The 56,807-nt window shown below is 60.6% G+C and carries 52 protein-coding genes, 1 tRNA gene and 1 pseudogene (1 of these 54 running past the window's edge); 33 read left to right on the top strand and 21 right to left on the bottom strand.

Annotation, left to right across the window (positions count from 1 at the left end; translation table 11 throughout):
• On the top strand, window positions 1-76 hold the 3' portion of the coding sequence (locus HS961_RS10120) for an OmpW/AlkL family protein (protein ID WP_182327597.1). 536 nt of this gene lie to the left of the window's left edge; only the last 76 of its 612 coding nucleotides appear in the window; the start codon falls outside the window, past its left edge; the stop codon is at window positions 74-76.
• A 96-nt stretch (window positions 77-172) separates the two neighbouring features.
• Here HS961_RS10120 and HS961_RS10125 read toward each other — a convergent pair whose 3' ends face one another.
• Together HS961_RS10125 and HS961_RS10130 are read right to left on the bottom strand one after the other, a co-directional pair.
• Window positions 173-1,456 carry an O-acetylhomoserine aminocarboxypropyltransferase/cysteine synthase family protein gene (locus HS961_RS10125; RefSeq protein WP_182327599.1) on the bottom strand — a complete coding sequence of 428 codons (1,284 nt, stop codon included), beginning with the start codon at window positions 1,454-1,456 and terminating at the stop codon, window positions 173-175.
• A 97-nt stretch (window positions 1,457-1,553) separates the two neighbouring features.
• The gene (locus HS961_RS10130; RefSeq protein ID WP_182327601.1) at window positions 1,554-2,663 is read right to left on the bottom strand and encodes a YeiH family protein; all 1,110 of its coding nucleotides are present in this window, start codon (window positions 2,661-2,663) and stop codon (window positions 1,554-1,556) included.
• A gap of 170 nt (window positions 2,664-2,833) precedes the next feature.
• On the opposite strand from HS961_RS10130, the gene HS961_RS10135 reads away from it, so the two are divergent.
• Window positions 2,834-3,733, top strand: a complete 900-nt coding sequence (locus tag HS961_RS10135) for a LysR family transcriptional regulator (RefSeq protein ID WP_182327603.1) — start codon at window positions 2,834-2,836, stop codon at window positions 3,731-3,733.
• 9 nt (window positions 3,734-3,742) lie between these two features.
• Here the strand turns inward: HS961_RS10135 and HS961_RS10140 are convergent, their stop codons facing one another.
• From HS961_RS10140 to cyoA, 7 genes are all read right to left on the bottom strand, one after another.
• Window positions 3,743-4,285, bottom strand: a complete 543-nt coding sequence (locus HS961_RS10140; RefSeq protein WP_182327606.1) for a response regulator transcription factor — start codon at window positions 4,283-4,285, stop codon at window positions 3,743-3,745.
• A complete protein-coding gene (locus HS961_RS10145) occupies window positions 4,248-5,549 on the bottom strand; it encodes an ATP-binding protein (RefSeq protein ID WP_238347881.1) in 1,302 nt (433 codons plus the stop codon). Before HS961_RS10145 ends, HS961_RS10140 begins: the two co-directional genes overlap by 38 nt.
• Window positions 5,550-5,692: 143 nt before the next feature.
• On the bottom strand, window positions 5,693-6,448 hold the full coding sequence (locus HS961_RS10150) for an SURF1 family protein (protein WP_182328213.1): 756 nt from the start codon (window positions 6,446-6,448) through the stop codon (window positions 5,693-5,695).
• A gap of 69 nt (window positions 6,449-6,517) precedes the next feature.
• Entirely contained in the window at window positions 6,518-6,949 is a 432-nt protein-coding gene (gene cyoD / locus HS961_RS10155) for a cytochrome o ubiquinol oxidase subunit IV (RefSeq protein WP_182327607.1), read from the bottom strand.
• Window positions 6,950-7,573 carry a cytochrome o ubiquinol oxidase subunit III gene (gene cyoC, locus HS961_RS10160; protein WP_182327608.1) on the bottom strand — a complete coding sequence of 208 codons (624 nt, stop codon included), beginning with the start codon at window positions 7,571-7,573 and terminating at the stop codon, window positions 6,950-6,952. It abuts the gene before it with no gap.
• Window positions 7,566-9,569 carry a cytochrome o ubiquinol oxidase subunit I gene (gene cyoB, locus HS961_RS10165; RefSeq protein WP_182327609.1) on the bottom strand — a complete coding sequence of 668 codons (2,004 nt, stop codon included), beginning with the start codon at window positions 9,567-9,569 and terminating at the stop codon, window positions 7,566-7,568. Before cyoB ends, cyoC begins: the two co-directional genes overlap by 8 nt.
• Before the next feature lie 30 nt (window positions 9,570-9,599).
• Window positions 9,600-10,655: a ubiquinol oxidase subunit II gene (gene cyoA, locus HS961_RS10170; RefSeq protein WP_182327610.1), complete on the bottom strand. Its 1,056-nt coding sequence runs from the start codon at window positions 10,653-10,655 to the stop codon at window positions 9,600-9,602.
• 187 nt (window positions 10,656-10,842) lie between these two features.
• On the opposite strand from cyoA, the gene HS961_RS10175 reads away from it, so the two are divergent.
• On the top strand, window positions 10,843-12,195 hold the full coding sequence (locus HS961_RS10175) for an MFS transporter (RefSeq protein WP_182327612.1): 1,353 nt from the start codon (window positions 10,843-10,845) through the stop codon (window positions 12,193-12,195).
• Between the two features lie 136 nt (window positions 12,196-12,331).
• Here HS961_RS10175 and HS961_RS10180 read toward each other — a convergent pair whose 3' ends face one another.
• Window positions 12,332-14,335: a peptidase U32 family protein gene (locus HS961_RS10180; RefSeq protein ID WP_182327613.1), complete on the bottom strand. Its 2,004-nt coding sequence runs from the start codon at window positions 14,333-14,335 to the stop codon at window positions 12,332-12,334.
• 151 nt (window positions 14,336-14,486) lie between these two features.
• Here HS961_RS10180 and HS961_RS10185 point away from each other — a divergent pair, with 151 nt between their 5' ends.
• Genes HS961_RS10185 through HS961_RS10195 form a run of 3 tightly spaced genes read left to right on the top strand, consistent with a single transcriptional unit; the run spans window position 14,487 to window position 17,573 of the window.
• Complete coding sequence (locus HS961_RS10185) at window positions 14,487-14,735, top strand: hypothetical protein (protein ID WP_182327615.1); 249 nt, start codon at window positions 14,487-14,489, stop codon at window positions 14,733-14,735.
• Between the two features lie 50 nt (window positions 14,736-14,785).
• Window positions 14,786-16,273 (top strand): tRNA adenosine(34) deaminase TadA, encoded by a 1,488-nt coding sequence (tadA, locus tag HS961_RS10190; protein ID WP_272956296.1) that lies wholly within the window; start codon window positions 14,786-14,788, stop codon window positions 16,271-16,273.
• A 58-nt stretch (window positions 16,274-16,331) separates the two neighbouring features.
• On the top strand, window positions 16,332-17,573 hold the full coding sequence (locus HS961_RS10195; RefSeq protein ID WP_182327619.1) for a PLP-dependent transferase: 1,242 nt from the start codon (window positions 16,332-16,334) through the stop codon (window positions 17,571-17,573).
• Window positions 17,574-17,637: 64 nt separating this feature from the next.
• Here the strand turns inward: HS961_RS10195 and HS961_RS10200 are convergent, their stop codons facing one another.
• Entirely contained in the window at window positions 17,638-18,252 is a 615-nt protein-coding gene (locus HS961_RS10200; protein WP_238347882.1) for an arylesterase, read from the bottom strand.
• A 79-nt stretch (window positions 18,253-18,331) separates the two neighbouring features.
• On the opposite strand from HS961_RS10200, the gene HS961_RS10205 reads away from it, so the two are divergent.
• The 5 genes from HS961_RS10205 to HS961_RS10225 all read left to right on the top strand — a co-directional run bounded on the left by HS961_RS10205 (window position 18,332) and on the right by HS961_RS10225 (window position 22,904).
• Entirely contained in the window at window positions 18,332-19,045 is a 714-nt protein-coding gene (locus HS961_RS10205) for an ABC transporter ATP-binding protein (protein WP_182327623.1), read from the top strand.
• Window positions 19,046-19,325: 280 nt separating this feature from the next.
• Window positions 19,326-19,922, top strand: a complete 597-nt coding sequence (locus HS961_RS10210; protein WP_182327625.1) for a phosphatase PAP2 family protein — start codon at window positions 19,326-19,328, stop codon at window positions 19,920-19,922.
• Between the two features lie 3 nt (window positions 19,923-19,925).
• Window positions 19,926-21,500 (top strand): ArnT family glycosyltransferase, encoded by a 1,575-nt coding sequence (locus HS961_RS10215; RefSeq protein WP_182327627.1) that lies wholly within the window; start codon window positions 19,926-19,928, stop codon window positions 21,498-21,500.
• A 114-nt stretch (window positions 21,501-21,614) separates the two neighbouring features.
• Window positions 21,615-22,172 (top strand): NADPH-dependent FMN reductase, encoded by a 558-nt coding sequence (locus HS961_RS10220; RefSeq protein WP_182327629.1) that lies wholly within the window; start codon window positions 21,615-21,617, stop codon window positions 22,170-22,172.
• Between the two features lie 63 nt (window positions 22,173-22,235).
• Complete coding sequence (locus HS961_RS10225; RefSeq protein WP_182327631.1) at window positions 22,236-22,904, top strand: alpha/beta hydrolase; 669 nt, start codon at window positions 22,236-22,238, stop codon at window positions 22,902-22,904.
• A gap of 12 nt (window positions 22,905-22,916) precedes the next feature.
• Here the strand turns inward: HS961_RS10225 and HS961_RS10230 are convergent, their stop codons facing one another.
• The 5 genes from HS961_RS10230 to HS961_RS10250 form a co-directional block, all read right to left on the bottom strand.
• Window positions 22,917-23,741 carry a zinc-dependent peptidase gene (locus tag HS961_RS10230; protein ID WP_182327633.1) on the bottom strand — a complete coding sequence of 275 codons (825 nt, stop codon included), beginning with the start codon at window positions 23,739-23,741 and terminating at the stop codon, window positions 22,917-22,919.
• A 3-nt stretch (window positions 23,742-23,744) separates the two neighbouring features.
• Window positions 23,745-24,560 carry a UDP-2,3-diacylglucosamine diphosphatase gene (locus HS961_RS10235; protein ID WP_238347884.1) on the bottom strand — a complete coding sequence of 272 codons (816 nt, stop codon included), beginning with the start codon at window positions 24,558-24,560 and terminating at the stop codon, window positions 23,745-23,747.
• A gap of 63 nt (window positions 24,561-24,623) precedes the next feature.
• Window positions 24,624-25,130, bottom strand: coding sequence for a peptidylprolyl isomerase (locus HS961_RS10240; protein ID WP_182327636.1), 507 nt, complete (start codon window positions 25,128-25,130; stop codon window positions 24,624-24,626).
• Window positions 25,131-25,200: 70 nt separating this feature from the next.
• Window positions 25,201-25,785: a peptidylprolyl isomerase gene (locus tag HS961_RS10245; protein WP_182327638.1), complete on the bottom strand. Its 585-nt coding sequence runs from the start codon at window positions 25,783-25,785 to the stop codon at window positions 25,201-25,203.
• A gap of 152 nt (window positions 25,786-25,937) precedes the next feature.
• Window positions 25,938-26,546, bottom strand: coding sequence for a tetratricopeptide repeat protein (locus tag HS961_RS10250; RefSeq protein WP_182327639.1), 609 nt, complete (start codon window positions 26,544-26,546; stop codon window positions 25,938-25,940).
• 271 nt (window positions 26,547-26,817) lie between these two features.
• Between HS961_RS10250 and cysS the strand changes: the two genes are divergently transcribed.
• From cysS to HS961_RS10280, 6 genes are all read left to right on the top strand, one after another.
• The gene (gene cysS / locus HS961_RS10255; protein WP_182327641.1) at window positions 26,818-28,203 is read left to right on the top strand and encodes a cysteine--tRNA ligase; all 1,386 of its coding nucleotides are present in this window, start codon (window positions 26,818-26,820) and stop codon (window positions 28,201-28,203) included.
• A 57-nt stretch (window positions 28,204-28,260) separates the two neighbouring features.
• Complete coding sequence (locus HS961_RS10260; protein WP_182327643.1) at window positions 28,261-28,911, top strand: DNA-3-methyladenine glycosylase family protein; 651 nt, start codon at window positions 28,261-28,263, stop codon at window positions 28,909-28,911.
• A 77-nt stretch (window positions 28,912-28,988) separates the two neighbouring features.
• Window positions 28,989-29,963, top strand: coding sequence for an acetyl-CoA carboxylase carboxyltransferase subunit alpha (locus HS961_RS10265; RefSeq protein WP_182327645.1), 975 nt, complete (start codon window positions 28,989-28,991; stop codon window positions 29,961-29,963).
• Between the two features lie 83 nt (window positions 29,964-30,046).
• Window positions 30,047-31,018 (top strand): tRNA lysidine(34) synthetase TilS, encoded by a 972-nt coding sequence (tilS, locus tag HS961_RS10270; RefSeq protein ID WP_182327647.1) that lies wholly within the window; start codon window positions 30,047-30,049, stop codon window positions 31,016-31,018.
• A 77-nt stretch (window positions 31,019-31,095) separates the two neighbouring features.
• Window positions 31,096-32,376 (top strand): aspartate kinase, encoded by a 1,281-nt coding sequence (locus tag HS961_RS10275; protein WP_182327649.1) that lies wholly within the window; start codon window positions 31,096-31,098, stop codon window positions 32,374-32,376.
• Window positions 32,377-32,401: 25 nt separating this feature from the next.
• Window positions 32,402-32,494: transfer RNA gene (locus HS961_RS10280), tRNA-Ser, on the top strand.
• A gap of 765 nt (window positions 32,495-33,259) precedes the next feature.
• Here HS961_RS10280 and HS961_RS10285 read toward each other — a convergent pair.
• Window positions 33,260-33,787: a hypothetical protein gene (locus HS961_RS10285; RefSeq protein ID WP_182327650.1), complete on the bottom strand. Its 528-nt coding sequence runs from the start codon at window positions 33,785-33,787 to the stop codon at window positions 33,260-33,262.
• A 218-nt stretch (window positions 33,788-34,005) separates the two neighbouring features.
• Here HS961_RS10285 and HS961_RS10290 point away from each other — a divergent pair, with 218 nt between their 5' ends.
• The 7 genes from HS961_RS10290 to HS961_RS10320 all read left to right on the top strand — a co-directional run bounded on the left by HS961_RS10290 (window position 34,006) and on the right by HS961_RS10320 (window position 39,872).
• A complete protein-coding gene (locus tag HS961_RS10290; RefSeq protein ID WP_182327652.1) occupies window positions 34,006-34,170 on the top strand; it encodes a hypothetical protein in 165 nt (54 codons plus the stop codon).
• Window positions 34,171-35,254: 1,084 nt separating this feature from the next.
• Window positions 35,255-35,578: an ArsR/SmtB family transcription factor gene (locus HS961_RS10295; protein ID WP_182327654.1), complete on the top strand. Its 324-nt coding sequence runs from the start codon at window positions 35,255-35,257 to the stop codon at window positions 35,576-35,578.
• A gap of 38 nt (window positions 35,579-35,616) precedes the next feature.
• On the top strand, window positions 35,617-36,123 hold the full coding sequence (locus tag HS961_RS10300; RefSeq protein WP_182327656.1) for an arsenate reductase ArsC: 507 nt from the start codon (window positions 35,617-35,619) through the stop codon (window positions 36,121-36,123).
• Between the two features lie 123 nt (window positions 36,124-36,246).
• Complete coding sequence (locus tag HS961_RS10305) at window positions 36,247-37,536, top strand: arsenic transporter (RefSeq protein ID WP_182327658.1); 1,290 nt, start codon at window positions 36,247-36,249, stop codon at window positions 37,534-37,536.
• A 24-nt stretch (window positions 37,537-37,560) separates the two neighbouring features.
• Window positions 37,561-37,992, top strand: a complete 432-nt coding sequence (gene arsC / locus HS961_RS10310; protein WP_182327660.1) for an arsenate reductase (glutaredoxin) — start codon at window positions 37,561-37,563, stop codon at window positions 37,990-37,992.
• Complete coding sequence (gene arsH / locus HS961_RS10315) at window positions 37,979-38,695, top strand: arsenical resistance protein ArsH (RefSeq protein WP_182327661.1); 717 nt, start codon at window positions 37,979-37,981, stop codon at window positions 38,693-38,695. The genes arsC and arsH overlap by 14 nt, the downstream gene beginning before the upstream one ends.
• Before the next feature lie 124 nt (window positions 38,696-38,819).
• The gene (locus HS961_RS10320; RefSeq protein ID WP_182327663.1) at window positions 38,820-39,872 is read left to right on the top strand and encodes an ArsO family NAD(P)H-dependent flavin-containing monooxygenase; all 1,053 of its coding nucleotides are present in this window, start codon (window positions 38,820-38,822) and stop codon (window positions 39,870-39,872) included.
• 78 nt (window positions 39,873-39,950) lie between these two features.
• Here the strand turns inward: HS961_RS10320 and HS961_RS10325 are convergent, their stop codons facing one another.
• Window positions 39,951-41,057, bottom strand: coding sequence for an alpha/beta hydrolase family esterase (locus HS961_RS10325; RefSeq protein WP_182327664.1), 1,107 nt, complete (start codon window positions 41,055-41,057; stop codon window positions 39,951-39,953).
• Window positions 41,058-41,067: 10 nt separating this feature from the next.
• On the bottom strand, window positions 41,068-41,481 hold the full coding sequence (locus HS961_RS10330; protein WP_182327666.1) for a CopG family transcriptional regulator: 414 nt from the start codon (window positions 41,479-41,481) through the stop codon (window positions 41,068-41,070).
• A gap of 206 nt (window positions 41,482-41,687) precedes the next feature.
• Here HS961_RS10330 and HS961_RS10335 point away from each other — a divergent pair, with 206 nt between their 5' ends.
• Window positions 41,688-41,915, top strand: coding sequence for a hemolysin III family protein (locus HS961_RS10335; protein ID WP_238347885.1), 228 nt, complete (start codon window positions 41,688-41,690; stop codon window positions 41,913-41,915).
• Between the two features lie 134 nt (window positions 41,916-42,049).
• Here HS961_RS10335 and istB read toward each other — a convergent pair whose 3' ends face one another.
• Together istB and istA are read right to left on the bottom strand one after the other, a co-directional pair.
• Complete coding sequence (gene istB, locus HS961_RS10340; protein WP_182327668.1) at window positions 42,050-42,919, bottom strand: IS21-like element helper ATPase IstB; 870 nt, start codon at window positions 42,917-42,919, stop codon at window positions 42,050-42,052.
• Window positions 42,912-44,439: pseudogene (istA, locus tag HS961_RS10345) on the bottom strand (IS21 family transposase). Before istA ends, istB begins: the two are co-directional and overlap by 8 nt.
• On the opposite strand from istA, the gene HS961_RS10350 reads away from it, so the two are divergent.
• The 8 genes from HS961_RS10350 to HS961_RS10385 all read left to right on the top strand — a co-directional run bounded on the left by HS961_RS10350 (window position 44,438) and on the right by HS961_RS10385 (window position 56,033).
• A complete protein-coding gene (locus tag HS961_RS10350; protein WP_182328418.1) occupies window positions 44,438-44,632 on the top strand; it encodes a hypothetical protein in 195 nt (64 codons plus the stop codon). The pseudogene istA and the gene HS961_RS10350 overlap by 2 nt on opposite strands.
• A gap of 616 nt (window positions 44,633-45,248) precedes the next feature.
• A complete protein-coding gene (glmM, locus tag HS961_RS10355) occupies window positions 45,249-46,583 on the top strand; it encodes a phosphoglucosamine mutase (RefSeq protein ID WP_182328214.1) in 1,335 nt (444 codons plus the stop codon).
• 203 nt (window positions 46,584-46,786) lie between these two features.
• Window positions 46,787-47,929, top strand: coding sequence for a non-hydrolyzing UDP-N-acetylglucosamine 2-epimerase (gene wecB / locus HS961_RS10360; protein WP_182327670.1), 1,143 nt, complete (start codon window positions 46,787-46,789; stop codon window positions 47,927-47,929).
• A gap of 779 nt (window positions 47,930-48,708) precedes the next feature.
• Complete coding sequence (locus tag HS961_RS10365) at window positions 48,709-50,106, top strand: glycosyltransferase family 2 protein (RefSeq protein ID WP_238347886.1); 1,398 nt, start codon at window positions 48,709-48,711, stop codon at window positions 50,104-50,106.
• Window positions 50,107-50,155: 49 nt separating this feature from the next.
• On the top strand, window positions 50,156-51,853 hold the full coding sequence (locus HS961_RS10370; protein ID WP_182327672.1) for a hypothetical protein: 1,698 nt from the start codon (window positions 50,156-50,158) through the stop codon (window positions 51,851-51,853).
• Between the two features lie 28 nt (window positions 51,854-51,881).
• Complete coding sequence (locus HS961_RS10375) at window positions 51,882-52,796, top strand: YaiO family outer membrane beta-barrel protein (RefSeq protein WP_182327674.1); 915 nt, start codon at window positions 51,882-51,884, stop codon at window positions 52,794-52,796.
• Window positions 52,797-52,810: 14 nt separating this feature from the next.
• Window positions 52,811-53,584: a hypothetical protein gene (locus HS961_RS10380; RefSeq protein ID WP_182327676.1), complete on the top strand. Its 774-nt coding sequence runs from the start codon at window positions 52,811-52,813 to the stop codon at window positions 53,582-53,584.
• 67 nt (window positions 53,585-53,651) lie between these two features.
• Complete coding sequence (locus HS961_RS10385) at window positions 53,652-56,033, top strand: hypothetical protein (RefSeq protein WP_182327678.1); 2,382 nt, start codon at window positions 53,652-53,654, stop codon at window positions 56,031-56,033.
• Window positions 56,034-56,807 lie beyond the last annotated feature (774 nt).

Consider the following 56,807-nt stretch of genomic DNA (forward strand, 5'->3'; position numbering starts at 1 on the left):
CTCGGCAGGCACCAAGGTGGGGACCTTCAAGGTCGATCCTTGGTTGCTGGGCGTGGGCGTCGGCTACCGTTTCTAAACGCGATTAGAACCCACTCCTGGTGAGCCAGGAATCAAAGAGCACCGTGATTGAGCCGCTTATTCCAAGCGGCTCTTTTTTATGCGCGACGGACCGTCAGACCTTGGCCAGTGCCTGCTCCAGATCGGCCAGCAGGTCATCGACATGCTCGATGCCGATGGACAGGCGCACCATCCCTTCGCTCACCCCTGCTTTTTCCAGCTCGGCGCTGTCCAATTGGCGGTGGGTGGTGGAGGCCGGGTGCGTGGCCAGCGACTTGGCTTCGCCAATATTGACCAGGCGGGTGAACAGCTGTAGCGCATCCAGAAAGCGGGCACCAGCCGCGCGGCCTTCGCCATCGGCGGCGTTCAGGCTGAAGGACAGAATGCCCGAGGCGCGGCCACCCGACTGCTTTTGCAGAATGGCATGGTCCGGGTGGTCGGGCAGGCCTGCATAGCGCACCCAGGCGACCTTAGGGTGTTTTTGCAGGGTCTCGGCAATGGTTTGCGTGTTCTCGCAGATGCGGTCCATGCGCAAGGCCAGGGTCTCGATACCTTGCAGGATCTGGAAGGCGTTCTGCGGCGAAATGGCCGCGCCCATATTGCGCAAGGGCACGACGCGCGCGCGGCCAATGTAGGCCGCTGGGCCCAGCGCTTCGGTGTAGACCACACCGTGGTAGCTCACATCGGGCTCGTTGAGGCGTTTAAAGCGTGCCTTGTGCTCCGCCCAGGGGAACTTGCCGCTATCAACAATCGCGCCGCCCACGCTGGTGCCATGGCCACCCAGGTACTTGGTGAGCGAGTGCACGACGATGTCGGCGCCATGCTCGATGGGGCGCAGCAGGTAGGGCGAGGGCACTGTGTTGTCCACGATCAGCGGCACGCCATGGCGATGCGCCACATCGGCCAGCGCGCGGATGTCGGTCACATTGCCCAGCGGGTTGCCGATGGATTCGATGAACACAGCCTTGGTCTTGTCATCGATCAAGGCGCCAAAGCTGGCCGGGTCGCGCGGATCGGCAAAGCGCACTTCGATGCCTTGCTGCGGAAAGGTGTGGGCAAACAGGTTGTAGGTGCCGCCATACAAGGTGCTGGCCGAGACGATGTTGTCACCCGCTTCGGCCAACGTCTGGATGGCGGCGGTGATCGCTGCCATGCCTGATGCCAGCGCCAGCGCGGCAATGCCGCCTTCGAGCGCGGCCACGCGCTTTTCCAGCACATCGGTGGTTGGGTTCATGATGCGGGTGTAGATATTGCCCGGCACCTTCAGGTCAAACAAGTCCGCCCCATGCTGTGCGCTGTCAAAAGCGTAGGCCACCGTTTGGTAGATGGGTACCGCCGCAGCCTTGGTGGTCGGGTCGGGCGAATAGCCTGCGTGAACGGCCAATGTCTCGATGCGCATGGTGTTGGAGTCCTTTTTGTTGGCGGAAATATGCCTCCCGGTTGTAACAGCTTTGCGCATTGGGTCAACGATTTTTTGGGTATGTGCTTATGAGGTCTCAGAGCGCTGAGATCCCTCCAATCCAGGTATTGACCGCGAGCCCGCCCAGCACCAGCCAGACAAACAGCACCAGCCCCAGCAGCAAGGGCTTGATGCCGGCAGCCCGGACCGAGCGCACATGGGTGGTGAGGCCCAGCCCGGCCATGGCCATCGTCAGCAGCGCGTTGTCCCACTGCACGCCCACGGCCAGCGCCTGTGCGGGGATGATGCCTATCGAGTGGATGCCAGCGACGGCGACAAAGCCCAAGGCAAACCAGGGAATGGTGATCTGGCGGGCCTGCACGGCGCCGCTGGCGGCGGGCTGCGGGGCCGATGCATCACTGCCAGGCCGCTTGGCCAGCCACAGCGACAGCGCAATCAGAAATGGGGCTAGCATCATCACCCGCACCATCTTGGCCACAACGGCGGTATCGGCCGCGCTGCTGCTGATGGCGCCGCCAGCGGCCACCACCTGGGCGACCTCGTGCACGGTAGAGCCCACCCAGAGGCCATAGCCGGCCTCGCTCATCTGCAGGCTGGGAGCGAGCCACGGGTAGAGCACCGGGTACAGAAAAGTGGCCAGGGTGCCAAAGACGACCACGGTAGCAATAGCCACCGCCACATCATCCGCCCGCGCCTTGGCCACCGGCGCGGTGGCCAGCACCGCCGCTGCGCCGCAGATCGCGCTGCCGGCACCCACCAGGATGCTCGTGCGCGCATCCAGCCCTAGCCAGCGCTGGCCCAGCCACTGGGCCAGCACAAAGGTGCTGCAGAGCATGAGCGCATCCACCAAGACGCCGGGGGCGCCGACGGCTGCTATGTCTTGGAAGGTCAGGCGCAGGCCATACAGGATGATGCCCAGGCGCAGCAGTTGCTGCTTGGACAGGCCCACCCCCGCAGCAGCCGGTGCCTGTACCCAGCCATAGACGGTATTGCCCACCAGCATGCCGATGACGATAGCCACCGTGAGTGCGCTCAGCCCATGGTTGCCGAACCAGGGCAGGGCCGCCAGGCTGCTGGCCAGCCAGGCAATGGCCGCGCACAGCAGCAGGCCGGGCGCCAGGCGTTTGGTCAGGTCAAGCCAGTGGCTGCTGCGCAATTGGGAAAGGGAAGGGGTGGCGAGTGACATGGGGCGTTCCAAATGCCCTAGCAAGGCCAAAAAAACGGCGGTCTGCTGAGCGATATGGGGTCACTATAGAAATTATTCTTATATCTGTATAACTGATTGTTTGGTTATGATCTATCGATAAAATAGGTAGGTAATTTTCTTTCAACCTAAACAGCGGTCGACGTTTCACCATGCTCCATCTCAGCCTGCGCCAGTGGGAGGTTTTTTGCGCAATCGCCCAAAGCGGCAGCACGGTTGCGGCCGCGCAGGCGATTGGCCTGTCGCAGTCGGCAGTCAGCGCCGCCTTGCAACAGCTGGAGGCGGGGCTGGGCGCGCAGCTGTTTGCGCGCAGTGGCAAGCGGCTGATGCTCAATGACTTGGGGCGCAGCCTGTGGCCGCAAGCGCAGGCCTTGTTGGAGCTGGCGGTGCAGCTGGAGCAGGCGACACAGCAGACGGAACCCTCGGCACCCGTGGTGCTGCGGCTGGCGGCCAGCACCACCATTGCCAACCATGTGCTGCCCGCCATCCTGACGGACTTTATGCAGCGCTATGCCCAGGTGCAGTTTGAGGTGGTGATTGGCAATACCCGCGAGGTGGCAGATGCGGTGGGCGAGGCCAGTGTGGACCTGGGCTTTATCGAAGGAGTAAGCCACTGGCCGGCGCTGCAGGCGCTGCCCTGGCGGGAGGATGAACTGGTGCTGATCGCAGCGCCTAGCCATGCGCTGGTGGCAGAGGCTGGTCACAGCCCGGTGACTGCCCAGCAGTTGGGCAACTGCCGCTGGTTGCTGCGCGAAGAGGGCTCAGGCACGCGCGAGGCGGTGGAATACACCGTGCTTTCGCAGCTGCAAGCCTGGCCGGTGGCGGCGGTGCTGGGCAGCTCGGAAGCGATTTGCACAGCGGTTGCCCGGGGGGCGGGTATCAGCTGCCTGTCGCGGGTGATTGCGCATCCCTGGATTGAGCGCGGCGAGCTGGCGGTGCTGCACAGCCTGCTGCCGCCGATGCGGCGCCAGTTTTCGCTGCTGCAGCGCCAGGGTAAGCAGCGCTCGCCGCTGTTGCAGGCCTTGGTGCAGGCCTGTGAGGACGCTGCCTGAATCCCTTGCTTAGCGGACGTGCTGCTTTTCGAGCTTGCGCGCCAAGGTGCGGCGGTGCATGCCCAGGCGGCGTGCGGTTTCGGAGATATTGAAGCCGGTCTCCGCCAGGGTCTCGTGGATCTTTTCCCACTCCAGCGTTTTGATCGAGGTGGTGGCAGCGGTCAGGTCCACATCGATCGTGCCTTCCACCCGGCTAAAGGCGGCTTCGATGTCGTCGGTGTTCGACGGCTTGGCAAGGTAGTGGCAAGCGCCCAGCTTAATGGCCTCGACGGCAGTGGCAATGCTGGCGTAGCCGGTGAGCACCACAATCAGCGCCTCGGGGTTTTGCGCATGCAGCAGCTGCACGCAAGACAGGCCCGATGCATGGCCGGCCAGCTTCAGGTCCATCACCGCGTAATGCGGGCGCTCGGTCTGCAGCAGCTGCGCCACTTCTTCGGCGCTGCTGGCATGCAGCACGCGGTAGCCACGCCGCTCAAAGGAGCGGCGCAGGGTGCGGGCAAAGGCGGCATCGTCTTCAACCAGGAGTAAGAGGCGTTCTGGGGTGGGCGTCATGGTGTGGTTCATCATCCAGGGCAATGGAGGCCAGCGGCAAGCTGATGCGGACAGCGGCGCCGCCGCCCAGGTGCTGCTCGCGGTTGCGGGCCTCGACCTGGCCGCCCAGCGAGCGGGCCACGTTCATCACCAAAAACAGGCCCAGGCCGCCGCCGGGGCGTTGCTTGGTGGATTGGTAGGGCTTGCCCAGATGGGCCAGGATCTCGCCTTTGAAGCCCGGGCCATTGTCGGTGACCTGCAGCACCAGCTGGGCCTCGTCCTGCGCCGGGCATTCCACAACCAGCTGGACAAAGCCGGGCGAGGCTTCCAGCGCATTGTCCAGCACATTGAAAATCATCTGTTGCAACGAGGTATCCGAGATGATCGGCACATCGTGCGCCACCTGCTTGCGGTAGACAAAATTGCTGGGCTGGCGGTGGCTTTGCCATTGCGCGGCCACCCGGTTCATAAAGGTGACCAGGGTGGTGCTCTCGGGCGCATCGCCCCGGGTCTCGCCGGCGGACAGCAGCACGCCGGTGACGATGGATTTGCAGCGCTGCACCTGGTGCTCCATCTCACGCAGATCGTCCATCATCTCCGCATCCTGCGCGATGGAGGGCATGCGCTGCCAATCGCCCAGAATCACCGCCAGGGTGGACAGCGGCGTGCCCAGCTCATGGGCGGCGCCGCTGGCCAGCAGGCCCATGCGCACAATGTGCTCTTCCTCGGCCGCCTGCTGGCGCAAATCGGCCAAGCGCGTATCGCGCAGCTGCAGGTTGGACATGATGCGGTTGATGAAGGACACCAGCAAGATGGCGTTGAGCCCAAAGCTGATCAGCAGCCCCAGCAGGTAGAGCGCATGCATGGCACCGCTGCGGTGGCTCATGATTTGCAGCGGCTGGTAGAAAAAGGCCAGCGCCACGGCGCAGCAGCCGGTGACCACCACAATGCCCCAAGCGTAGAAGGGCTTGAGCAGCACGGCCCCCAAGGTGACCTGTAGCAGGAACAAGGTGATGAAGGGGTTGTTGGCACCGCCGCTCAGGTAGAGCTGCAGGCTGAGCGCGGCCACATCGGCGAGCAGGGCTACAAACAGGTCGCTGGACGAGATATCGTGCTGGCGCCAACGCAGCCACCAGACGCAGATCAGGTTGGTGATGACCAAGCCGGCCAGCACAGCCAGCATCTCGCGCAAGGGCAGGTAGATATCAAAACCCCAGTGGACCAGCGAGATGGTGACCACCTGGCCGACCACCGCCAGCCAGCGCAGCTGGATGAGCAGCTGCATGTTTTGGCGGTCGGTGGTGTGGGTAACCTGAAAAGGGGAGGGGATGGACAGTGGCACGCTGCGATTGTGCCGCAGATGGCAGGCCTTGCGTCTGCCATTGGTACCGGCGCTGGGCAGCGCCGGTAACCCCTTTGAACAGGTTCTTAGGCCACGTGCTTGCGTTTGCGCACCACCAGCCAGGTGGCGCCCACCACCATCAGTGCCAGGCCATACCAGGTCAGTGCATAGACCAGGTGGTTGTTGACAAAGCGCACTTGCGTGAGACCGGCGCGCGGCCATTGCTGGCTTTGCAGATCACTGGCGCTGCTGCGCTTTTGCTCGCCCACCGGCTCGGCGCTGCCATCGGGCAGGCCCGCGTCGATAAAGAAAGGCGCCGCCTGTGCCAGACCTTGGGCCTGCGCAATGGCCTGAACATCGCGGGAGAACCAGCGCTGGTTCTGCGGGTCGTTGTCGCGCAGAAAGCCGCCCTTGGGCTCGGTCGCGCGCAGTAGGCCGGTCACGCTGACCTCGCCGGTCGGCGTAGCGGCTGCCAACTGCGGGCCGCCTGCCCAGTCGCGGCGCAGGGTGTCGGGCACAAAGCCACGGTTGACCAAGACCTGGCTGCCATCGGCTTGCTGCAGGGGGGTCAGCACCCAAAAGCCGGAGCCCAGCGCCGTGGTGGCCTGGGTCAGCACGGTCTTGTCAGTCAGCCACTGGCCTTGCAGGCTGCTGGGCTGGTACTCCAGCGCCTTGGCATCCAGCTGCGGCCAGCTGGCCATGGCGGGCAGGGGCTGGGGGGCGCTGTGCACCCGGCGCTCTACCCGGTCGATGAGATCGAGCTTCCATTGCAGGCGGTAAACCTGCCAGGTGCCCAATGCGATAAAGCCCAAAAACAAGGCGATGCCCACGGTCGCGAGCATCGCCTGAATGAATCCGGAATGCGCGGGCTTGCCGGCCGCATTCCGTTGCGTTTCGTTGGTCAAAACAGCTTAGTGGTTGGTATGGCCTTGGTCGGCAGCAGGTTGCTGCTGGGTCACGGCGGCCGGGTTGTGGTTGTGGCCAGGCATCATGTTGGTGTTCATGTGGTACATGACCCACAAGGTACCGGCCAGGGTCACCGCCACGAACACCAGGGTGAAGATGGTGGACATCAGGGTCCAGCCGCCTTCGACCTTACCGTTCATGTGCAGGAAGTAGACCATGTGCACGATGATCTGCACGACCGCGAAGAAGGCGATGACCGCCACGGTGGTGGTGCGGTTCTCGAACACATCGCCCATCACCACAGCGAAGGGAATAGCCGTCAGGATGATCGACAGGAAGAAGCCGATCATGTAGCCCGAGAAGGTGCTGTGCGGGCCGTCGTCATGACCGTGGTGGTCGTCGTGGCCGTGCGCGGCGTGGTTGTCTTGTGCGCTCATTTACAGCACTCCCATCAAATATACGAAGGAGAAAACGCCGATCCAGACCACGTCCAAGAAGTGCCAGAACATCGACAGGCACATCAGGCGGCGGTTGTTCTCGCGGGTCAGGCCGTGCTTGCCAATTTGCAGCAGCAGCACTACCAGCCACACCAGACCAAAGGTCACGTGCAGACCGTGGGTGCCCACCAGGGCAAAGAAGGCCGACATCGCAGCGCTGCTTTGCGGGCCAGCGCCCACGTGGATCAGGTGGTGGAACTCATAGAGTTCCACGCCCAGGAAACCAGCACCAAACAGGCCGGTGATGATCAGCCAGACGACGGTGCCCTTGACCGAGCCCTTTTGCTTGGCCAGCATGGCAAAGCCGAAGGTGATGGACGACAGCAGCAGCAAGGCGGTATTGATGGCCACCAAGCTCAGGTCGAACAGCTCGGCGCCACCAGCGCCGCCTGCATAGTTGCGGCCCAGCGCACCGTAGGTGGCGAACAGGGCTGCAAAGATCAGGCAGTCGCTCATCAGGTAGAGCCAGAAGCCCAGAGCGGTGCCATTTTCTACGTGCGGCTCTTCCTTGAGGAAGTAGTCACGGGTACCGGTCGCTCCGGCGAGGGTGTTGTGATTAGACATGGCGGGCCAACAGTTGGGTACGTTCTTCTTCGGTGGCTGCTACTTCGCTTGCAGGGATGTAGTAGTCACGCTTGTAGTTGAAGGTGTGGATGATCGCAACCAATACGATGGCGGCGAAGCTGATGCCAGCGATCCACCACATGTGCCAGATCATGGCGAAGCCGAAGACCAGGGCGATCATCGAGATCACGAAACCGGCGCCGGTGTTCTTGGGCATGTGGATGTCGCTGTAGTTGTCGAGCTTGCGCTTGAAGCCGTGCTTCTTCATGTCCCACCAGGCGTCGCTGTCATGCACCGCAGGGGTGAAGGCGAAGTTGTACTGAGGAGGAGGCGAGGATGTCGCCCATTCCAGGGTACGGCCATTCCAGCAGTCACCGGTCACGTCACGCAGCTCGTCACGCTTGAGGTAGCTGACGAACAACTGCACGAAGAAGCAGGCGATACCCAGTGCGATCAGCACGGCGCCGAAGGCCGCGACGATGAACCAGATTTGCAGCGAGGCGTCTTCGTAGTGGTTGACGCGGCGGGTCACGCCCATCAGGCCCAGCACATACAGCGGCGTGAAGGCCACCCAGAAACCGACGAACCAGAACCAGAACGATGCCTTGCCCCAGAACTCATCGAGGCGGTAGCCGAAAGCCTTGGGGTACCAGTAGTTGATACCGGCAAACACGGCAAACACGACGCCACCAATGATCACGTTGTGGAAGTGGGCAATCAGGAACAGCGAGTTGTGCAGCACAAAGTCAGCAGGCGGCACGGCCAGCAGCACACCGGTCATACCACCGATGGTGAAGGTCAGCATGAAGCCCACCGTCCACAGCATAGGCACGGTGAACTTGATGCGGCCACGGTACATCGTGAACAGCCAGTTGAAGATCTTGGCGCCGGTCGGGATCGAGATGATCATCGTCGTGATGCCGAAGAACGAGTTCACGCTGGCGCCGGAGCCCATGGTGAAGAAGTGGTGCAGCCACACCAGCCAGGACAGGATGGTGATACACACGGTCGCGTACACCATCGAGGTGTAGCCAAACAGACGCTTGCGCGAGAAGGTGGCGACGATTTCAGAGAACACGCCGAACGCAGGCAGGATCAGGATGTAAACCTCTGGGTGGCCCCAGATCCAGATCAGGTTCACGTACAGCATGGGGTTGCCGCCCAGCTCGTTGGTGAAGAAGTTGGTGCCGACGTAGCGGTCCAGGGTCATCAGCACCAGCACAGCGGTCAGGATCGGGAACGAGGCCACGATCAGCGCGTTGGTACACAGCGAGGTCCAGGTGAAGATAGGCATCTTCATCAGGTTCATGCCAGGTGCGCGCATCTTGATGATCGTCACGATCAGGTTGATACCGGACAGAGTGGTACCGACACCGGCAATCTGCAGCGCCCAGATGTAGTAATCCAGTCCGACGCCCGGGTGGTATTCACCCAGACCCGACAGAGCCAGCCAGCCCAGGGTGGAGAACTCACCAACGAACAGCGAGGCCATCACCAGCACGGCGCCGGAGGTGGTCATCCAGAAGCTGAAGTTGTTCAGGAACGGGAAGGCCACGTCACGCGCACCGATTTGCAGCGGCACCAGATAGTTCATCAGGCCGGTCACAAAAGGCATGGCCACGAAGAAGATCATGATCACGCCGTGGGCGGTGAAAATCTGATCGTAGTGGTGCGGGGGCAGGTAGCCCATCGATTCACCGGCGGCCAGGGCCTGCTGGCCACGCATCATGATTGCATCGGCAAAGCCGCGCAGGAACATGACCAGGCCCAGGATCATGTACATGATCCCGATGTTCTTGTGGTCGATGGAGCAGATCCAGTTCTTCCACAGCGGACCCCAAAGCTTGAACTTGGTGATACCGGCGAAGACGACGAGGCCGCCCAGGACCACGGCGATAAAGGTCCACAACACGATGGGCTCATGCACCATCGGTATGTCATTCCATGTCAGCCGCCCGAGGAGCGGGTCATGGCTTACGTTTGTAGCTACGGACATATTGAGTCTCTTTGAAAATTCTCGATGGGGTTACTGCGCCACGGGGGTGCCAGGCGCTGGCTCGCCCAGGGAGGCGACCACGGCAGGGGCGTTGGCCACCGTGCACACGTCGTCTTCAGGGATCAGCGAAACACTCTTGCCTGCAGCTGCGCGGGCCTTCATGTTGGCCATGGCATCCTTGGCCATGATCTCGTCCATGCACATCTTGCCGGCTTCAACGCAGCGGTTGAGCACGGCGTGGTACAGGGTGCTGTCGACATTGCCGAACAAACGGACCGGATCGCGCTCGCTCGGCTTTTCCAGCTTCACGTATTCAGCACGGTCCAGGGTGGCGCCTTCGGTCTTGGCCTTTTGCACCCAGGCGTCGAAGTCGCCATTGCTCAGGCCGTGGAACTTGAAGGTCATGCCGGCAAAGCCTGCGCCGCTGTAGTGCGAGCTCATGCCCTTGTACACGCCTGGCTTGTTGATCACGGCATTCAGCTGTGTCTGCATCGATGGCATGGCATAGATCATGCCGGCCAGATCAGGCACGTAGAAGGCGTTCATCGTGGTGGTCGAGGTCAGCTTGAAGCGGATCGGACGGTCCACGGGTGCGGCCAGCTCGTTAACGGTGGCAATGCCTTGTTCGGGGTAGATGAACAGCCATTTCCAGTCCATCGCCACCACTTCGACTTCCAGCGGCTTGACGTCAGCGGCCAGAGGGCGGTTGGCGTCAATGCGGTCCAGAGGACGGTAGGGGTCGAGCTTGTGGGTGTAGATCCAGGTCAGCGCGCCCAATGCGATAACGATCAGCAGTGGTACCGACCAGATCACCAGCTCCAGAATGGTGGAGTGGTGCCATTCGGGATCGTAATCGGCTGGCTCATTGGTTTCGCGGTACTTGAACGCGAACAACAAGATCAACACGATCACGGGAACGATGATGATCAGCATCAGCAAGGTGGCGATGATCACCAGATTGCCGGACTGAGCCGCCACGTCCCCCGCAGGGTTGAGAACGACGGTATTACAGCCTGCAAGGCTGGCGGCAACCAGTAACGCCGCAACGAGCCGTGAGGGCCCGTGAAGTTTTTTCAGATCAGGCATGCGAAAGGGCACGGCAAGCGCGCTTAGGTATAAACATGGATTGCAAAATCCCCCCAAATGTAAATGCTAGAGGCAGGCCTGTCGATTGGACATTTTGTCCTACGCCCTCTCAGAAAGTACCCAGCTAGGCTCCTGGTAAAGGTACGGTCTCAGCAGGCCGGTAACAGCTTGAGGAAGGAGCTTTTGTATGAGTAGTCTCGGTTACACAGCATCTCCTGTCGGCGGCACCCCCGGTGCTGATCCCGATCTCCGTACCCATTCTGAGGACGACGTAACACCTGGCGAGATCGCGGTCGGGGTGATTATCGGCCGTTCATCAGAGTATTTTGATTTTTTCGTATTTGGTATAGCGGCCGTCTTGGTCTTTCCCAGCGTTTTCTTTCCTCATTTCTCCGCGCTAAACGGTACTTTGCTGTCATTTGCGGTGTTTTCGATCGCGTTTGTTGCACGACCGGTAGGTACCGCCATTTCCATGGCCATTCAGCGCCGCTGGGGCCGTGCCGCCAAAATGACAGTCGCGCTGTTTTTGCTCGGTGTCGCCACCGTTGGCATTGCCTTTTTACCCGGGTATGAAGTGCTGGGCCGCACGGCCATCTGGCTGCTGGCATTGTTCCGCTTTGCCCAAGGTTTGGCGCTGGGTGGATCCTGGGATGGCTTGCCGTCGCTCTTGGCCATGAACGCCCCCAGCAACCGCCGAGGCTGGTATGCGATGATTGGCCAGTTGGGCGCTCCCCTGGGCTTTGTGCTCGCCGCCGGTCTGTTTGCCTACCTGTACAGCGCGCTGTCACAAGCCGAGTTTCTCGACTTCGGCTGGCGCTATCCGTTCTATGTCGCCTTTGCCGTCAACGTGGTGGCTTTGTTTGCGCGGCTGCAGCTGGTGATGGGCCAAACCTACACCCAGGCCATGCAGGAGCGTGAGCTGGAACCCGTCAGCGTCACCCGCTTGATCGACGAAGAAGGCAGCCACGTGGCGATTGGCGCTTTTGCAGCGCTGGCCAGCTTTGCGCTGTTCCATCTGGTCACCGTATTCCCGCTGTCCTGGATTTCGCTCTACTCGCCGCAACCCATCGTGCATGTGCTGATGGTGCAGATTCTGGGTGCGTTCTGTGCGGCGCTGGCCATTGTGGCCTCGGGCAAGCTGGCGGACCGCTTTGGCCGGCGCAACACCTTGGGGGCCATGGCGGTGTTGATTGCACTGTTTAGCTTGGCAACGCCCAAGCTGCTGTCCAGCGGCGTCACGGGCAACAACATCTTCATCATCGTCGGCTTTGTGCTGCTGGGCCTGTCCTACGGCCAATCCTCCGGCACCGTCACTGCCAACTTCTCGGCGCGCTACCGTTACACCGGCGCGGCCTTGTCTACCGACATGGCCTGGCTGGTGGGTGCTGCGTTTGCACCGTTGGTGGCGCTGGGCCTGTCTGCCAAGTTTGGTTTGATTGCCGTTTGCCTCTACCTGCTGTCGGGTGCCGTCTGCACTTTGGTGGCCCTGGGTATCAACCGTGCACTGGAGACGCGCGAAGGCGCGGAATCAGGCACCTGACCGGTTTTATCAGGGGACTGTCCATTGCGGACAGCCGGGGCGAAGGATTGACCTTAGCGCCTGGGCCTTGATGAAAACAAAGCTGCAGAGCGATGCTTCTGCAGCTTTTTTTATGGGCGCGGGGTAGACGGGGCGATCAGGTGCGCACCACCGCAGGGCGGCTGCGGTAGAACCGCATTGGGAACTCCTGCATCTCCTTGGCATGCTGGTTGATGACCGAGCGCTTCATCTTGCCCACCACATGCATCTCGCAGGGCTTGCAGTCAAAGCGCAGGGTCAGCTTTTCCTTGCCATTGATCAGCTGCAGCGGTTCGGCCTTGATGGTGCCCTTAACGCCGATCACTCCCTTGGCCTGCTTGGGGCAGAGGCTCATCGAGAAGCGCACGCAGTGCTTGGTGATCATCAGCGAGACTTCGCCTTCTTCTTCCTTGCTCTCGTAGGCCGCGTCAATTACCTTGACGCCATGCTTCATATAGAAGTCATGCGCCTTTTGGTTGAACACATTAGAGAGATAGCTCAGTGTGTCTTCCGGGAAAGGCGCAGGCGGCTCTACCGGGAGCGCGCGCGGCAGGCGCACAAAGCCGGCTTCGCGGGCGGCTTCCAGCGCAGCCACGGCATCGCGGCGCAGCTGGTTCAAGGCGGAGGCCGGGATAAACCAGGGCTGGTCCATCTGCAGGCTGATGTCATGCACCGAGAAAATGGTGGCGCCAAAGCGGCCCAGCTGGTCGCGCAAGCTGGCCTCGGCCCGCGCGCTATCCGTGGCGGGCTGGTGCAGCTGCACCAGGTGGGCGCTGCCGACAAAGCCGTCATCGTCGGTCAGGGTCAACGCAAAGCCGTCCACCGTTTGGCCAAGCTGGGCCCAGAGGCCAATGCGGCGCTCGCTGGACTTTTTGTCCAGGCTGCGTACCCAGTCCATGTCGCGGTTGCGGTTCACTTCCAGGCCCTTGCGCAGGTCCTTGAAGCCGGCGATCGGGTCCTTGGGGAACACGCGCCACAGCGATTGCTTCGCATCCACCGATTCGGCACGGTTGATCTGCATGCCGACCAGCTCTTTTTGCAGGTCGTAGTAGCACAGTCCATCGCCGTTGTGCAGCACGGTGTCGCGGCTGGAGGTTTCCAGCTCGACAAAGTTCTCGCCCACCTTGGTCACCCAGCCAATCGCGCGGCCGGGGGTCTTGGGGGTGTCAAAGGCGCCGATATCGTCCTTGCGGCCATTGACGAAGTAGTCGGTGAACTCGCGGTTGAAGTTCTGGTCCGGATCGGGTGTGAAGCTGAAGCTGGTGCGGCCCGACGACGAGCGCGCCAGCGGCGCATCCGAGAACTCGCGCTCTTCGATGATCTCGTCGAGCAGCTTGCGGTAGTGGGCTGTGATGTTCTTCACATAGCCCATGTCCTTGTAGCGCCCCTCAATCTTGAAGCTGCGCACCCCCGCATCGATCAGCGCGCGCAGGTTATCGCTCTGGTTGTTGTCCTTCATCGACAGCACATGCTTTTCATGCGCAATGATGCGGCCCTGGGCGTCCAGCACCTCGTAGGGCAGGCGGCAGGCCTGGTTGCAATCGCCCCGGTTGGCGCTGCGGCCGGTGTGGGCATGGGTGATGTAGCACTGGCCCGAGTAGGCGACGCACAAGGCGCCATGCACAAAGAACTCAATCGTCGTGCGGGCCGGGTCGGTCGCAGCACGCACAGCGGCAATTTGTTTCAGATCCAGCTCACGCGCCACCACGATCTGCGACAGCCCCGCATCCTGCAGAAAGCGGGCTTTCTCGGGCGTGCGGATATCGCTTTGGGTGGAGGCATGCAGCTGGATCGGCGGCAGGTCCAGCTCCAGCAGGCCCATGTCCTGGATGATCAGCGCATCGGCGCCGGCCTCATACACCTGCCAGGCCATCTGGCGCGCGCCTTCGAGCTCGTCATCGCGCAAGATGGTATTGAGCGTGATGAAGATGCGGCTGCCAAAGCGGTGCGCATGGCTGATGAGGCGCTCCAGATCGCGGATGTCATTGCCCGCCGTGGCGCGTGCGCCAAAGGCAGGCCCGCCGATATAGACGGCATCGGCGCCATGGTTGATGGCTTCAATCCCAATATCGGCATCGCGGGCCGGGGAGAGCAGTTCGAGCTGGTGGGGCAGGAGGGACATAGGGGGCGGATTATCTCAGCAGACGGCCGATATCCGGGGCTGGCAGTCAACATTGCCGAGCGCTTTCACGGGCCGCTGATTCCAGCCTCAGAAGCCAGTACACGCTGCTGGGCTGATAATTGGCGCTTTGCAAGCTGCGGGGGAGGGCGCCATGCGTGCGATTTTTGGTTTGCTGGGGTTGTTGGTGGTCATGGCCATTGTTGCCGTTTTGATGAAGCAGAACCTGCATGCCACGGCTGCGGACCCAGGCGCAGCAAACAGCAATGCGGTGACGGCTCCCGCCATCGATACCAGTGGCAATGTGCATGAACAAAGCCAGCAGATTCAGCAACGGGTGCGTGATGGCTTGAACGACGCGCTCCAGCAGGGTGAGCAGCGGCTCAAGGATGCGGATCAATGACAGCGCATGACTGCCGGGTCTGCACCGCAGCCTTTGGGGTGAGGGTCTGAATGTCTCTGTTACCTCATACTTTGCCCCCTCTACCCGACGACGCACACTGGATGCGCGCCGCGTTGGAGCAGGCGCGCGCTGCGGCTGAGGCGGGCGAAGTGCCCGTGGGCGCCGTGGTGGTGCGTGCGGGCGAGATTGTGGGGCGGGGCTTTAACCACCCGATTGGCGCGCATGACCCCAGCGCCCATGCCGAGATCGAGGCGCTGCGCGATGCGGCCAAGCGGCTGGGCAATTACCGGCTCGATGGCTGCACCTTGTATGTCACCTTGGAGCCCTGCGCGATGTGTGCGGGCGCCATCTTGCATGCGCGGCTGGATCGCGTGGTCTGGGGTGCTGCCGAGCCGCGCACCGGTGCCGGCGGATCGGTGCTAGACCTTTTTGCCCAGGCCGCGCTGAACCACCACACCGCCGTGACCACCGGGGTGCTGGCGGACGACGCCGCCTCCTTGCTCACTGAATTTTTTGGCACCCGCCGTGTGCAGCAAAGGCTGCAGGCGCTGGCCGGCCACCCGCTGCGTGATGATGCTTTGCGCACGCCGGATGGGTTGTTTGCCCCGGCGCTCGATTGCGGCTGCGCCAGTTGCTTTTACAGCGATTGGCCGTCCTTGGGCGGCCTGCGTCTGCATGTCAAAGACAGCGCGGGCCAGAACGCTTCGCCATCTGCCGCCGCCCGTCAATGGCTGCTGCTGCCAGGCATGCCGGCGCAGCAAGGTCTGTTCCGCGAACTGGCAGCCGGTTTGGCTGCGCAGGGCGATCGTGTGGTTGCCCCCGATTGGCTGGGCCTGGGGCGCAGCGACAAGCCCAAAAAGGACCAGCGCCTGAGTGATGCGCAGCAGTTGGCGATGCTACAAGACCTCCTCCAGCATTTGCAGCTGGATGGCGAACGGGGGCTGGTAGTCGTCGCACATGGCGATGCCGCGCGCCTGGCCCAGGCCCTGGTGGCGAAGCAGGCAGCGCTGGGCCGACCGGTGCAAGGGTTGTGGCTGATCAATCCGCCTAACGCCGCAGCGCCAAGCGCAGACTACCGGCTTTGGTTGGAGCAGTTGCAGCGCAAGCTGGCATTGGATATAGCGGCTGCGCTGCAAACCAGTGCGACCGGTGCCGTGATGGATGCAGACCGCCAGCAATGGGCGGCACAGTTCCCCGACAAAGGCTATCGCGCAGGGCTGCGCGCCTGGGCGCGTGATGCGTTGGCGGCGCTGGATGCGGCTGCTTTAACATCGGCTCCCCTCAAGCAAACCATGCCGATTCTTATAAGCATCGGTGAGCAGGCACGCTGGTGGCCTGCGCCTTCGCAGGGCCTGGATGCCTGGCTGGCCGATGTGGCGGTAGCGACTGGCACGGCAGGCCCACTGGCTTCGCAGCGCTGCGCAGGCGGCGACTGGCTGCCCCTGCAAAACAGCGCGGCATTGCTGCAGGCCAGCCGATTCTTTGATGCGGGTGCACAGCCCGCAGCGCTGGGCTTGGTGTCGGCGACTTTGCGGTGAGCCTGTCTGCTGCACAATAGTCCGCAGCTTTTTTCATTTTCTGACCGACTTTTTTGTTATGAGCTCCACCCCAAAAAACCAGGCCCCGATCACCGGCATCATCCACCACCCCTACACGCCCGATGCGCCTTTTGCGGCACCCCAGCCAGGGGTGTTCAAGGCGTCGAGCGTGTTCTTCCCCAATGTGGCGGCGATGCGCAGCTGGGACTGGAAGGACAAGAGCGCCTTCACCTACGGCCTGCACGGCACGCCGACCACCTACATCCTGGAAGAGCGCATTGCCACCCTGGAAGGCGGCAGCCACTGTGTGCTGGTGCCCAGCGGCCTGGCATCGATCTCGGTGATTGGCCTGGCGCTGCTCAAGAGCGGTGACCATGTGCTGCTGCCCGATAACGTCTACGGCCCCAGCAAGGGCTTTGCCGAGAGTGAGCTGCAGCGCTTTGGCGTCAGCATCGGCTACTACGACCCGATGCGCGTGGACCATTGCGCCAGCCTGATCCAGGACAACACGCGTTTGGTCTGGCTGGAGGCTGCCGGCTCGGTCAGCATGGAGTTCCCCGATCTGGCCGGCCTCGTGCGCCTGTGCCAACAAAAGGGCATTGCAACCGCGCTGGACAACACCTGGGGTGCCGGCCTGGCCTTCAACTGCTTTGACCTCGATGGCGATGGCAGCTACCGCCTGGGCGTGGATGTGTCGGCGCATTCGCTCACCAAGTACCCCAGCGGCGGCGGCGATGTGCTCATGGGGTCCATCGTGACGCGCGATGCCGCCGTGCACCGCAAGGTGCAGGCCACGCATATGCACCTGGGCCTGGGTGTGGGGGTGAACGACATCGAGACGGTGCTGCGCAGCCTGCCCAGTCTGGCGCTGCGCTACCACGCGCAAGATGCGGCTGCCCGGCAGTTGGCAGCCTTTATGGCAGACCACCCGGCCGTTGTGCAGTTGCTGCATCCGGCCTTTGCCGGATCGCCCGGCCACGCGCATTGGCAGCAGCTGTGTGGTGAAGGCAATGTGGCAGGCAAGCAGGGCGCTGCGGCGGGGCTGTTCAGCGTGGTGATTGATCCGCGCTTTAGCCAGCAGCAGATCGACCTGTTCTGCGAAAGCCTGCGCTTGTTCAAGCTGGCTTACAGCTGGGGCGGCCCAATCAGCCTGGTGGTGCCTTACAAGATTGGCAGCATGCGGGCGATCAGTGAGTCGCAGCTGCATCCGGGCACTGTGGTGCGCTTCTCGATCGGGCTGGAAGATGCGCATGACCTGCAGCAGGATTTGGCGCAAGCGCTGCAAAAAGCCTTTGGCTAAGGCCTCTGCCTCAGCGGTAGAGCCAAGCCCTTGAATGCCGCCAGCATTGCGCTGGCGGCATTTTTTATTTCATCAGTTTTTGCAGCTCGGGCCAGACATTGGCCAGCAGCTGCGGGTGGGCGCTGGCCAGCGGGTGGATACGGTCGGCCTGGAAGTTTTTCTGCGAATCGGGTACATCGGCCACGCCGTGCAGCAGGAAGGGCACGACAGCGGTTTTTTTCTCGCGCGCCAGGCTGGTAAAGACCTGGGCAAAGTCCGTGGTGTACTTGGTGCCGTAGTTGGGGGGCACCTGCATGCCCAGCAGCAGCACCTGGGCACCAGCCTTTTGGGCGCTGTCCACCATAGCAGCCAGGTTGGCCTGGGTGCTGGCCAGCGGCAGGCCGCGCAGCGCATCGTTCGCGCCCAGCTCCAGCACAACAATGCCCGGCTTGTGCTGCGTCAGCAGCTGGCCGAAACGGGCGCGGCCGCCGGCAGTGGTATCGCCGCTGATGCTGGCGTTACGCACCTGATAGGCGTTGGCTTTTTTGCTTTGTTCCAGCTTGTCCTGCAGCAGGGCTACCCAGCCGGATCCGCGTGCAATGCCGTACTCGGCGCTGATCGAATCTCCCACCACCAAAATCGTGGCAGGCGTTTGTGGTGCAGCTGCCTGTGCTGTAAAACCTATAGCGATGGAGGTCATCATTGACAAGGCTACGATGCTGCGAAGGCACCGGCGCCGTGTGGCGGGTGTTCGTTCATTGGAGAAGAGATTGGTTGTCATGACAGATGCTGTGCTTTCTCAATCGCAGGCGCCCGAGGCGGTGTTGGTGGCCCAGGGCCTGGGTAAATCGGTCTCGGATTCGACCGGCAGTTTGACGATTCTGCGTGATGTGGACTTTAGCATCGCCAAAGGGGAAACCGTCGCCATAGTCGGTGCTTCGGGCTCGGGCAAAAGCACCTTGCTGTCGATCCTCGCCGGCCTCGATACCCCCAGCGTGGGGACAGTGCGGGTGACGGGCCAAGACATCTTTGCGCTGAGCGAGGATGACCGTGCCGCGCTGCGTGCGCGCACGATGGGCTTTGTGTTTCAGAACTTTCAATTGATGGGCAATTTGACGGCGCTGGAAAACGTGATGCTGCCCCTTGAGCTGGCTGGCCAGCGCGATGCCCGCAAGCAGGCTACTGCCATGCTCGAACGCGTGGGCCTGGGCCAGCGCCTGTCGCACTACCCCAAGCTGTTGTCGGGTGGCGAACAGCAGCGCGTGGCCCTGGCTCGCGCCTTTGTGGTGCAGCCCGCCGTGCTGCTGGCCGATGAGCCCACCGGCAGCCTGGACTTTGCCACTGGCGAGGCGGTGATGCAGCTGGTGATGGACCTGAACCGCGAAGCGGGCACCACCCTCATCATGGTCACGCACGACCGGGCGATTGCTGCCCAGTGCCAGCGCGTCATCACCATTGCCGCTGGCGCCGTGGTGCAGGACAGCCGCGTTTAGAGCCACTAATACAACCCTTGATACGTCGTTGCCTGGCCGGCCGCACCCTGCCTTGTCGTACTCCTGTACTGCCTGCGGCAGGGCGCCTAGTCGGGGACGCCTAGTCTCAACCGCAAACCTGCGGTTTGCTGGGTCGTCTTAGTGGCTCTTATGTGTCCACCGCTTTTTTTTCATGCATTAAGACATCGGTAAGCTCCGCCCGCCACAGTGCCAACGTACAGATTGCGCTGTTGCTGGGTGAACACCCATCCAGAGCGGCCTTCTGCTTTTGGGGCTTGCGATGGAAGAACTGAATCTGCAATGGTTTGCATGGATGGCCGGGGGCTTTGCGCCGACGGCCTGGGTGTTGGAGCTGGCCCGCTGGCTGGGCATGGATGGCGTTGCGCTGGCAGGTGCCGCCTTGCTCTGGCTGTGGTGGAGGCGGCCGGCTGACCGCCTGTACCTGCTGGGCAGCATGCTGTGCTGCGCCGCTGCCGTGTTGCTGGCGCACCGGCTCGCTATCTGGCTGGGGCATCCGCGCCCCTTTGTGATGGGGCTGAGCCCTGCCTATATTGAGCATGCCGCGCGGGGCTCGCTCCCGAGCGCGCATGCCAGTTCACTCTTTACCCTGGGCTTTTGCCTGCTCTGGCTGCGGCAGCTGCGCCTGGGCGGCGCAGCCATTGTGGCCGTGGCGCTGGCGGTGAGCTGGGGCCGTGTGTACAGCGGTGTGCATTTTCCGCTCGATATTGCTGCCGGCGCTGCGCTGGGCGGGGTGATTGCGCTGTTGTACGGTTGGCTGTGGCGGCATGCCGGGCCGGTGGTGCAAGAGCCTGTGGATCAGGCTCTGCAAGACGCCGCCGCGCCACGCCCATCGTCACTGCCCGCATCGGTGGAGTAAGGCATGAACACGCTCGCTACTGCGCGCGCAGTGCCCGCCCGCTTTGCCTGGGCGATCGAGGCACGCATGGGGGTGTTGGTGGCAGTGTGGCTGCTGGCGCTGTCCTGGCTGCGGCCGCTCAGCGATCCTGATGAGGGGCGCTATGCGGTGGCTGCCTTGCAGATGCTGCGCAGTGGTGATTGGGTAACGCCTGCGCTCAACGGCCTGCCGTTTTTCCACAAGCCGCCGCTGTACTACTGGCTGGCTGCCACGGGCTACCAGATAGCCGGCGTGCACGAATGGGTAGCGCGCCTGCCGTCGCTGCTGGGCGCATGGCTGGCTGCTATGTCCTTGTTGGTCTTGCTCAAGCGCTATGCCAGCCAATCGGTGGCTGTCGCCGCTGCCGTGGTGCTGGTGACCATGCCCTACACCTATATGGCAGCGCAGTACGCGAATATGGACATGCTGTTGGCCGGCTGCTTGACGGCCTGCATCTGCAGTGCGGCGATGGCGACCTTGGAAGCGGCCAAAGGCGCCAGTCGCAGTAATTGGATCGCTTGGTTGGCGAGTGCCAGCGCCTGGGCCGGACTGGGCTTTTTAGCCAAGGGCCTGATCGCGCTGGTGCTGCCCGGCATGGTCTGGGCTATCTGGCTGGTGTGGGAGCGGCGTTGGCGCCAATGGTGGCTGCCGCTGCATGCAGCAGCCTGGTTGCCCGTGCTGCTGATAGCGGGGCCCTGGGTGTGGATGGCGCAGCAGCGCCATAGCGGCTTCTTCCATTATTTTTTTGTGACCCAGCACTTTCAGCGCTACACCGGCAGCAGCTTTAACAACCCGCAGCCCTGGTGGTTTTATGGCGCCGTGATTGCGCTGGCGGCCTTGCCCTGGACGGCCTGGGGCCTTGTTGCTGGCTGGCGCAGCTGGAGGCGCCAACCACGCGCAGCACGGCCAGCAGCGCCGTCTTTGGTGCGGAGCCTGGACCGGCTGATGCTGGTCTGGTTTGCCGTCATCGTGCTGTTCTTCTCGGTGCCGCACAGCAAAATTGTTGGCTATGTGCTGCCTGCGCTGCCGCCGCTGGCCTATGCGGTGGTGCGCCTGGTGCAAGCCGCTGGCTGGCAGCGCTGGGGTCGGCGCATGGTAGCCTTGGCCGCGCTGTTGTGTGTGGTGTTGGCGGTGGTGCTGGGCACGGTGGCAGTGCCTGCCAAGGCCCAATGGCGGGCATTGCGCAGCCTGCCAGTCCAATCGGCCGACCGGCTGGTGATGCTGGAGCATCTGTACTACGAAGTGCCGTTTTACCTGCCCGCGATGGCTGCGCCCTTGGTGGTGGATGACTGGAACACCGAAGGCCAGCAGGCCGACAACTGGAAGAAGGAGTTGACGGATGCCGCTGCATTTGCCCCGGGGTTGGGTAGCACGCTGCTGCTGGATACCCAGGGCCTGCAAGCCTATGCCTGCGCGCATCCTCAGCAGCGCCTGTGGGTTGTGGGCAGTGCCGAAGCTGCGCAGCGGCGATGGCCGGGGCTGGTTGCCGCAGCGCCTGCCTTGCACTTGGGTAGCGCGCAGGTATGGACGCTGGATGCGGCCCAAGCCTGCCGGGGATGAGGGCGGCGGTAAGGGCGGCAGCGCTGCGCGCCTTGGCCTACATGGCAGGTCGTAAAGCCGGGGTATAACCAGAAAGTTTCATCCCCTCTGCAAGTCTGGAAAGTGAGAATGACCGTGGCAAAACCCAAAATCGGCGTGATCGTTGGCAGCAACAGCAAGACCTCCATCAACAAACAACTGGCCCATGGCCTGGTGAACCTGGTGCAAGACCAGGCGGACTTCGAGTTCCTCGATCTGAGCGGCTTGCCCATCTACAACCGCGATGATGATGCCGATGCCTACCCGGCAGCCTTTACCGCCTTCAAAGACAAGGTGCGCGGCAAAGACGGCATTTTGCTGGTGACGCCCGAGCACAACCGCTCGGTACCGGCTTACCTGAAAAACGCGCTCGACGGCGCCAGCCGCCCTTATGGCAGTGGCGCCTGGAACGGCATCCCTGCTGGCATCATCGGCACCTCAACAGGCGGCCCGGCGACCTCGATGGCCCAGCAGCATCTGCGCAATATCATCGTGTTTCTGGATATGCCCGCGATGGCGCAGCCTGAAGGTTTTATCCGCTGGACCGATCGCCTGGTGAGCGCTGACGGCAAGGTGGCGGAGGCCAGCGAAAAGTTTTTGCGTGGCTATATGGACCACTTCCTCGCCTGGGTGGCCAAGCACCCCAAACAATAAACCTGCCCAGCGCAATCAACATGGCTGCGGTACGATGCAGCCATTTTTTCGACCAAGGCTGCCATGTTGAATCTCCCCCTTCACCACCTGTACCGCGCCGCCGCGCCTGATACCTCTGCTCCCTGGCTGCTGGTGCTGATGCATGGCGTGGGCAGCAATGAGCAAGATCTGTTTGGCCTGGCCGGCATGGTGCCGCCAGCCTTCCATGTGCTGAGCTTGCGTGCGCCCTACACCTTGGGCCCCAGCAGCTATGCCTGGTTCCAGTTTGGCGTGAACCCCGATGGCAGCCGCACCATCGACACCGCGCAGGAAAAAGCCAGCCGCGCGCTCGTCGCCCAGACCTGTGCCGAGGCGGCCCAGGCCTTGAACATACCGGCCGAGCGGGTGGTAGTGGGTGGCTTTAGCCAGGGCGGCATCATGTCGCTGTCCGCGCTGCTAACCCAGCCGCAAATGCTGCAGGCGATCATGGTGTGGCACAGCCGTCTGTTGCCGGAGATTGCGGCGGAGCAGGTCGCTCCCGAGCAATTGGCAGGGCGCAAAGCCTGGATCAGCCATGGCACTGCCGACAATGTGATTCCGCTGGCGCAGGCCCATGCGATCCGCACGGCGCTGCAAGCGATGCCTGTTGAGCTGGCCTACCACGAGTACCCCTGCCGCCATGAGCTGCACCCGCAAGAGCTGCAGGACAGCATGGCTTGGCTGCAGGCGCTGACACAGGCGCAGCGCGTCTAAATTCTTGAGTGCTTAGCCCGCGTCAGGGCGGAACAGCCCGGCCAGCATGCGGTCGAGCTGCGGCCATTCCTGCGCGAAGTGGCTGCGGTTGACAAAGAAGGCCTCGCAGGCCACTGCAAAAAACTCGGCCGGGGCCGTTGCGCCATAGCTGTCGAGCCAGGGGGCCGGCTCGCCAAAGCGCTGCGCTTTGGCAATCGCGTGGCCAAAGGCCTGGAAGGACGATGCCCAGGTGCGCTCCCAGGTCTGGCGTGCCTCTGCCGCGCTGGCCAGGCCCAGAAAATGGCCGGGCAGCGAGGGGTAGCCATCGGCACCGCCATTGCGCATATCGATCTTGTGGCAAAACTCGTGGATGACGACGCTGGTGCCGCGCTCGTTTTGCTGCAAAGGGTCTTGGGCAATCGCAGCCCAGCTGAGGGTGACGGGGCCATGCTGCATGGCCTCGCCCTCTAGCATCATGCGCCGGTGCGAGATAAGGCCGGCCTCATCATGCATATCTCTGGCGGCCACCATGGTGCCGGGATGCACGACGATTCCGACAAAATCATCGTAGAGGGCGATGGCTTGCTCTGCCTCGCCACGGTGGAGCAGGGGCACACAGGCCTGCGCGGCAATGGTCAGCGCCATCGCGTCGCTCACCACCAGACCATGGGCGCCCGAGAATTGTTTTTGGCGCAGAAACAGCGCGCTGAGCGCCCGCAACTTGGCTTTTTCTTCAAGCGACAGCGCTTGGAAAAAGGGGTATTTTTGCAGCACCTGTAGCCACAGGGTCGCGGGGATCTCAGGCACGGGCCGCGCCAGTGCGCGCAGGCGTGACCAGGTGCGGTGCAGCCAGGCCATTGGTTAGCAGGCGCCGGGCTGTGGTGGCCGCGCTAGATAGTCGTTCAGCGCAATGCGCTGCAGGCCCGCAGCATCCATGCGCAGCACTTCGGCGCGGGCGGGTTCCAGGTCGGTGTCCCAATCGGTCAGCACCACGCGCTGGTGCTCGGCATCCAAGGGGTGGCTGGCAGGGCGGTGGGTGTGGCCGTGGATCAGGGTCGGGGCATGGGCGGAATGCAACCAGGCCAGGGCCGCTTGGGTGTCCACATCAGCGGTGATCACTTCGCGCATGCGGCGCGCCTCACTCTGGTTGCGCATGGCGCCCGCCAGCTGGCGGCGCTGGGCCAGCGGTTGGGCCAGAATCTGCTGCTGCCAGGCGGGGCTGCGTGCCATGGCTCTAAAGCGCTGGTATTCGGTATCTTCCACGCAAAGTGCATCGCCATGGCTGAGCAGCCAGCGCTGGCCCAGAAACGCAATGCAGCTGGGATCGGGCAGCAATTGCATGCCGGTGCGCTCGGCAAACTGCGCGCCTACCAAAAAGTCGCGGTTGCCATGCATGAAGAAGAGGGCGCGCTGGCTGCTGGCCTGTTGCAGGGTCTGGGCGCATTCGGCCTCAAAGCTGCCGACTTCGTCCAGGGCATCGTCGCCCACCCAGGCTTCAAACAGGTCGCCCAGCATAAAGATCGCATCGGCCGTACTGGCTTGCAAGTAATGCTGCCAGCTCTGCCAGGTCAGTGGCAGCTGGGGTTGCAGATGCAGATCGGAGATGAATTCGATGCTGCGCCAGGCGGGGGGCGCAGCGAAGGCATGGACTGCCGTGGTGGCCAACTGGGCACGCAATGCCTCATGAGGGTTTGCGGCGCTAGAGTCGGTCGGGCTGTCCATGCAAATGGTCGCGGCCTATTACAGGGCCACAGCCTTTTCGATCAGCAGCTCGTCCTTAGGCACATCTTGGTGCATGCCCTTGGAGCCGGTCTTGACAGCCTTGAGCTTGTCGACCACGTCGTTGCCGCCGACCACCTTGCCGAACACGGCATAGCCCCAGCCGCTAGGCGTAGGCGAGGTGTGGTTCAGGAAGTCGTTCTTGGCCACGTTGATGAAGAACTGGGCGGTAGCCGAGTGAGGATCGCTGGTGCGGGCCATCGCCACGGTGTACTCGTCGTTCTTCAAGCCGTTTTGGGCTTCGTTCTGGATGGGGGCTTGGGTGGACTTTTGGTCCATGCCCGATGCAAAGCCGCCACCTTGAACCATGAAGCTGTTGATCACGCGGTGGAAGATCGTGCCGTCATAGTGGCCGCTCTTGACGTAGCTCAGGAAGTTCTCGGTGGACTTGGGGGCTTTTTCTGCATCCAGCTCCAGCGTGATCACGCCGTGGTCTTTGATGTGCAGTTCAACTTGTGGATTGGTCATGGTGTTTTTCCTGTTGAGAAAGGTGGGAAGGGTGCAGCGGGCTTGGGGTTAAAGCCCGCTGCAAGGCCATTTACTTGACGACGGTGGCCGACTTGATGATGACCGGGGTCTTGGGCACGTTCTGGTGCGGGCCGGCATTGCCGGTTTGCACCGCCTTGATCTTGTCGACCACATCATTGCCGCTGACGACCTTGCCAAACACCGCGTAGCCATGGCCATCGGGGTTGGGGGCGTTCAGCGATTCGTTGTTCTGCACATTGATGAAGAACTGTGCGGTGGCCGAGTCGGGCACGGCGGTGCGGGCCATCGCCACGGTGTAGGTGTTGTTCTTGAGGCCGTTGTTGGCCTCCAGCGCGATTGGCGAGCGCGCAGGCTTTTGCTGCATGTCGGGGGTGAAGCCACCGCCCTGGATCATGAAGTTGCCGATTACCCGGTGGAAGATGGTGCCGTCATAGAACTTGTCGTTCACGTACTGCAGGAAGTTGGCCACCGTCTTGGGGGCCTTTTCCGGATTCAGCTCCACCACGATGTCGCCCATCGAGGTGGCCAGCTTCACGCGGGGATGGTCAGCGGCTTGCGCAGCGCTGGTCAGCAACATGCCGCCGGCCAGTGCCAGGCCGCCCAGAATGGAAAGGGTGTGTCGTTTGGAAGGCATCGGTTTCCTCTGTCGTCGAATACGGTAGATGGCCAGCGCAGGGCGCTGCGGGGTCCGCAAGGCATGCTGCGCTGCGCGCAAATCATGGGCCATTGCACGGTGTGCGTTGCACCGAGTTGAGGGCCAACGGTGCAAGATTCAAGGCAGGGCCTTTACTTTTTTGCGTCGGTCGCCGCTGCCGCTGCCGGGGCAGCGGGTGCGGCGGCGGCTGGCGCTGCAGCAGCCGCGGGCTGGGCCCGGGTTACCAACAGGCGCAGGCTGCTGATCTTGGGTTGCAAGCGGCTTTGCTGGGCCGGCGCCAGGCTGCTGGCCTTGCTCAGTGCCTGCTCGGCCAGGCGTATGTAGATATCGCCCAGGTTCTCATAAGCGGTGGAATAACCGGGGTTGGCGCGCACGGCATCTTGCAGCGCGCGGCTGGCTTTTTCCAGCTGGTTGTTCTGGGCGTAGAGCACGGCCAGGTTGTTGTAGGGCTCGGGCAGTTCGGGGTATTCCTGCACCAGCTTTTCAAAGGTGGCGGTGGCCTCGTCGCGCTGGCCGGCGTTCATCTGGGCCACACCCTGCAAAAAGCGCCATTGCGGATCGCGCGGCGCTTGCTGGATCTTGGGCTCCAGCTGCTCCAGGGCCAGCGCGGTTTGGCCGGACTGGATCAGCTTTTCCACCGCAGCGTAATCGTCTGCGTAGGCGGCGCTGCAGCTGAGCGCCAGCGCAAGCAGCGCGGCACGTGGCACCAGGGGGGAGAAAAGGCAACTGACTAACTTCATAGGGTTCGGGCGCGCTGGGCGCGTGCAAAGGGCCTGCAGGCTTATACTGCAGCGCATTGTAGCTGAGGGGGCTTGCGCCCCTGAACGGCGGGCGGCCAGGGTTTCCAGGGCATGGGGGCCGGGCTTCAGCTACCATACACCGTTCGGCGATCCATGCCGGGCTGCTGTGCATCCAGATCCCCTGCAAACCCTCTCCTTGGGGGAGGGGCGCGGATCGGGATGGGACGCCAGGCGTCTTTCCCTCTCTCAACCACTACCACGCTAATTTTTCATGAGTTTGCGCATCTACAACACGCTTTCGCGTGCGCTGGAGTCATTTGTTCCGATTGAGCAGGGCCATGTCCGCATGTATGTATGCGGCATGACGGTCTATGACCTCTGTCATCTGGGACATGCGCGCTCGATGCTGGCGTTTGATGTGGTGCAGCGCTGGTTGCGCGTCAGCGGCCTCAAGGTGACCTATGTGCGCAATGTCACTGACATTGAAGACAAGATCATTCGCCGCGCCGTGGAAAACGGCGAGACCATCCGCAGCCTGACCGACCGCATGATTGCGGCCCTGCACCAGGATGCCGATGCGCTGGGCATTGAACGGCCCACGCATGAGCCGCGCGCTACCGAATACGTGCCGCAAATGCTGTCCATCATCTCGCAGTTGGAAGAAAAAGGCCTGGCCTACCGCACCGAGGGCGGTGATGTGAACTATGCCGTGCGCAAGTTTGCCGGCTACGGCAAGCTGTCGGGCAAGTCGCTCGATGAGCTGAATGCGGGCGAGCGCGTGGCCGTGCAGGACGGCAAGCAAGACCCACTGGATTTTGTGCTGTGGAAGAGCGCCAAGCCCACCGAGCCCGACGAGGCCAAGTGGCAGAGCAGCTATGGCACCGGCCGCCCTGGCTGGCATATCGAATGCTCGGCGATGAGCTGCGCGCTGCTGGGCGAAACCTTCGACATCCATGGCGGCGGCGCTGACCTGCAGTTCCCCCACCACGAGAACGAGATTGCCCAAAGCGAAGGCGCGCACGACAAGCAGCTGGCCAAGCTGTGGATGCACAACGGCTTTATCAATGTCGACAACGAGAAGATGTCCAAGTCCTTGGGCAACTTCTTCACGATCCGCGATGTGCTCAAGCGCTACGACGCCGAGACCATCCGCTTCTTTGTGGTGCGCAGCCACTACCGTAGCCCGCTCAATTACAGCGATGTACACCTGGACGATGCCCGCAATGCGCTCAAGCGCCTCTACACCGCGCTGAGCCTGGTGGCCGCCGAGCCGGTGACCATCGACTGGAGCCACCCGAGCGCAGCGCGCTTCAAGGCGGCGATGGACGAGGACTTTGGCACGCCCGAAGCGGTGGCCGTGCTGTTTGAGCTGGCTGCCGAAGTCAACCGCAGCCAATCGTCTACGGTGGCTGGCTTGCTCAAAGCGCTGGCTGCTACCTTGGGCCTGCTGCAAGCCGACCCTGCTGCCTACCTGCAAGCCGGCGCCACGGTGGATGCCGCTCATGTAGAGGCGCAGATTGCACTGCGAGCTGCCGCCAAGGCGGCCAAGAACTATGCGGAATCCGACCGCATCCGCGCCGAGCTGTTGGCACAAGGGGTGGAGCTCAAGGATTCGGCGCAGGGGACGACCTGGACCGTGGTGCAGGCGGGCGCTTGATGCGCAAGCTGTGTCTGGCCATCCTGCCTGTAGCGTCCAATCCCTCTTTCTAGCCGCATGCCTGGTATCAGCAACAAGCCGCTGTCAGCGGACGATTGGGCCGTCGCCTGCAAACACCTGGCCCGCAAGGACCGGGTGATGCGCCGGCTGGTGCCTCTGTACGCCAGGGAGATGCTGCGCCGCGAAGCCGATGGCTTTGCGTTGCTGATGCGCTCCGTCGTGTGGCAGCAGCTGTCCGAAACATCAGCGCGGCAGTTGTGGAAACGGCTGATGGCCGTGCCGGGAGCCACCACGCCCAAAGGCTTGCTGGCGCTCAGCGATGAGGCGGCCAAGGCCATGCGCCTGCCGCAGCGCAAGCTGGGCTATCTGCGCGATTTGGCCGCCTGGTTTGTGCAAGAGCCCAAGGACGCGCTGTCCTGGGTGCATATGGATGATGACGCTGTCATCGAGCAGCTGATGGCGCAGCGCGGTTTGGCCCGTTGGGGCGCCGAGATGTTTTTGCTGTTCCACCTGGGGCGGCCCAATGTGCTGGCCATTGATGATGCAGCGCTGCTGCAGGGCATCAGCGACCATTATTTTTCGGGTGAGGCAGTCAGCCGCAGCGATGCGCGCGAGGTGGCCCAGGCCTGGCAGCCCTGGGCCAGCGTGGCGGCCTGGCTGATTTGGCGGTCCCAAAATGCCATGCCACTGGGGCAGGATGCAGATTGACCGGGCTTGGCCGCATGCGGTTACACTGTCGGTCGTTATGAGAAGGCTGCTTGCGGCGCTTCCCGAGGAGAATCATTTTGGCGAAAAGAACCTTCCTGGATTTCGAGCAACCGATTGCGGAGCTGGAAACCAAAATTGATGAACTGCGCTATGTGCAAAGCGAAAGCGCAGTCGATATCTCTGAAGAGATTGACCAGCTCAGCAAGAAAAGCCAGCAGCTGACCAAGGACATCTACAGCGAACTCTCACCCTGGCAGATCACCAAGATCGCGCGCCATCCCGAGCGTCCTTACACCCTGGACTATGTCAACGAGATCTTTACCGATTTCGTCGAGATGCATGGCGACCGGCACTTTGCCGATGACCTGTCCATCGTGGGCGGCCTGGCGCGCTTCAATGGCAATGCCTGCATGGTGGTGGGCCACCAAAAGGGCCGCGACACCAAGGAGCGCACCTTGCGCAACTTTGGCATGAGCAAGCCCGAGGGCTACCGCAAGGCGCTGCGCCTGATGAAGACCGCCGAGAAGTTCAAGCTGCCGGTGTTCACCTTTGTCGATACGCCTGGCGCCTACCCCGGTATTGAGGCTGAAGAGCGCGGCCAGTCCGAAGCCATTGGCCGCAATATCTACGAAATGGCGCAGCTGGAAGTGCCGATCATCTCCACCATCATCGGTGAAGGTGGCTCGGGCGGCGCGCTGGGTATCTCGGTGGCCGACCAGGTGCTGATGCTGCAGTACTCGGTGTACTCGACCATCAGCCCTGAAGGCTGTGCCTCCATTCTGTGGAAGACCAGCGAGAAGGCCCAGGAAGCGGCTGATGCCATGGGCATCACCGCGCACCGCCTCAAGGCCTTGGGCCTTATCGACAAGATCATCCATGAGCCGGTGGGCGGCGCCCAGCGCGACCACAAGCAAATGGCAGCGCTGCTCAAGCGTGGCCTGAGCGATGCCTTCCGCCAGCTGGCCGACTTGAAGCCTGCCGAGCTGCTCGACCGCCGTTATGCCCGTCTGCAAAGCTATGGCCGTTTCTCGGACACCAAAGCAGAAAACTGATGCCTGCTGCCGGCCGCTGATGCTGCGCCGCTGCTGCTGCCAAGCCTCCCTTCGCGGAGGCTTTTTGCTATGGGGGCTGCGCCATGGCTGAGCCCGCTATTGCTGCAGCGCTGAACGGCTGGCAGCCCGCCTTGCCGCTGGCCGTTGCCTACAGCGGCGGTGCCGATTCCACCGCCTTGCTCTGGGCCTGCCTGCAGCGCTTTCCCGGCCAGGTGCAGGCCATCCACATCAACCACGGGCTGCAGGCAGCGGCTAGCGTTTTTGAGGCGCATTGCCGCGCCCAATGTGCTGCTTGGGCTGTGCCCTTGCAGGTGGTGGCGGTGAATGCCCATGCGCAACCCGGCCAAAGCCCGGAGGATGCAGCGCGCATTGCCCGCTACCAGGCGCTGGCCCAGGCTGCATTGGCGGTTGCTGAAGGCGGGGAGGGCGGTATCCAGACCATGGCGCTGGCCCAGCATGCCGATGACCAGGTGGAGACCGTCGTGCTGGCGCTGTCACGCGGTGCCGGCGTTGCCGGTTTGGCAGGCATGCGTCCGCAGTGGGCGCGGGCGGGGCTGCATTGGGCGCGGCCTTACCTGGTGCTGGGCAGCGCGCAAATCCGTGCTGATTTGACTGCATTGGGTATCAGCTGGGTGGAAGACCCCACTAACAGCGACACCCGCTACACGCGCAACCGCATTCGCAACCAAGTGATGCCCGGCTTGGCGCAAGCCTTTCCGCAGATCGCGCAGACGGTAGCACGCAGCAGCGCCAATGCGGCTCAAGCGGCCGAGCTGCTCGATGACCTGGCGCAGATCGACCTGCAGGCCACCGGCGCGCCGCCGCGCATCCGCGCGCTGCAGAAGCTGACCGAGGCGCGCATGACCAATGTGTTGCGCTACTGGCTGCGCACGGTCCATGGCCAAACCCCCAGCGCTGCGCAGCTGGCGCAACTGCTGCTGCAACTTCAGCGCTGCACCACGCGGGGCCACCAAATCCATATAAAAGTGGGCCGTGGGTATATACAGCGCCACAGAGATGTCATCGATTGGTACAATCCGCCAGTTTTGGTCTGACTAATGTACGATTCCGACGGCGTGCCAAAACACTTTGCATCAACGCCGAGCTTCGTGTTTCGTCATCGTGATATTCAATGGCACTGATCGTTCATAAGTACGGCGGCACGTCGATGGGCTCCCCCGAGCGCATCCGCAATGTCGCCAAACGCGTCGCCAAGTGGGCAAGGGCTGGCCACCAGATGGTGGTGGTGCCTAGCGCCATGAGTGGCGAAACCAACCGTCTGTTGGGCCTCGCCAGTGAGCTGGCACCCAGTCGCGCAGACAAATCCTATTACCGCGAGTTGGACATGCTGGCCGCTACCGGCGAGCAGGCTTCGTCCGCCTTGCTGGCCATTGCGCTGCAGGCCGAAGGCATGCCCTCGGTGAGCTACGCCGGCTGGCAAGTGCCGGTGCGTACCGACGACAGCTACACCAAGGCACGCATTGAGTCGATCGACGACCAGCGCGTGCGGGCCGATCTGGATGCCGGCCGCGTGGTCATCGTGACGGGCTTCCAGGGTATTGATGCCAACGGCAATATCACCACCCTGGGCCGTGGTGGTTCGGACACCTCGGCTGTCGCCGTGGCCGCTGCCCTCAAGGCCGCTGAATGCCTGATCTACACCGACGTTGATGGTGTCTACACCACCGACCCACGCGTGGTGTCGGCCGCGCAGCGCCTCAAAACCGTCAGCTTTGAAGAAATGCTGGAGATGGCGAGCCTGGGCTCCAAGGTGCTGCAGATCCGCTCGGTGGAATTTGCCGGCAAGTACAAAGTGCCAATGCGTGTGCTGTCCAGCTTCACGCCCTGGGATATTGCATTGGATGAAGAGGCCAAATCCGGCACTCTGATCACATTTGAGGAAGACGAAAAGATGGAAAAGGCCCTCGTATCGGGCATCGCTTTCAACCGCAGCGAAGCCAAAATCTCCGTCCGTGGCGTGCCAGACACCCCCGGCATTGCCTACCAGATCCTGGGCCCGGTGGCAGACGCCAACATCGATGTGGACGTGATCCTGCAAAACATCGGCAAGGACGGCAAGACCGACTTCAGCTTCACCGTCAACCAGGGCGACTTCAACCGCACCGTTGAGCTGTTGCGCGAAGAAGTGCTGCCCAAGCTGGGTGCTGATGAAGTCATCGGCAATCCCAACATCTGCAAGGTGAGCATCGTCGGTATCGGCATGCGCAGCCACGTGGGCGTCGCATCGACCATGTTCCGCGCGCTGGCCGAAGAGGGCATCAACATCCAGATGATCTCCACCTCCGAAATCAAGACCTCGGTCGTGATCGACGAGAAGTACCTGGAGCTGGCCGTTCGTGCACTGCACACCGCATTTGGTCTGGATTCTGAAGAAGTTTCCAAATCGGCCTAAATTTTCAGGTTAGAATAGCTGTATTGGAAACGTGACCGAGTGGCCGAAGGTGCTCCCCTGCTAAGGGAGTATGGGGTGTAGAGCCTCATCGAGGGTTCGAATCCCTCCGTTTCCGCCAAGATGGCTTGAAATTCAAAGACTTGCAAGAGATTTTGAATTTTGTACCACTTAAAGTACCACAAAGAGCAAAGGCTGCAAACTTAGGTTTGCGGCCTTTTGTTTTTGCACCAGGATTTGTAGTTTCCCTAAATAGGGCATGCAGATGACTGCATTGCAGCGATTGCTGCCACCCTTCGATTCATTGCACGCGTTCGTTATCCACCGCATATCGGTCATCCGCGCAGCGATGTTCTAGCCGTCCCTGAAACGGCTTTCAGAGCAGCAGCCGACGCTGAACGTCAACCGCCTGAGCCAAGTCACCTTTATCGCATCGCCGAACTACAGCATTGCCGACATCGCTCTTGCGTGCACTTGCACTTGCTCTTCGTTCATTGCCGTTCAGAACTGTCTATTCCATTTGGACAGGCGCAACTAACACTTGTCCTGTTGATGTCTGTGCCCCAACCTCCGTCAGCGCCACCGCCACCGCCACCGCCACCGCCACCGCCACCGCCACCGCCACCGCCACCGCCGCAGCGTTCCTTAATTCCGGCGCCACCGCTGTTACCGCCCCCACCGCTCGCGGTCCCTGTGCCTCAGCGTCCACCGTGAGCTCCGCGACCCCATCTGTTGTATGTGCTTGAGTCAGGTTTGTTGCAGACTCTCAAGGCCGAAGTGGTGAGGCGAATGCGACCAAGAACAGGAATGGCAACGCTGGTTTGAATGCCAGCGCGCCTGCCCGGACCGGATCCGGGCGGGAAACCCAAGTCTTGTGACCGAGGGCTTACGCTTCAAACCAGTCCACATCTAGAGAAATGGAATAGCGCTGTTTTTTGCCATCTAACGCAGTGCCGCCACCCCCGATGTAAGCATGACATGAGGTGACCTGAGCATCTAATCTGGCATCTCGCAGCATGACTCGAAATGGAATCAGATCTCTCGTTGACAGATTGCCAATGCGCAGCCCATCTACAACCACGGAAACTGCTTGTTGAAAATTTTGCTGACTCTGTTCAGGCAAGAGGAATGCGATGCACTGTCGGTTGGCCGCTTCACCAAAAGTATTTCCTGCAACGCGATAGAGGTTCGAAGTTTGTGTGCCATCGTCAGCAACCTTTACCGCCTCCCCTCTTGCCCAATGCTTTTTTGAAGTGAGATTTTTTAGATTGATCGGCCCCTTATGTGAACGACGGTGGAGCTTGAAGGCAAACGGAGGTCCTCGTGAGAGAAGCCAGTACACAAAGTACGACAGCCAGCACATGACGAAAAAAAGCAAAATTTGTCCATAGGTCATAACGTTGTCGGTGATCACAGTCGGTAAACAGGTTAACTCATCTGGCCGCTCATCAAGCGTGGCCGGACTGGCGTCCTACAAGTAGGCTCTAAACGCGCTCCCAATGGATCTACTCATCCAGTCGCGGATCACTCGTCCGATGTAAATTTTTGGCACGCTTCGTATAAGGTCATTAAAAGGCGTACTGTGGGTCAAGGCAATCCATCTTGATTCGCCGCAATAGACCGGAGGTCTAAATGTTCAAATTCTCAGCCTATCCACCCGCATCTTTTTGGGACAAGGCCAAGATAAATCTTGCTGTAGCTGCCATCCCGTCTCCTCAAGAACAAGGTCCAAAGACGCCTTCGGAAAAGGAGAAACAGGATCAAGAGCAAGGCCAGCAAGCGTTCTTAGCGCTGTGACGTAGCTGCGCTCATCGGAGAGCGATTGAAGGTGGGCCTCCCACGGCATGGCAGAAGCACCAAACATGGTGCTTCTGCTTTTCAAGAGAACTAGGAATGAAGAGATCTTTCGAGGTATTTATTGGTCGACTTGGAGCACGAAATACGCGGCGCGTGGCAAGAAGTCAAACAGCCGTTCAGGTTGAAGGGTGGAAAGCCAGAAGCCACCAACTGCAAGCAGAACGGCGCGTGACAGAGCTATTACACGAAATTTATTTGATCTCGCTATGAGGCCACAGTACGTGAGATCAAGCAGGACAGCAAACGAGCAACAGGACGCATTGACTATGAAGCTGAACTTTAAAGCTGACCCAGCTAGGTTGTCGGAGATTCAAAAGACCCGGCTTGAAAGCGAAAGAATCACTTACAAGAATGGCGCGCAACCAGCGCGTTCTGTGTGGTCGGGGCGCCCCAACTACGATGGAATCGAACTTTCCTACCGGGGCCAAGAAAAAAAGATCTGGTCCAAACAAAGAAGTCACTGATGACTTAGTCCTCTACCAGTGCTGACACTGGGCGACTTGGGCCTGCTCCTGATCTCTGGGGCTGTGGGCAAATCCATGAGCCTCATGCGTCAACGGAAACCGAGTTGATCTGCGAGCCCTCATCGGAGGGCTTTTTTGCGGCGGCTGCGAAGCAGCCCGTTAGCCCCTGCTCGCCATTTAACAATTCGTTATGTCGCCCCGGCGAGTCCCAAGCCTCGGCCAGGACCTACTGATCTGAGTTCTGGAACGGGGGCTGTCGACCCACTCCGGTCTCTCGCCCTTTCCCGTAGCGGACGTGTACGCTGCGCGCGCTCGATGATAGAAGTAGGAGTTGCGTGCGAGATCCAACTGTGCGAGTAACTCGGGCAGGCCATAGTGATCTCTCAGGGCGTCAATCAGCAGTGTCGAGCAGCAACAGTCATGCGCCGCCACTTGGAGCTGCTGGTACGATGCCTCAATTCGGCCACAAGCAGTCAGTTGAGGCTGGGCACCGCTAGCTTCCATTGCTCACTCATAGTTCATATCAATCATTTATTCAACAATTGATGTATTATTGTGAGATGCAAGAAGTAAACGTCATCCGCTCACTCTCCGCTCTAGCTCATGAGGCCCGATTGCGCGTATTTCGCGCCCTTGTGGTGGCCGGTGCCGAAGGCCTGACGCCTAGCGCATTGGCTGAACAGCTCGGGATCGCACCGAACGCACTGTCCTTTCATCTCAAAGAGCTTTTCCATGCTGATCTGGTTAGCCAAGAACGGCATGGGCGAAATGTGCTCTATCGCGCAGCATTCCCCGTCATGAATGACCTTCTGGCATATCTCACCGAAAACTGCTGTCAAGGCGCGGTTTGCCTTGATGCCACAGCAACTTCATGTGACTGCTAGGCAATATTCTCCATCCCTCCAACCCTTGACTAAACGCCATGCATGATCAAAAAGCTCCGCTGAACGTATTGTTCCTATGCACGCACAACTCAGCTCGCAGCATCTTGGCTGAAGCCCTGCTGAACGATATGGGGCAGGGCCGCTTCAAGGCTTACTCAGCAGGAAGCAGTCCCCGAGAGAATCAGCAACCTAATCCACAAGCTCTCCAAGTGCTTCAAATGGCAGGAGTGTCAGTGGAAGGTCTGCGCAGCAAGAGCTGGGATGAATTTGCAGTGCCCAGCGCACCACACATGGACTTGATCATCACCGTCTGTGACAACGCTGCAGGGGAAGTTTGCCCGTTCTGGCCTGGTCATCCCGCCACAGCCCATTGGGGCTACCGGGACCCATATGAAGGTGGTGCCCCTGTTGACGCGAAGCTGGAAGCTTTCCGCCAGACCATGCACATGATCCGTCATCGCCTGGAATTATTGGTAAACCTTCCGACCCAAAAGCTGGAGCAAGCAGTGCTGCAGACAACGGCGCGAGAGCTTTCGGCACACTAAATCCCAACTCTCCAACTGCCATCCTGAACCAGAGTCTGGATTGCGACAGCACTTCTCGAAGGCCCTCGCACGTTGCGGGAGCCACCAACGTCGACTCAAAGCTTTTTCTAGGACCCATGCGTCATGTTGACGGCTATCCTGATTTTCATCTTCACACTCACGCTGGTTATCTGGCAGCCACGCGGACTAGGTATTGGCTGGAGCGCCTTGATTGGTTCCGGTACCGCGCTTCTGCTGGGAGTCGTGCACTTTGCTGATATTCCTATAGTCTGGCAAATTGTCTGGAATGCCACGGGGACCTTTGTCGCCGTCATCATCATCAGCCTTTTGCTCGATGAAGCTGGTTTCTTCGAATGGGCAGCATTGCATTTTGCGCGATGGGGCGGCGGCAGTGGCGTCAAGCTATTTGCTCTCATAGTGCTTTTGGGAGCCGCCGTCTCTGCTATTTTTGCCAATGATGGAACGGCCCTGATCCTCACGCCCATAGTGATGGCTATGCTTGTAGCGCTGGGCTTTTCTCCAGCAGCAACGCTAGCGTTTGTTATGGCTGCCGGTTTTATTGCGGACACTGCGAGCCTGCCGCTGATCGTCTCCAATCTGGTGAACATCGTATCCGCCGACTTTTTCAAAATCGGCTTCAACGACTATGCATCGGTGATGGTGCCGGTCAACATCGTATCGGTCCTGGCTAGCCTCGGCGTGCTGTTGCTCTTTTTCCGGCGCGATATTCCTTCTTCCTACGACGTGGGCCAGCTCAAGCAGCCCTCTGCTGCCATCAAGGATCTGGCCACGTTCCGGGCTGGCTGGGTCGTGCTGATCTTGCTTATGGTGGGCTTCTTCGCGCTGGAGCCACTGGGCGTTCCCGTCAGTGCCGTAGCTGCCGCAGGAGCCGCGATCTTGCTGGCGGTGGCTGCGCGTGGCCATGTCATCAGCACGAAGAAAGTGCTCCATGGCGCTCCGTGGCAGATCGTGGTGTTCTCGCTGGGCATGTACCTGGTTGTCTACGGACTGCGCAACGCGGGCCTCACAGATTACATCGCCATCCTGCTGAATCAATTTGCAGCCGGTGGTATATGGACCGCATCGCTGGGCACAGGAGTGCTCTCTGCAGTACTGTCCTCCATCATGAACAACATGCCCACGGTGCTGATCGGAGCCTTGTCCATCGATGCGTCTACGGCTAGCGGGGTAGTTAAGGAAGCCATGGTGTACGCCAATGTGATTGGCTGCGATCTTGGCCCCAAGATCACGCCTATTGGCAGCCTGGCCACATTGCTTTGGCTCCATGTGCTCGCCAAGAAGGGCACGACCATTGGCTGGGGCTACTACTTCAAAGTCGGTGCGGTGCTGACCATGCCCGTGCTGCTCATCACACTTGCAGCGCTGGCCCTGCGGCTCAGCGTGGCCTCATAACCTTAGCAAAGGAAATCTACCGCTATGAGCGACATCACGATTTACCACAACCCTGCTTGCGGCACCTCCCGCAATGTCCTAGCACTGATCCGCAACAGCGGAGAGGAGCCCACGGTCGTTGAGTACCTCAAAACGCCTCCTGACCGCACCACGTTGGTGGGCCTGATCCAGGCCATTGGAACTCCGGTGCGGGATGTGATGCGTCAAAAAGGCACGCCGTACGACGAATTTGGCTTGGGCGAGCTCAAATGGACGGATGAGCAATTGATTGATTTCATGCTCCAGCACCCCATCCTGATAAATCGTCCGATCGTAGTCACCCCTTTGGGGACTCGATTGTGCCGCCCCTCGGAGGCTGTTCTGGACATCCTGCCGCAGCCTCAACAGACCGCATTCTCCAAAGAAGACGGGGAAGCCGTCATCGACTCGAAAGGAAATCGAATTGGCAAGCTCTGATCTACCGAATTTAGACGAAAAAGTCTTTGAAAAGCCCACCCTAGAAGGCCTTTTGCCCGCAAAACGTGCGGCGCATGCGCCACGCATTCTGCTGTTGTATGGCTCGGTTCGCGACCGCTCCTACAGCCGACTGCTGACTGAAGAGGCGTCGCGCCTGCTGCGCAGGATGGGTGCCGAGACCAGGATCTTCGATCCGAGTGGCCTGCCACTGCCCGATGGTGCCCCTGACGATCACCCGAAGGTCAAGGAATTGCGCGAACTGGCTCAATGGGCAGAAGGCATGGTCTGGACCTCTCCAGAGCGCCACGGTGCCATGACCAGCATTCTCAAAGCGCAGATTGACTGGATTCCTTTGTCTGTCGGCGCTGTGCGACCGACACAAGGTAAAACGCTGGCGGTGATGCAAGTCTCCGGTGGCTCCCAGTCCTTCAATGCCGTCAACCAGATGCGGGTCCTGGGCCGCTGGATGCGCATGATCACCATCCCCAATCAGTCATCCGTAGCCAAGGCATTCGCGGAGTTCGATGAGGCTGGCCGGATGAAGCCTTCCTCTTATTTCGAACGGGTAGTGGACGTGATGGAAGAGCTGGTCAAGTTCACGCTGCTGACGAGAGACTGTTCGGACTACCTAGTGGATCGCTATAGCGAGCGCCGACAAAGCGCCGAAGAGCTGTCCAAGCGGGTCAACCAGCGCAGCATCTAAACGATAAAGATGGCATAGAACCGGTACGCTCGCACTGACAAGCGCAGTCTCTGATCAGCGCCTTTGTGGCTCTTTGGTCGATGCGTATGAGCCCACAGCAATAACCCCGAAAAGGATATCAGCGATGTCGTTACACGATGTGATCATCGTCGGAGCAGGTCAAGCGGGTCTATCGGTGGCGTACTTCCTTCGTCGCACTAATCTGTCAGTTTTTCTACTTGATGCAGAGGACGCTGGAGGCGGAGCCTGGCAGCATGGATGGGATTCTCTGAGACTTTTTTCTCCCGCCGCCTGGAGCTCGATCGCGGGATGGCCGATGCCAGCTGCCGGTGAGCAGTATCCAAATCGTGACCATGTGATCGAATATCTACGCAAGTACGAAGCACGCTATCAATTCAACATCGAGAGGCCGGTTCGCGTCACGGGCATTGAATCTACAGAGCAAGTCTTCCAAGTCAATGCCGGAGGGAGAAGGTGGTATGCACGTGCAGTTGTGCTTGCCACGGGAACATGGAGAAATCCGATTGTTCCCGAGGTTGAGGGTGCGGCATCCTTCAAGGGGCTGCAGTTGCACTCGGCGCAGTACGTGTCTTCTGAGCCATTTAAAGGCAAGAGGGTTATGGTGGTCGGCGGCGGAAACTCCGGTGCACAGATTCTGGCGGAAGTCTCGCTTGTTGCGCAGTCTACGACCTGGGTGACGTCGGAGCCACCAGCCTTTTTACCGGACGAAGTCGATGGGCGAGTGCTCTTCGAGAGAGCCACTGCCCGCTGGCAGGCGTTGCAGGAGGGCAAAGATCTCGAGAACCTGCCAGGCGGCTTTGGTGACATCGTGATGGTGCCCCCGGTTCTCCGTGCACGCCATCGCGGCGTGCTGCAGTCTGTAGGCCCGTTTGAGAGCCTCACGGCGGACGGGGCTCGATGGTGCGACGGAAACTCCAAGCCCTTCGACGCGATCATCTGGTGTACCGGCTTCAGGCCAGCGTTGCAGCCTCTGGAGACTCTTGGTGTTGTCAAAGAGTCCAAGGTCGCGGTGGACGGCACACAGGTGCGTGGCGTTCCAGGTTTATGGCTGGTGGGCTACGGAGAGTGGACCGGACCTGCGTCGGCCACGCTCATCGGAGTTATGCGCACAGCTCGGAACACTGTGGCCGAAATTGCTCAGTATCTATCGGCCTGAATGACCGCTTTTCCTAGATCTAACGGTCTGCTGTGGGTCGATAGCGCCACTTCAGCTTGCGTAAAAGCTGTCCCTCGGTCAGCCGTGAGCACACTTGTGCGAAAGGAAGAAGCGCAGCATCTCGGCGCTGGCGTCGACTCCTCCTGGCGTGGTGTAGCTGCCCTCTGAGCTGCCGCCGGACCATGCGTGGCCTGCGCCATGCAGTTGCCAGTGTTCAATGGCGGTACTTCCGTCGGCCGCGACATAGGCAGAGCGGGTGAATCGCTGGCGGTTCGGCGAATGGCCCTGGATGACGCGAGGTGCGCTTTGGGGACTTTGCGCGCTGCGTGCAGCATTCACCACGGCCGCGCCGTTCTCGTGGTGCACCGTCTTGTCGGCATCGCCGTGAAACACGATCACTGGACATACGCTGGGACCGCTGGCCGAGCCTGATGCTGCGCCTCTTCGCATCGCCTCGAGGGCTGATGGCAGATTGGACGCAGCACCGGCGGGCAAGCCCGAATGCACACCCACGGCGGCGAACAGCTCAGGATAGGTGCGTCCCAATATGTCCGCCATTGCACCTCCAGCCGATAGTCCGGCGACATAGACACGCGATGCGTCCGCGCCATGGTCAGCCACCATCTGGCGTGTGAGGCCTGCCAGCAGTGCTGGCTCGCCCCGGCCTCGCTGCTGATGCTGGGCCTTGAACCAGTTCCAGCATTTTTGCGAGTTCGCATGCTGTGTTTGTTCAGGATAGAGCACCAATACACCGGCCCTGCGTGCCTGGTCATTCATGCGCGTGCCAACGGCGAAGTCTTCCGGCCCTTGGGTGCAACCGTGCAGCATGAGGACGAGCGGCCGAGGCCCCGCTTCAAGTGCACTGCCTGGCGGCACATACAGCCGATAGGCCAGCTGCCGGCCTCCGTGCGAGTAGCTGCCGCGCAGCCATTGCTCGTCGCCGGACGTGTCTGCCTGCGATGAGCCCGCAGGCACGGCGAGCTCAGGAGCATCGTCGATGAAACGGGCTTCGACATCGATGATCCAGCCTTCTTTCGTAGGACTGGTTGCGGCTGTCTTGCCGTGGGGCGCGTGCGCGCTTTCGCCTCGCAACGTGCGCTGAATCAGCTCGGTTGCTTCCAGCAAATTGCCAGTGCGCGTCAGGCGTGTAGCCTCGCCCAGCATGTCGTGAAAAAGCGGTTTCATGGAATGGTTCTCAGGTAATGCGGCCGGCCAGAGCGGCACGAACGGCGGGGCTGGCCTGGAGAGCTCCCAGCACCGTGATGGATTCGATGGTTTCTGCGGCCAGCTGCGCAGGCACGTCCTGCGCGATGCTGGCCAAGCCCAGCACCCGGATCTGCAGCTTTTCCCCGGCAGCCTGCACCCGCATGAGATCGGCCTGGGAGAAATGCTGCATACCCAGGACCAGCATCTTGCGGGCGACGACCTGTTGCAACGCGTCCGCGTGGCTGCGCAGGTGGTTGCGTATCGCTGTACGGATGAAATCACTGCGGTTTGCGTAGAAGCCCTCGGCGACCAGCAGGTCGATTTGGCCCAGGTCGACATAGCCCAGATTGATGGTGAGCTTCTCGGATTCGCTCGCGCGAGGGGTGGAGGTGATTGTGGCCATGGAACATCCTTATGCCATCTATATGGATGGTTTGAGGATGGTTTCAAGGTCTGATGTTTCAATTTAGCGCTTCGCGTCATGTAGTGTCCGGTGGACGGGCTCTCCAGCGTGTCCGTTGCCATCATTGCCCTGTCACGTCTAGGCCGTAAGGTGGCCGAGTCGGGCCACCACGCCCGGCGTTGCTCAGCCATGCGCCAGGAGGCTCCATGCAAGATTTGCAGTCAGGCTCGCCGCACGGCCCTTCCGTTTGGGGCCAGCCCGGCGAACGGTTCAATACCTGGAGTCATCTGGCAGCCCTGCCCGTATGCCTGGCGGCCAGTGTGGTTCTCATCTGCGAAACGGTAGCCGGCGGCGAACCGATGCGAAATACCCGCGATGCGGCATTTTCTGGTCAGGAACTCGGCCTCGGCACCGTCGTGCGTAGACACGCATGATTTGGTAGCACAGACCGGGCACTGTTAGGGCCGATGCAATCTTGACCAGCAGTGCCAATCGAGCTTTGACCAGGTACTGGAGCAGCGTTTGAGATGACCGCTTGTGAATAACTATAGGCTGTTTACCTCATTGGCTACTCCTTCTTTACCTCTTCTAGGTCCACTGGCAACTCTTCTGGTGAGCTCCCTACCGTGTTTCCCGTAGCCTGAACTGCTGCAGCTTTCCTGCTTTGCTCTCTTGTCTTGATCCGCCCCTTGGCTTCGTGCGTGCTATGCCGGAACCGATAGGACTCGTTTCCTGTCTCGATGATGTGGCAGTGGTGGGTCAGTCGATCTAGCAGGGCCGTGGTCAATTTGGCATCGCCAAACACACTGGACCATTCGGCAAACGTCAGGTTGGTGGTGATGAGCACGCTGGTGTGCTCGTACAGTTTGGACAGCAGGTGGAATAGCAGAGCACCTCCAGCTTGGCTGAACGGCAAGTAGCCCAGCTCGTCCAGCACGACCAAGTCCATACGCATCAGGCTCATCGCAATCCGCCCAGCCCGCCCTTGTGCTTTCTCCTGCTCCAGCGCATTGACTAGATCAACCGTCGAGTAGAAGCGCACTCGTTTGCCATGTCTGCTCAACCCCGATATGCCCAGTGCCGTGGCCAGATGCGTTTTGCCAGTGCCAGGACCACCGATCAACACTACGTTTTGAGAATCCTGCGTGAACGATAGGTCTGAGAGCTTTTGAACCAACCTCTGGTCAACTTGCGAGACCGTGAAGTCAAACCCAGCCAGATCTCGATGCACAGGAAAGCGCGCAGACTTCATCTGGTGAGCAATGGAGCGCATAACGCGATCTGCGTGCTCGGCTTGAAGCAGGTGCTCCACCAACCAGCGAGATGCAGCCAAGGTGGTATCGCCCCCTTGCTCGGTCAGATCGGCCCAGGCGGTGGCCATTCCGTTCAAGCGCAGACTCTTCAATTGCGTCTGCACATCGGTAGAGGGTTCACGCATGATTGATCTCCTGTCCATTCAGATGGTCCAAGTGAGTTGGTCGCAAGCGGTCATAGCGTGCGGTGTCGGCGATTGGTGCCTCGCGCAGTCGTAGTGATGTTTGCGCCTGATCAGGGGCTGCAGGCGTGTTTAAGCGGGCCAGCACATTGCGCACATGCTCTACGCTGATGCTGCCACTTGGTGCCATGCCTTCTAGCACCAACTCGACCGCCACCAATACCGCTTCAAGCCCAGCTTGTGGCACCACGGCCAGAACCTGAGCCATCACCCTATCTCCATCGGAATGCCGCAGTAACGACTGGCGCAAACGCAGCAGCGGCGCTGGTAAGTCCAGGAATGGCGTGCCATTGCGCAAAGCGCCTGGCTTGCGCTGGACCAGCTCGATATAGTGCTGCCAGTCATAACTGGTCTGGCCACTGCCCGGCAGGCGTGCGTGGCTTGCCACTACGCAATCACCCGCAGCCACATCGATTCGATCAGGATAGACCCGGGTGCTGACGATATGGCCAGCCCATTCACATGGCACGGAATAGCGATTGCGAGTTGCAGTCACCAAGCAAGTGCTGCTCACCCGGGCTAGCCGTTCGACGTAGCCGTCGAATGGTGCAGGCATGGACATTAGATGGCCTTTCTCCAACTCCCACATCTCTGCGACTGTGAACTGGCGATGGATGGGATGCGCGGTATCGGCCCACACTGATCGACAGCGCTCTGCCAGCCAAGCATTGAGTTCTATGAAGGAGCCAAAGCGCCGTGTACTTGCCTCGATCCAGATGCGCCGGCGGCTGTCTTGCACATTCTTCTCGACGACACCTTTCTCCCAACCCGAAGCGACATTGCAGAAGTCAGGATCAAACAGGTAGTGGCTGCACATAGCGGCAAACCGCGCATTGACGACACGTTTTTTACCGCGCTGGACCTTGTCTACGGCAGTGCGCATGTTGTCGTAAATGCCCCGCCGAGTGACACCGACTAGCGCCTGGAATGATCGGGTGTGCGCGTCGAATAGCATCTCGTGACTCTGGCTGGGATAGGCCACTAACCAGAAGGCACGACTGGCGCACAGCTTCAAATGCGCCACCTGAACGTTGTAGAACACCCCACCAATGACCATGGCCTCATCGCTCCAGTCGAACTGGAAGGCCTCACCCAGCTCGAAACTCAGCGGTACGAAGGCCTTAGTGGGGCTTGATGCTGATTCGACTCGCCAGCGGCGGATGTAGTCCGTGACGGTATCCACCTCGGTAACCTTGAGCCTGGATCTGGGCAAACAGGGCACGGCCGTTGCGCCTGCCTTGCTTAGGGCGGTGACTGTCGGCTGAGAGGGCTTGCTGCAAGATGGGCTCGAAAGCAGTGAGCTTTCCAGCCTGCTTGATCCGCTCATACTTAGGCACGACGTCGCCGGGTGCCTTGAGCCACTTCTTGACGGTATTGCGAGCAAGGCCAGTGCGTCTCGCGATCTCGCTGAGGGAGAGTTGGTCACGCAGCTTCATGCGCCTGACCTTGCCAATCATGTCCATGGTGATCACCTTGAATCCCCTGCTGAAAGTTTCAGCAGGTCAGTGGAACACCCTGGTCAATTTTGCGTCGGCACTTTGTGGTTTACCTGATCAGATTTGCATCGGCACTAACACCCAGCTGCCGGATGGTGGGCAGGACGCGCTTTTCCAGCTTGATGTAGAGCTCAACGGTTCGAATTCGATCTTCGCATGAAACCATGAACTACCTCCTGGCAGTTTAAGTTTTCGTCCGCATCCCCGGCGGGTCAGTTTTCCGTGCGAATCAACAAGCTAGGCTCATTTGCTACCTGTGTGACAACTCCCATACGATGGTCGGATTGTGAGTCTTGCAGCATTTCTGAAATCTGTAATGTTCGGTGATGCCACGCACGAAAAATATATCTAAGAATTTCATAGTGCTTTCAAATACTTAGATTAAATACATACAAAAATGCTTTTTTAAATATTTTCTATTTTATTGAGTTGATTTTTATAAATTTCTAAGAAATTAATTTCGTTATGGTAATTCATGCACTGTGTAAGTGTGAGAACTCTTAAATTGAGAGGGATATCTTGTCTATATGTTGAAATATCGCTATGTAATATTTTGTATTGTGTGTTTGCAATAATTTGATATGGATTTAAGGTCAGTGCCTGCTGATGAAGCAGTTCTTGTCGATGTCGCACATGGATATCCACGTTGATGGGTGGCATGAAGCTGGTATCAGTGGTTTGTGTGGTTAAAGTGAAATATGCCCTTGCAGATTGGCAGGTTACTTGGGAATGATTGTTCTTTCTAAACGCTATCGCAGATCCAAATGGGGGAGATGATGCAGCGCCAATATTTCGGTACTGACGGTATTCGTGGTCGGGTAGGTATCTTTCCCATTACGCCCGACTTTATGCTGCGCTTGGCCCATGCCGTAGGCCGCGTACTGCGCCGCACCGAGGATCACCCCACCGTGCTGATCGGCAAGGACACGCGCATTTCCGGCTACATGCTGGAGAGCGCTCTGGAGTCGGGCTTTAACTCGGCCGGTGTGGATGTGGTGTTGCTCGGCCCATTGCCCACGCCGGGCGTGGCCTACCTGACGCGAGCCCAGCGCGCCAGCTTGGGAGTGGTCATCAGCGCCAGCCACAACCCATTTGAGGACAACGGTATCAAGTTTTTCAGCGGACTGGGGATGAAGCTGTCCGACGCGTGGGAGTTGGAGGTGGAGGGGGCGCTGTCCGAGGAGCCCATATGGACGGAGCCGGCGGCCCTGGGCAAGACACGCCGCTTGCATGATGCCGCTGGCCGTTACATAGAATTTTGCAAGAGCACCTTTGATCATGCGCTCACGCTGAAAGGGCTCAAGATTGTTGTAGATGCGGCCCATGGCGCGGCCTATGAGATCGCTCCCAAGGTCTTCCATGAACTCGGGGCCGAGGTCGTTGAGATCGGCTGTGCACCTGACGGACTCAACATCAATGAAGGCGTGGGCGCCACTCACCCTGAGGCTTTGGTGAAAGCCGTATCTGTATGCCATGCTGACTTTGGGGTGGTACTTGATGGCGATGCTGATCGTCTGCTGCTGGTCGATGCCACAGGCAGGCTATACAACGGCGATGAGCTGCTGTATTTGATCGTGGCGGATCGCCTGGCACGTGGGGAAAAGGTACTGGGAGCCGTGGGCACTTTCATGACCAACTTGGCTGTGGAGCAGGCGCTTGCAGCCCAGGGCGTGGGTTTTGTGCGTGCCAGCGTGGGTGACCGCTACGTGCTGGAGGAGCTGGGTCGCAATGGCTGGAGTTTTGGCGGCGAAGGCTCGGGACACCTGTTGGTGCTGGATAGACAGACCACGGGTGATGGTCTGGTCAGTGCACTGCAGGTGCTGCAAGCCTGTTTGCGGTCTGGCCATTCGCTGTCGCAATGGCTGTCGCCGGTGCAGCTCTTTCCTCAGGCTTTATGCAATGTGCGGCTGCGGCCCGGCCAGGATTGGCAAGGCAATGCATTGCTAGTTCGGGCGACTCAAGAGGTGCAGGCAGAGCTGGGAGAGGCGGGCCGGGTGCTGGTGCGGGCAAGTGGCACGGAGTCGGTTCTGCGCGTCATGGTGGAGGCCCGTGACGGCGAGCAGGCGGGCCGCTGCGCCGAAAGGCTGGCTGTAGCTGTGAGAGATGGGTGATCCCGGACAGTGCCGCATCGCTGCCTAGGGAGCTGTTACGCCAAGACGAGCGAAAGGGATATGCATTCCGACTCTACGGCCTTTTTCCATTCAGAGGGTGCACGCTGCACACCCGTATCGGTGCCATCTTCGGGAGGAGTCATTGCTTCTAGGGGCAATGGCGCTCCCGGCGCAATGGAATCTTAGCGAATCTCGGAGCAACGATGAATACCAAATCTACGCCTATGGGCAGCCGTTCAGGTGTCGCTCAACTGTTGATGGTCTCGGGCACGCGTCCGGAGATCATCAAGCTGGCTCCTGTTTACCATGCGTTGCGGCGCTCGAGCTGGGCGCGACCTATCTGGTTGCATACCGGGCAGCACGGTGACATGGCCGCACAGATGCTGGAGTGCTTCCATATTCGACCCGATCACATGCTGCGCAGGGTCGGCAGTTCACTGCTGGACTTCGCCATCGGTTGCCGCACGCAACTGGAGTCCTTGCTGGCGCATACGGAATGCGAGGTCGTGATCGTGCAAGGCGATACCGAAAGTGCCTTTCAGGGGGCCCTTGGCGGCTTCTACCATCAAGTACCAGTAGTACACGTCGAGGCTGGTCTGCGAACCTACAACCTACATCGCCCCTTCCCTGAGGAGGCCCTGCGACAGATGATCGGGCGCATCGCCAGTTTGCATCTGGCACCGACCGCAGGTGCGGCACGGGCACTCATACACGAAGGCGTGGCCGCAAAAGACATCGCGGTGACCGGCAATACGGTGGTGGATGCCCAGCTGTGGGCCTGCGAGCACCATGGCATTCAGCGCCAGGTGCAAGAGCCCGGTCACATCTTAGTGACAATGCACAGGCGTGAGAACTGGGGGAGCGATGTGGAGAATATCTGCGCCGCCATCGCCGATATCGCCCGCGAATTCCCCGCGCTGACTGTGTTGTTCCCGGTCCACCTGAACCCGGTCATCAAAGAGCCCGTGCATCGTTTATTGGGCGGTCTTGTCAATGTGAGGCTTAGCTTACCGCTGGACTACCTGTCCATGCAGCAGGCATTGGCCGATGCCTGTCTGGTGGTCACAGATTCCGGTGGCCTGCAGGAGGAGGCGCCTACGTTCAAAGTGCCGCTGCTAGTGCTGCGCGATGAGACGGAGCGCCCAGAGGTCCTTGAGGCTGGTTGTGCCAAGTTGGTCGGTGCCGATCGCAAGTCCATTGTGCAATGTGTACGCCATTTGCTCACTGACGACGCCGCCTTTCGTGGCATGCAGGCGGCTGCTAACCCATTTGGCGACGGGACCGCAGCATACCGTATAGAGAGAAGGTTGTACCAAATGCTGAGGCCGGAAGGCTTGCCTGACTAAGAAGGCTCCGCACAACCCTTGGCCCATGGCAGGGACGCGGATCGCCCGAGACCGCGTTTAGACCTCGGCAGGCATTTTCCAGAAGGTCCAAAAGCGTTGAATGCTGCAAATGTGGCCAGCTTGACGGCTGCCTTTGCTGCATTCCACCGCCCTGACGCGGAATGCAATGGTGATCGGGAAATCGCGGTTGTCTCTGAATAAATCACTAATCCTCATATTTTATCGATGCTTGAATGTGTGGTGGAAATCTTATTGGAGTGCGACGTGATTTTCTGCATTGTATTTGTCGATTTAATACTCTCATTTTGAGAGTTATTTTTCTCAAATATAAGAAATCACTATTTGTAAAAAAATAATTAATGTGTTTGATATCGTCTGATATAGCCTTATCGTTGCGCTTACCTCTTGGTCAGAGATTTTTGCGGATGACAAAGCGTCAAAGCAAAAACCATTGAGGTAGACGAGAAATCGACGGCAATTGATGTCATTGGAATGAAATCTCTTCTCTCTGATTAATCGGTTGCGCGGTGTGATCCGCTCTTTTGTCGCTCTAAGGCATGTACAGGTGGTGAAGCTAATGAAATATCAAACTTTCGATATCGACGGTATTCCCGGCTATGTAGGGCGATTTCCCATGAAGCTATACGTTGCGCAGGGTATCGTCCATGCCATAGGCCAACTGCCAATATGTTGCCAAATCGACTCCACAAGGCGGACTGTCCCCGGGGGCTTGGCGCGACGAGGATGTAAACCAGCCACAGTTGGGGGGCGTCATGTCTATGTCGGATCCTGAGATGAGCACACAGGGGCAAGACCCACTGGCTGTGCGGGCCCCTCAGGCCGTCACCGTACAAAAAGAGGTGGTTGGCTTGACACCTGCGCAGCAGGTGGTGTTGGACGGTGCATACGCCGTACTGGCACTCGTCGCCTGCTTGCTGGCCATCTACGCCGCGCGCCACTACCTATTTACCTTGCACCGCATGTTCGCACGCCAGCGCTCTTTATACGCAGGCATCGTGTCAGCCCCTTGGCCCAGGTTGGCGGTGCTGGTGGCCGCGCACAACGAAGAAGCAGTGATTGCGGACTGTATATCGCGTCTGCTGGCCGCAGACTACCCGTCCGATCGTTTGCTCATTATCCCGATGAACGACCGCTCGACAGATGGCACGCGAGCCATCATCGACCGCTACGCGGACAATCACCCGGCGCTCCTGCGTCCCTTTCACCGCCTAGGGGGCACGCCTGGCAAGGCCGCCGCACTCAAAGAAGCCACTGCCATCGTGGTGCGCGAGAAATTGGCCGATGTGATCGTCGTGTTCGACGCAGACTATTTGCCGGGCCCGCAACTCCTCAAACAACTTGCCGTGCCTTTCCTGGACCCCGAGGTGGGGGCGGTGATGGGCCGAGTCGTGCCGCAGAACACAGGCGTGAATCTGCTCACTCGGCTGCTGGATTTGGAGCGCTCGGCCGGCTACCAAGTTGACCAACAGGCGCGCTTTAGCTTAGGGGCCGTGGCGCAATACGGAGGCACCGTGGGGGGAGTGCGCCTGTCGGCACTCGCGCAGGTGGGGGGTTGGCACGAGCAAATGCTGGCAGAAGATACAGATCTCACTTACCGTTTGCTGCTGCGCGGCTGGCGCATGGCCTATTTGGCACATGCCGAGTGCCACGAGGAGGTTCCGCAGAACTGGTCCGTTCGCTTTCGCCAGATCGGACGCTGGGCCAAGGGACACAACCAAGCCATGACGAAACATGCGCTGGGTCTGGCCGTGCGCGGGCCGGTCGGGTGGGTGGCCCGCCTCGATGGACTGGCGCTGCTCGGTGTGTACGCAATGGCCCCGATGCTATTGATCAGCTGGGTGGCTGCGGTTGTGGCCTTGTTGATGGGCGGTGATGCGATACCGGCATCTCTGACAGCGCTGCTGGCGCTGACGATGGTTGCCGCCTGCGGCTGTCTGGGCAATTTTGCAGCCTTTTTTGAGGTGGCCGCAGCCGTGCACCTGGATGGCCACCATGCTCGGCTGCGCCTTATGCCATGGTTGCTGGTTGGCTTCGTGGTCAGCCTGGTGGCTGTGTCCAAGGCAGCCTGGGACGGCTGGGTGCTCGACAAACTGATGCATCGTCCACTCATCTGGGACAAAACCGTTCGCTATCGCCGCTCGGGCAGGGAATTGTGAGCACACCATGGAACTAAATCTGTTTCCTGCCTGGGAAGTCACTGCCTGGATGACCGCCACGCTGTTGACCTTTCTGATCCCCCTCTGGCCGGCTTGGCATGAATGGCGCCATCCGACGGACGCACAGCCCTTGGAGCTGGAGGGCCAGGGCGAGGGAGATCTGCTGCCAAGGGTGGGCGAGTCCGCTTTTTTCGGACAACGCGTGCTGTGCTGCCAGGGAAAGTCGCTGCCGCCTTTGCTGCGTGCCTCTGAACGCATCGAATTGGCGGAAGGCTCCCGGTTTCGCCAGCTGCAGGCGCCCACCATCGCGGCCAACGCGAAGTCGGGCGCAATCGGGTGTGAGGGGGTGCCAGCGCCGACGGTGCCGACAACGCCTCCAGCGCTGCCCATGCAGCACCATCGCCACTTCGGATCCCTGCACCTCAAGGCCCACTCCACCACAAGGGCTGACTTGGTGGTGACAGGTGACTTCAGCATGGGAGAGGGCGCACTGCTGATCGGGCATGTCAAGGTGCATGGTGATGCGCGGCTGGGCGTGGGGGCGGCATTGCATGGAGCCTTGTTCAGCGAGGGAAGTGTTCTCTGCCAGGGCGGCAACTGCCTCTCGGGCCCCATCGCTGCGGGCCACCGCGTCTTCCTGGGCGAGGGCAGCACTGCTGGCAGCATGCTGCAGCCCAGCAGTGTCACGGGATGGGAAGTGCTGTTGCAGCCGGGCGTGTCAGTGCACGGGGACATCGCGGCGGTTGAGCGCGGCGAGGTGGTGCCTATTCGGTCGCCGCGGTTCATGTTCAGGTTGCCGCCCTGGGTGCGCAAAATCATCGGCGGGCTGCTGCTGGTGCTGATCGGCACCCCGGTATCTGCAGCCGAGGAGCCGCCAGCATTCCAGGCTTTCCATACCGGCGACGGGGCGTACATGACGACCTTTGACAGCGGCATCGTTGACCCGTACTTCATCAACAAGTCCTTTGTGATCCTGCTGGAAGCCAATGCCAACGTGCGTGCGCCATTGAACGAATGGCTCGACTGGCTGCTGCCACGCATGCGTGCCGATGGAGGCTTTGACCGCTTCTGCCGCGACCAGGCGCAGCGCTGGTACGCCTGCAAACCTGCCGATGCCGATGACGCCACTGCGGCTTCGGTCATCGAGATGATCAGCTTGGCAAAAAAGAAGCGCTGGATTCCCGAGCGCATGCGGGCCAGCACGCAAATCGCCGTGCGCGCCAGCCAGGGCATGCTGACGCGGCTGCGCAATCCTGCGAGCGGCCTCTATCGCGTCTTCGAGGACAAAGAGATCTATTACTTGATGGACAACGCGGAGATTTACTCGGCGCTGCGTGCCAATGGCGACCAGGTGGAGGCCGACAAGCTCTTGAAGGCCATGCACCAAGGGTTCCGCCAAGAAGGGGTGTGGCAGCCGGCACTTCCAAAATACGACCGGGAGAGCTTTTATCCACACGGTCTGGCACGCAGCTACCTGTGGAACAACGGCGTGCTGTCGACCGCCGAAGCGGGAGCCGATATGGCCGGCTGGATGTCGCTGTATGGAGACCGCTGGCGCAGGCGCGTCGACGACAACTTCGCGTGGGGGCTGGTGGCTTGGGGTCTGCATCGCCTGGCGCCGATCGAGGCGGCCTGCTGGAGGCGGTCGGTGCGGCCGTTTTCTCCCGACATCGGCTGGACGGTGCTGGATGCCGCCGCCGACGCTGCGCTGGAAATGCGCGGCATCGGCACCCAATGCCCGCGCTGAACGCGTAACCACACTCTGGATAAAACACATGCACCGCCCATCTCACACGTCATCGACCTTGTGGGGTGCGCACGCGCCGCCGCTGCAACTGGTGGTCCTTACCGGGCTGCTGGGCATCGGGGGGGCTTGCGCCGCACAAGTCGCACCGGGCGTCGCCGATCTAGCTGCTGCGCAGCCACTCCCGCTGGAAGCTGCCGCATCGGCGCCATCGCCTGAGACGGCGGGCTCTCGCGGTCAGATCGAAGCAGGCGTTGGAATCGCCCATTTGAAGGGTGCCAGTGGTGACTGGCGTGATGGCTATGTGCGCGCCATGTACCGCGTAGCCCCCGAGACCACTGTCAATGCCGAACTGGCGAGCCAAGGCCACTTCCACCAAAGGGGGACGCTTGGTGCACTGTCGGTGCTGCAGGATCTATCGCCGCGTTGGTTCGTGATGGGCGGTATCAGTGGCGGCACCGCCGATTTCCAGTACCGCATGCGCGTCGACCTGGGCGGGTACCGCAAGTGGGGGGATGAGCGGCGCTGGGTCACGGGGGTAAGTTTGATGAAGGGCCTCAGCGGCGACCATGTGCACCGGGACGTGATGCTGCGCCTGACGGCCGCCTACTACGCGCCGGCTGGCTGGATTGCCGAGGGGGGGCTGGCGCTCAACCATTCCCAGCCCGGTGCTGTCAATGCTGCGCGTGGCTTTGGTGTCTTCACGTGGGGCACGCGGGGCCAAGATCTGTGGTCTTTGCGGGTGGACCACGGGCGGGAGGCCTATCTTCCCGCCGGTGCAGGCATACCAGCGGGCGGTAGCGTCAGCTTCAGCTCCACCGAGGTGATCCCCCAGTGGCGCCATTGGCTCGGCAAGGACCATGGCTTCGTCGCCTCTTTGCAGTACTACCGAAATCCTTACTACCGGCGCACAGGGGCGTCTGTAGGCCTGTTCTTTGACTTCTGACGTGGGATGGAACTATGCCACGCACCCCTTCTTCCACGCGCTTCCCACTCACCGTGCAGCCACGCGGATTGCGCAGCTATGTCTGGCGCCTGCGCGATACGCTGGCGCTGCTGGCCATGCTCGTGGTGGCTCAGGGCCTGGTGGTAGCTGCACATGACAGCATCATGCAAGGTTGGCACCACATGCTTGCCTGGGCCTGGCCGCGCCTAGGCCTGGGCTCCGCAGAGCTTGTTGCATGGGGCACCACCGATGTCGCAGGAATCTCGCTGCCCCTGGTGGTGGTGCAATTACCCATGCCTGCGCCTGGCCCGCTGGCGGCCATCTTCACAGGCTATCTGGCGGGCGTGCTGTGGCTGTTTTCATACCTGCTGCCCCAGGACGGATTGCCTCTGCGCTATTTCTTGCGTCTGGCCGGACTGCTGTGTGCCGCCAGTGTGCTGGGCTGGCTGTGGTTGCCTCCGGGTAGCGGCATGAGCCCGCAGGCGGTGGTCAATCAACTGTTGATGCTGGGCACGGGGTTGCTGTGGTGCATACCGCTGCTGCATGCGCTGGTGCTCTACATCTTTCCGCTGCCACTGGGCCGCCAATTCATGGCCACTGTCCATGCGTTGGCGCTGGTGGCGCTCAGCGTGCCGCTGCAGGCGGGTGCCATTGCCTGGTTGCTGGTCCATACCAACAGCCTGATGGTGCTCCCACTTTATCTGCTGGCCACCTTTCTGCCTCAGGTGGTGATCCAACTGGGTCTGTACGGATATTTCGTCAGTCACACGCCCCATCCGGCGCACTGACGCGGATTGCAATGCCTGCCCGGGCTTCGGGTTTGATGTTCAGCGATAGGCTGACTAAGGAGATGCCATGTGCGCCGATATCCAAATGATCAGATCCAGGAGGCCCAAGGCGGACGCACTCATGCTGCCCGCTCGGCACGCAGACTGGTGGCGCAGTGCATGTTGGCTGACCGTGGGTATGGTTCTGGTGCTGGGGGGGAGCTGCATCAGCCAACGGGCAGAGGGCAAGGACATCGTGTCCGCACTCTCCCAGCCGATCCCCGTGGCGCCAGATTCGGGGGTACTGCTGCTGCTCGTCCCCGACGGTACCTTGGAGGCAGAGCCTGGGGTGAAAGCCTGGAAGGACGCGGCCTCCGAGATTGGCGTGCGTATGACGGTGATAACGGATTCGCAGTTCCTGACCATGGGAACCGAGACAGTGCTGGAATATGCCGGCTTGGTCCTGCCCGACCAGTTGCACACCATTGCCACCGATGCGGTGGTGGCTGCGATACACGACTTCACTTACCAAGGCGGAAAGACCTTTCTCACTTTCGACTTCGGCGCCCTGACCCTTCGGTCCGACGGCATGGCGGTCTACCCCATTCCCAAATCGCGCTTGAGTGATCTTGCCGGTGTGGACTATGTGCTGTACGACAAGTACCTGGACCGTACGGTGGGCTTGGGGCCGGTAACAGCCATGCGCAGCACATTGCGTGAGCTGCAAGTTCCGCCGGGCAAGTCAGAGCCGTTTACCACGTCGCCTTCGCCGACCAGCAACGCCCGCGGCGGCAGCCCCTCCATCAGCAGCAGCGCAGGACCTCTGGCCACGGCCCAGATCGTCACAAGGCTGGGGCAGGCGGCTGCCCGCGTGGCGCAGCCGCTGGGCAAGATCAGCGGCAAGGTGCCGTTGTTGCAGGCAGCGGGGCTCAAGGACGGGGAGGCCATGTATGCGCCGGTCAGTCCTGCCGACCCCGGCGGCGTGCGAGCCTTCGATACCCAACAGTTCCAGATGCTGCCCATGCCTGATGCTGCAGCGAGCGACCGCAGCCGTTCAAGGACAGTGCGGGTGAACTTCGGGCGTGTGCGACGCGGGGCTGAGCCAACACAGGCGAGCGTGGTGTCGCCCGCCACAGGTATTTCCCGCGCTGATGAGCGCGCCAAAACCGACAGCCTTCGCGGGGCCGAGGCTGGCGTGGTGGATGTGTTGCAGGCCTACAGCGGTTACCTGCTCGGTTATCTGATTTACCCGAGCTACGTCACAGAGGGCGCCTATACCGGAACAGCACTGGCAGCTTCGCCGCAATTTGGCCTGGTTGCAGGCCTCAAGGCCTACGGATCCGGGCACGTGATGTTTGTGAACCTGCCGCTCACCTACCTCAAAGGGCGTACTGATGCCCTGCCCATGCACGGCATGTTGCAGTATTTCGCCAAGTATGTGCTGGGCAGCGCACAACTGGCCAATGTGCCCAATGGTGTGCCAGGCATGGTCTTCAACTGGCACCTGGACTCGATGGAGGCCCAGCAGCCGACGCGCGCGCTGGAACAGGCTGGAATCTTCAATACAGGCTCCTCCAGCATCCACATCACCGCAGGTCCCGACACCATCAATTTCGGCGATAAGCTGGGCTTCGATCTCAATAACAACGCTACCGCCAAAGCTTTTCTGCGGCGCATGCGCGCCAAGGGACATGCCGTAGGTTCGCATGGCGGATGGATTCACGACTACTACGGTCTGAACGCCAGCGAAACCAATGGCAGCAGCTTTCTCCAGTACCTAGTGCTCAATCGCCAATCCGTAGCCGGAGCGCTGGGCCATCCTTCGCGGGACTACTCTGCCCCTCAGGGTAACAACCCGCGTTGGGCGATGGACTGGTTGGAGCAGCAGGGCGTGGTCGGAGTCTATTTTGGCGGTCATACCGGCCTGGGCGTGACGCGTCAGTACCGCGATGGCGCGTTGCGCAACGGCAATTTGTGGGTGGTCCCGGTGACGCCCATGGGCAACTACGCCACCTTCGAGGAGTTCCAAGAGTACAACGTGCCTAAAGTGGAGGTCATCGACTGGTACCACTCCCTGGTTGATTTCGGCATCACGCAGAACACGGTTCGCATGGTCTACGCGCACCCGCCTGGCGCTTATGACTGGATTGACGTGATGAAGGACTTGCAGACTTATGCCGCCTCTCAAGGCACTGCCAGGTTCCAGTGGTACAACATGGCTCGCTTGGCCGACTTCATGACCAAGCGCGAGAAGGTGCAGTGGAGCGAGCAAATGGATGGCAGCGGGATCGTCCATTTCCAAGCCAGTCACCCGGTGGATCTGAGTGAGATGGTGTGGCGTCTGCCCAAACTTCGCTATCAAATGCCCAGTACCGTCAATGGCGGTAGTGTGGAGGATGGCGGAAGCGTGTGGCTGGTGCGGGCCGCAACGGGTGTGCGTACGCTGACCTTCAAGTCTTTGCTCAATTAAACCTCACCGTCCATCAGCAGCGAGATCGGTGAACAGCGAGTTAGCATCCTTGTTCACCGATTTTCTGTGTCTGCCCTAAGCGACTGCATGGACGACAAAGATGGGGAAAGCTACGGCCCCCTGGGTCTGCAATAGAGTTTGTTGGCTAGCGCACAGACTCTGCTCATTACTACGTGTAGCCTTGGCAACATATTGTATTGGCAAGTTGCTGTCCGACCTCATTATTGATGGTTCCCTATGAATGAATGATTCAATCGGTTTCTGTGTTGCAGCGTATTCTTCGCTGCTGTCAGCGGTTGGGTGAGAATTTTTCACCGAGATTTAAGGTGTTTTCAAGGAGTATTGATGAGACGTCTACTATCCATAAAGCCAACGGCGGAGGCAGCGCATGATTTCTCCATGATTATGAAGAATGCCAATTTTCAACAATCGAAGGGTTCTGTGGGTGGAGATTCCTTGGTGGCGCATCAAAGCACAATCTGTCCAGAAAATGTTTTAGTCAGGGATCTTGTTATTTCATTGCAAGCGGGGCGGCTTAAATTTTTCGCATCACCAGCAGAGTAGGGGTGCTGTCGCCTAGGTCTAGAGTCGATGTTGGTCAGGTGACTATTTTTTATAAAAAATCGGAGTCGAGGGTATTCTTATTTGAAATAATATTGTTGGACGGTTTCGCCAGTGTATGGCATTCATTGTTGGGGTGGCGAATTTCAAAAATACCTGATGAGGCCTGGGGAACCCCGTTTATGAATAAGATGCAAGCACTTTTCTTTTGAA

This window comes from Comamonas piscis, from assembly GCF_014109725.1.
In the GTDB taxonomy this organism is placed as follows: domain Bacteria; phylum Pseudomonadota; class Gammaproteobacteria; order Burkholderiales; family Burkholderiaceae_C; genus Comamonas; species Comamonas piscis.

Bases quoted from the DNA above. Each gene is read 5' to 3' on its own strand.
- HS961_RS10125 (WP_182327599.1), bottom strand. From the start codon at position 1,456: ATGCGCATCGAGACATTGGCCGTTCACGCAGGCTATTCGCCCGACCCG.
- HS961_RS10130 (WP_182327601.1), bottom strand. From the start codon at position 2,663: ATGTCACTCGCCACCCCTTCCCTTTCCCAATTGCGCAGCAGCCACTGG.
- HS961_RS10135 (WP_182327603.1), top strand. From the start codon at position 2,834: ATGCTCCATCTCAGCCTGCGCCAGTGGGAGGTTTTTTGCGCAATCGCC.
- HS961_RS10140 (WP_182327606.1), bottom strand. From the start codon at position 4,285: ATGACGCCCACCCCAGAACGCCTCTTACTCCTGGTTGAAGACGATGCC.
- HS961_RS10145 (WP_238347881.1), bottom strand. From the start codon at position 5,549: ATGCAGCTGCTCATCCAGCTGCGCTGGCTGGCGGTGGTCGGCCAGGTG.
- HS961_RS10150 (WP_182328213.1), bottom strand. From the start codon at position 6,448: ATGCTCGCGACCGTGGGCATCGCCTTGTTTTTGGGCTTTATCGCATTG.
- cyoD (WP_182327607.1), bottom strand. From the start codon at position 6,949: ATGAGCGCACAAGACAACCACGCCGCGCACGGCCACGACGACCACCAC.
- cyoC (WP_182327608.1), bottom strand. From the start codon at position 7,573: ATGTCTAATCACAACACCCTCGCCGGAGCGACCGGTACCCGTGACTAC.
- cyoB (WP_182327609.1), bottom strand. From the start codon at position 9,569: ATGTCCGTAGCTACAAACGTAAGCCATGACCCGCTCCTCGGGCGGCTG.
- cyoA (WP_182327610.1), bottom strand. From the start codon at position 10,655: ATGCCTGATCTGAAAAAACTTCACGGGCCCTCACGGCTCGTTGCGGCG.
- HS961_RS10175 (WP_182327612.1), top strand. From the start codon at position 10,843: ATGAGTAGTCTCGGTTACACAGCATCTCCTGTCGGCGGCACCCCCGGT.
- HS961_RS10180 (WP_182327613.1), bottom strand. From the start codon at position 14,335: ATGTCCCTCCTGCCCCACCAGCTCGAACTGCTCTCCCCGGCCCGCGAT.
- HS961_RS10185 (WP_182327615.1), top strand. From the start codon at position 14,487: ATGCGTGCGATTTTTGGTTTGCTGGGGTTGTTGGTGGTCATGGCCATT.
- tadA (WP_272956296.1), top strand. From the start codon at position 14,786: ATGTCTCTGTTACCTCATACTTTGCCCCCTCTACCCGACGACGCACAC.
- HS961_RS10195 (WP_182327619.1), top strand. From the start codon at position 16,332: ATGAGCTCCACCCCAAAAAACCAGGCCCCGATCACCGGCATCATCCAC.
- HS961_RS10200 (WP_238347882.1), bottom strand. From the start codon at position 18,252: ATGACCTCCATCGCTATAGGTTTTACAGCACAGGCAGCTGCACCACAA.
- HS961_RS10205 (WP_182327623.1), top strand. From the start codon at position 18,332: ATGACAGATGCTGTGCTTTCTCAATCGCAGGCGCCCGAGGCGGTGTTG.
- HS961_RS10210 (WP_182327625.1), top strand. From the start codon at position 19,326: ATGGAAGAACTGAATCTGCAATGGTTTGCATGGATGGCCGGGGGCTTT.
- HS961_RS10215 (WP_182327627.1), top strand. From the start codon at position 19,926: ATGAACACGCTCGCTACTGCGCGCGCAGTGCCCGCCCGCTTTGCCTGG.
- HS961_RS10225 (WP_182327631.1), top strand. From the start codon at position 22,236: ATGTTGAATCTCCCCCTTCACCACCTGTACCGCGCCGCCGCGCCTGAT.
- HS961_RS10230 (WP_182327633.1), bottom strand. From the start codon at position 23,741: ATGGCCTGGCTGCACCGCACCTGGTCACGCCTGCGCGCACTGGCGCGG.
- HS961_RS10240 (WP_182327636.1), bottom strand. From the start codon at position 25,130: ATGACCAATCCACAAGTTGAACTGCACATCAAAGACCACGGCGTGATC.
- HS961_RS10245 (WP_182327638.1), bottom strand. From the start codon at position 25,785: ATGCCTTCCAAACGACACACCCTTTCCATTCTGGGCGGCCTGGCACTG.
- HS961_RS10250 (WP_182327639.1), bottom strand. From the start codon at position 26,546: ATGAAGTTAGTCAGTTGCCTTTTCTCCCCCCTGGTGCCACGTGCCGCG.
- cysS (WP_182327641.1), top strand. From the start codon at position 26,818: ATGAGTTTGCGCATCTACAACACGCTTTCGCGTGCGCTGGAGTCATTT.
- HS961_RS10260 (WP_182327643.1), top strand. From the start codon at position 28,261: ATGCCTGGTATCAGCAACAAGCCGCTGTCAGCGGACGATTGGGCCGTC.
- tilS (WP_182327647.1), top strand. From the start codon at position 30,047: ATGGCTGAGCCCGCTATTGCTGCAGCGCTGAACGGCTGGCAGCCCGCC.
- HS961_RS10275 (WP_182327649.1), top strand. From the start codon at position 31,096: ATGGCACTGATCGTTCATAAGTACGGCGGCACGTCGATGGGCTCCCCC.
- HS961_RS10290 (WP_182327652.1), top strand. From the start codon at position 34,006: ATGTTCAAATTCTCAGCCTATCCACCCGCATCTTTTTGGGACAAGGCC.
- HS961_RS10295 (WP_182327654.1), top strand. From the start codon at position 35,255: ATGCAAGAAGTAAACGTCATCCGCTCACTCTCCGCTCTAGCTCATGAG.
- HS961_RS10300 (WP_182327656.1), top strand. From the start codon at position 35,617: ATGCATGATCAAAAAGCTCCGCTGAACGTATTGTTCCTATGCACGCAC.
- HS961_RS10305 (WP_182327658.1), top strand. From the start codon at position 36,247: ATGTTGACGGCTATCCTGATTTTCATCTTCACACTCACGCTGGTTATC.
- arsC (WP_182327660.1), top strand. From the start codon at position 37,561: ATGAGCGACATCACGATTTACCACAACCCTGCTTGCGGCACCTCCCGC.
- HS961_RS10320 (WP_182327663.1), top strand. From the start codon at position 38,820: ATGTCGTTACACGATGTGATCATCGTCGGAGCAGGTCAAGCGGGTCTA.
- HS961_RS10325 (WP_182327664.1), bottom strand. From the start codon at position 41,057: ATGAAACCGCTTTTTCACGACATGCTGGGCGAGGCTACACGCCTGACG.
- HS961_RS10330 (WP_182327666.1), bottom strand. From the start codon at position 41,481: ATGGCCACAATCACCTCCACCCCTCGCGCGAGCGAATCCGAGAAGCTC.
- HS961_RS10335 (WP_238347885.1), top strand. From the start codon at position 41,688: ATGCAAGATTTGCAGTCAGGCTCGCCGCACGGCCCTTCCGTTTGGGGC.
- istB (WP_182327668.1), bottom strand. From the start codon at position 42,919: ATGCGTGAACCCTCTACCGATGTGCAGACGCAATTGAAGAGTCTGCGC.
- HS961_RS10350 (WP_182328418.1), top strand. From the start codon at position 44,438: ATGGTGATCACCTTGAATCCCCTGCTGAAAGTTTCAGCAGGTCAGTGG.
- glmM (WP_182328214.1), top strand. From the start codon at position 45,249: ATGCAGCGCCAATATTTCGGTACTGACGGTATTCGTGGTCGGGTAGGT.
- wecB (WP_182327670.1), top strand. From the start codon at position 46,787: ATGAATACCAAATCTACGCCTATGGGCAGCCGTTCAGGTGTCGCTCAA.
- HS961_RS10365 (WP_238347886.1), top strand. From the start codon at position 48,709: ATGTCGGATCCTGAGATGAGCACACAGGGGCAAGACCCACTGGCTGTG.
- HS961_RS10370 (WP_182327672.1), top strand. From the start codon at position 50,156: ATGACCGCCACGCTGTTGACCTTTCTGATCCCCCTCTGGCCGGCTTGG.
- HS961_RS10375 (WP_182327674.1), top strand. From the start codon at position 51,882: ATGCACCGCCCATCTCACACGTCATCGACCTTGTGGGGTGCGCACGCG.
- HS961_RS10380 (WP_182327676.1), top strand. From the start codon at position 52,811: ATGCCACGCACCCCTTCTTCCACGCGCTTCCCACTCACCGTGCAGCCA.
- HS961_RS10385 (WP_182327678.1), top strand. From the start codon at position 53,652: ATGTGCGCCGATATCCAAATGATCAGATCCAGGAGGCCCAAGGCGGAC.